This is a genomic window from Klebsiella sp. MBT K-1 (assembly GCF_002556465.1).
Classification (GTDB): Bacteria; Pseudomonadota; Gammaproteobacteria; order Enterobacterales; family Enterobacteriaceae; genus Klebsiella; species Klebsiella grimontii.
Map to the genome: position 1 here is coordinate 1 of NZ_PDEL01000011.1, position 55,054 is coordinate 55,054.

Consider the following 55,054-nt stretch of genomic DNA (forward strand, 5'->3'; position numbering starts at 1 on the left):
ATTGGTGGGTCGTGCAGGATTCGAACCTGCGACCAATTGATTAAAAGTCAACTGCTCTACCAACTGAGCTAACGACCCGAGTGGTGGGTGATGACGGGATCGAACCGCCGACCCCCTCCTTGTAAGGGAGGTGCTCTCCCAGCTGAGCTAATCACCCGATACTGCGCTGGATACATCTTTTAGTGGTGGGTCGTGCAGGATTCGAACCTGCGACCAATTGATTAAAAGTCAACTGCTCTACCAACTGAGCTAACGACCCACTATTTTTGCCGCTTTGGGCTTGTTCGATATCCCTTGGCAACGGCGGCATATATTACTGATTTCAGAATTCAGCGCAACAACAATTTAGATAAAGATCGCTTAACTGCTTAGGATTCATGCGACAAGACCAGAAATGATGCGATTTCTGGTCATGCCATAATCATCCGAGTGCGTTAAGGCGTTTTTGCGCTTGTTTGGCCCCATCGGTGCCAGGAAATTTACTGACCACCTGCTGGTAAACCGCCTTCGCTTTTGCGGTATCGCCTTTGTCCTGCATGATAACGCCGACTTTAAACATCGCATCGGGCGCCTTCGGGGATTTAGGGTAGTTTTTCACCACGGAAGCGAAATAGTACGCCGCATCGTCTTTTTTACCCTTGTTGTAATTCAGCTGACCGAGCCAGTAGTTGGCGTTCGGCTGGTAGGTTGAATCAGGATACTTTTTGACGAAGTTCTGGAAAGCCGCCATGGCGTCGTCCTGGCGGGAAGGATCCTTCACCAGCGCAATAGCCGCGTTGTAATCGGTGTTGGCATCGCCGGTTGACGCCGGAGCGCCTGACGAAGCCGCCGGCGCGCTAGCCGCAGCCCCCTGATCGCCCGCTGAGGTCTGGGTTTGCGCACCCGTTGCGCCGCCGCCGCTGCTCAGACCATCGATCTGCAGCAGGATCTGCTTCTGGCGCTCAACAACCTGATTCAGCTGATACTGGCTTTCCTGGATTTGACCGCGCAGGGAATCAATATCGGACTGATTATCGGAGAGTTGCTGCTGGAGTTGGGTTAAAAGCTGGCTGTGCGCATTGGAAATACGCTCGAGTTGAGTGACGCGGTCTTCGACCGAGCCTGAGCCGACACTACTGATTGGCGCCTGAGCAAAAGCGGCCCAGGGGGCCGCTATGCCAACCAGTAACGACAGACTCAACAGATGATGTCTGAAGTTACTGCTCATGCAATTCTCTTAGTAAACCAGTACGGCGCGACGGTTTTTGGCGTAAGCCGCTTCGTCGTGGCCCAGTACTGCAGGTTTTTCTTTACCGTAAGAAACGATGGAGATCTGGTCAGCAGAAACACCTTTGCCCTGCAGATACATCTTAACGGCGTTAGCACGACGCTCGCCCAGAGCGATGTTGTATTCCGGCGTACCACGCTCATCCGCATGACCTTCTACGGTCACTTTGTAAGACGGGTTGCTACGCAGGAAGTTTGCGTGCGCGTCCAGCATTGCAGCGAAGTCAGAACGGATATCGTATTTGTCCAGATCGAAGTAAACGATATTGTTCTGCTGCAGCTGTTGCATCTGCAGACGAGCCTGCTCTTCGGAAGACATGTTGCCGCCGTTAGCGTTACCGTCCATACCAGTGCCGGCACCCAGCATGCCTTCACCGCTCTGGTCGTTGCTGGCGTTCTTGTTAGAAGAACATGCCGCGATTGCCATAACCGGCAGAGCGATCAACAGCCCTTTCAGCACTTTGTTCAGTTGCATTTCTTTGATTCCTTTAATAATCAATTATTTATTATCACAGATACGGCGACCAGGCAGGTGATTTTACCTGTCCATCAGTTGCCGGAAGACGCGCTTTGAAACGCCCATCTGTAGAAACCAGATTCAGCACGGATCCCATCCCCTGAGAAGAGCTGTAGATTACCATAGTGCCGTTAGGTGCCAGACTTGGCGTTTCATCTAAAAACGTTGATGACAGAACCTGTACACCACCCGCTTCCAGATCTTGTTTGGCAATGTGCTGCTGACCGCCGGCCGAGCTTACCATTACCATAGTTTTACCATCAGCGCTCACGTCAGCGTCCTGGTTTTGTGAACCTTCCCAGGTAATACGCTGCGGCGTACCGCCGTTAATATTGACTTTATACACCTGCGGACGACCCGCCTGGTCGGAGGTAAAGGCCAGGTTCTGGCTATCCGGGAACCAGCTTGGTTCGGTGTTGTTGCTACGACCGTTGGTCACCTGACGAATCTGACCAGAGCCCAGATCCATCACGTACAGGTTCAGGCTACCGGTTTTCGACAGGGCGAAGGCCAGTTTGCTGCCGTCCGGCGAGAATGCCGGCGCGCCGTTGTGCTGCGGGAACGAAGCAATCTGACGAACGGAGCCGTTAGCCAGCGTCTGCACAACCAGCGCAGAACGACCGCTTTCGAAGGTCACATAGGCCAGCTTCGCGCCGTCCGGAGACCAGGCCGGAGACATCAGCGGCTGGGTGGAGCGGTGAACGAGGAACTGGTTGTAGCCATCGTAGTCGGATACGCGCAGTTCGTACGGGAACTGGCCGCCGTTGGTCTGCACCACATAGGCGATACGGGTACGGAAGGCGCCCTTGATGCCGGTCAGCTTCTCAAATACAGCGTCGCTGGCAGCATGCGCGGCATAGCGCAGATACTGTTTTGTGACTTTAAATGAGTTCTGCGCCAGCACGGTACCCGGCGCGCCGCCGGTATCAACCAACTGGTAGGCCACGTTGTAGGAGCCGTCAGGGTTTTGCGTAACCTGACCCACTACGACGGCGTCAACGCCCAGCGCAGACCATGCCGCTGGCTGCACTTCCTGAGCGCTGCCCGGCTGCTGAGGCAGACGCGAGCGATCGAGCGGATTAAACTTGCCGCTGTTGCGCAGGTCAGCCGCCACGATACCGCCCACATCTTCCGGCGCAGCACCCTGCCCCGCCCACTGGAACGGCACAACGCCGATTGGGCGTGCCGAGTCGACCCCTTGGGTAATCTCGATGCGTACTTCTGCGTGCAGCACTGCCGCCCACAGCATTAAAAAACCAAATGCTACTCGTAATGCCTGCTTCATCATATCTCCCTTATCCAGGCGGAAAGCCCACGATAATTTAGCAGAATGTTAACAAACTCAAATACACAAAACTACCAAAACCCTGGGACTACCGAAGTTTGTTTTCCCCGCATAAACGGGGAAAACGATTACTGAGGTTTGAAGTCCAGTGGCGCATTTTTGAATGTTTCATAAACAGCCTGCGACGGCGGTTTAGGGAACTTCGTCATCCGGCTCGTTGCCGCCAGCATTTGCTGACAGAACGCCGGATCGCCGCCTTCCGATTTCACACTTAACAGCGTTCCATCCTGAGCCAGATTCACACGTAAAGTACAGGTTTTACCCTTATAGGTATCCCAGTCATAGAGATGACCTTTAATCGCAGCCTGAACCTGTGAAATATAGCTGTTAATCTCAGCCTGGGATGCCCCACCCTGCCCCTGCTTACTTCCTTTAGCAGGAGATGAGCCCCCAGCGCTACCGCTGGTATTACCTTTCGGCGCATTCTTACCGGAGCTCAGGTCGCCGAGAAGATCGTCAACGCCGTTGGCCTCTTTGGCCGCAGCGGCTTTCTTCGCGGCGGCGGCCTTAGCGGCGGCGGCTTTCGCCGCTTTGTCCGCGGCGGCCTTCTCTGCTGCTGCGGCTTTAGCTGCCGCGGCTTTCTCGGCGGCGGCTTTGTCGGCTGCCGCTTTCTCGGCAGCGGCTTTCTGCGCGGCGGCTTTTTCTGCCGCTTTTTCTGCCGCTTTTTCGGCGGCCGCTTTTTCTGCAGCGGCCTGTTTCGCCGCTTCCTGCTGCGCTTTTTTCTCTGCCTGCTGCTGCGCTTTCTTCTCAGCTTCCTGCTGAGCTTTCTTCGCCGCATCGGCTTCGGCTTTCTTCTGCGCGTCCGCAGCCGCTTTCGCGGCTTCCGCTTTCGCGGCTTCCGCTTCTGCCTGTTTCTTCGCATCCGCCGCCGCTTTCGCCGCGGCCGCTTCGGCGGCTTTCGCCTGAGCATCGGCCTTCGCTTTCGCGTCAGCGGCGGCTTTGGCGGCAGCTTCCTGCGCCTCTTTCGCCTGTGCGTCCGCTTTGGCTTTGGCCGCTGCGGCGGCTTTCGCCGCGGCTTCTTCCGCCTGTTTCTGCTGCTCTTTCGCCTCTTTAGCCGCTTCCTGCGCCTGCAGACGATCCTGTTCCAGCTGTTTCAGCCGTTCCTGCTCGGCGGCCTGTTTTTCACGTAGCTCTTCCGCCTGCTGCTGAGCCTGCTTTTCACGCTGCTCGGCAGCGCGGCGGGCGCTGGCCTGCTGCTGCTGTTGGCGGTCATAATTCTTCACAACCGCCCCCGGATCGACCATTACCGCATCGATAGAGGACCCCCCGCCGCCGCCGGCAGAAGCATCCAGATGCTCGTCAAACGAACTCCAGATCAGCAGCGCTATCAATACGATGTGCAGCGCGACTGATACTATGATCGCTCGTTTAAGCTTGTCGTTTTGTTCGGTTGCCTTTGACACTATCGGTTCCCAAAAACTGTTCGCCTGTTCCCGTTATACGACGTCCGCCGCGGGACGCTGTTGTCCCAAAGCCGACATGCTGACGGGCGTGCATATTGCGAGCGATTAGATCGGCTTGGTCATCAAGCCAACCGATTTAACCCCTGCGCTATGCAACAGGTTAAGCGCTTTAATAATCTCATCGTATGGCACCTCTTTAGCGCCGCCGATCAGGAACACCGTTTTCTCATTCGCCTCAAGTCGACGCCTGGCTTCCGCAATAACCTGTTCCGGCGGCAGCTGCGATAGCGTTTCCGGGCCAACTTTCACGCTGTACTGCCCGACGCCGGAAACTTCAACGATCACCGGCGGCTCATCATTGCTTTTCACCGCCTGCGATTCCGTTGCGTCCGGTAGGTCGACCTCTACGCTCTGCGTAATGATCGGCGCTGTCGCCATAAAGATCAGCAGCAGCACCAACAGGACATCCAGCAGCGGAACGATGTTGATCTCGGACTTCAGTTCGCGACGCCCGCGTCCACGTGCTCTGGCCATGGCTTACCCCTTATTGCTTTCGCTGCTGGTAAACGCCTGACGGTGCAGAATAGCGGTGAACTCTTCCATAAAGTTGTCGTAGTTCAGCTCAAGTTTGTTCACGCGCTGGTTCAGACGGTTATAGGCCATAACCGCTGGGATAGCGGCAAATAGGCCGATAGCCGTCGCGATGAGCGCTTCTGCGATACCCGGCGCCACCATTTGCAGCGTCGCTTGTTTTACCGCGCCCAGCGCGATAAAGGCGTGCATGATCCCCCAAACGGTGCCGAACAGACCGATATACGGACTGATAGAGCCGACCGTACCGAGGAACGGGATGTGGGTCTCCAGGGATTCCAGCTCGCGGTTCATCGAAATACGCATCGCGCGCGATGCCCCTTCGACAATCGCTTCCGGCGCGTGGCTGTTCGCACGATGCAGACGGGCAAACTCTTTGAAACCGCTGTAGAAAATTTGTTCCGAACCGGTCAGATTATCGCGACGGCCCTGGCTTTCCTGATACAGGCGAGAAAGCTCGATACCGGACCAGAATTTATCTTCAAACGCTTCGGCTTCACGTGACGCCGAGTTGAGGATACGCGTTCTCTGAATAATGATGGCCCAGGAGGCGATAGAAAAACAAACTAAAATCAACATGATAAGTTTAACCAGAAGGCTCGCCTTCAGGAACAAATCAAGGATATTCATCTCAGTCACTGCTTAAACTCCGCGACAATAGACTTGGGAAGCGCACGAGGCTTCATTAAGAGTGGATCAACGCACACGATAAGAACCTCAGCTTCATTCAAAACGACGTTCTCGGCGTTGACGATTCGCTGCGTGAAAACCAGAGTAGCACCGCGCATTGCGGTTATCTCCGTCTGGATTTCGAGCATGTCGTCGAGTCTGGCGGGCGCAAAATACTCGAGAGTCATTTTGCGAACCACAAAGGCAACTCGTTCAGCCAGCAAAACCTGTTGGCTGAAGTGATGATGGCGCAGCATCTCTGTGCGTGCTCTTTCATAGAAAGCGACGTAGCTGGCGTGGTAAACCACACCACCGGCGTCGGTGTCTTCGTAATAGACCCGAACCGGCCATCGAAACAGCGTTGTATTCACTTTACATCCCGGTAATGCAACAAAAGGTTAGTGCTTTCAAACTTCGCTACTATACGCGCGGGAATCGTGGTTTGGAATGGGGGAAAGTAAACGAGGAGTAAATTTTTATGGGCTTATGCAAGCCCATATGGTTAACAGAGATTTCTTATTCAAAAGAAGAAAAAGAACAGGCCTAAAACGAGCACAATATCAGCGATAAGCGGACAAAAAATTCCCTGCCAGTGAATGGCGCGCGGACGGAAGCCCACGCCGTGGATAACGCCGGTACAAACCGCCCACATCAGCAGGAAACCGTGCCAGATTTCCAGCTCGCTGGTTTTGGCCGCAAAGCGCGACGGATCCCAGAAGATGCAGCCCGCCAAAGCCAGCGCCATCAATAAGGAAAGCGCCCTTAACGGGCGCTTGTCCATTATCGCATACAGAGTAGCGATAATACTCATCAGTGTTCTTCTTTACCTGCTTTGGTCGCTTCCACGTGCTCGAGCGCCAGCGCGGTAATCACCCCAAAGGCACAAGCAAGAAGCGTTCCCAAAATCCATGCGAAATACCACATATATAGCTCCTTACCTTAGTACAGCGAATGGGTGTTCTTTTCGATGTCTTCGCGCGTAATGCGACCGAACATTTTCCAGTAACACCAGGTGGTGTAGGCCAGAATAATCGGTACGAAGACAATCGCTACGTAAGTCATCACGTTCAGCGTCAGCTGGCTGGAGGTCGCGTCCCACATGGTCAGGCTCGCGTTCATCGCCGTGCTTGACGGCATAATGAATGGGAACATGGCGATACCGGCAGTCAGAATGATGCACGCCAGCGTCAACGAGGAGAACAGAAACGCCCACGCGCCTTTGTCCGCTTTGGTCGAGATGACGGTCAGCAGCGGCAGCGCCACGCCCAGGGCAGGAATCGCCCACAGCGCCGGCATGTTATTAAAGTTCACCATCCACGCACCGGCCTCACGAGCCACTTCTTTGGTCAGCGGGTTAGACGGGCCGGTATGATCCATCACCGATTTCACCACATAACCGTCGATGCCGTAGTAGACCCAAACGCCCGCCAGTGCGAAGCCGATCAGCGTCACCAGCGCCGCCACCGTAGAAACGGAGCGGGTGCGCAGGTGCAGTTCACCCACGGTACGCATCTGCAGGTAGGTCGCGCCCTGCGTCAGGATCATCGCCACGCTGACAATACCGGCCAGCAGGCCAAACGGATTCAGCAGCTGGAAGAAGTTTCCGGTGTAGTACAGGCGCAGATATTCATCAACGTGGAACGGAACGCCCTGCAGCAGGTTACCGAACGCCACGCCAATCACCAGCGGCGGCACGAAGCTGCCGACGAAGATGCCCCAGTCCCACATGTTGCGCCAGCGGTTGTCCTCAATCTTCGAGCGGTAGTCGAAACCTACCGGGCGGAAGAATAACGACGCCAGCACCAGGATCATTGCCACATAGAAGCCGGAAAACGCGGCGGCATAGACCATCGGCCAGGCGGCAAACAGCGCGCCGCCGGCGGTGATCAGCCACACCTGGTTTCCATCCCAGTGCGGGGCGATGGCGTTGATCATAATTCGACGCTCGGTGTCGTTACGACCGAGGAAACGGGTGAGCATCCCCACCCCCATGTCGAAGCCATCGGCGACAGCAAAACCAATGAGCAGAATGCCAATCAGCAGCCACCAGATAAAACGCAATACTTCATAATCGATCATTTGACGACTCCTGTCTTAGCGTGCCGACTGAATAGCCGCAGAGGACTGTTCAAAGTGATAGCGACCGGTTTTCAGGCTGCTTGGTCCTTTACGGGCAAACTTGAACATGAGGAACAGTTCAGCCACCAGGAACAGCGTGTACAGGCCACAGATCAGCACCATTGAGAAGATCAGGTCGCCTGCGGTCAGCGACGAGTTCGCGACAGCCGTTGGCAGCACCTCACCGATAGCCCACGGCTGGCGACCATATTCGGCGACAAACCAGCCGGATTCAACGGCAATCCACGGCAGCGGCAGACCATAAAACGCGGCGCGCAGCAGCCATTTTTTCTCACCAATGCGGTTGCGAATCACGCTCCAGAAGGAAGCGCCGATAATCAACAGCATCAGCACGCCGCACGCCACCATGATACGGAAGGCGAAGTACAGCGGCGCAACGGCAGGAATAGAGTCCTTGGTCGCCAGCGCGATCTGCTCTTCCGTCGCGTCAGAGACGTTGTCGGTATAGCGTTTTAGCAGCAGACCGTAGCCAAGATCCTTCTTCACGTCGTTAAACCGATCGCGAACGGCCTGGTCGGTTGAACCGGCACGCAATTGCTCCAGCAGCGCGTACGCTTTCATCCCGTTACGAATACGCTCTTCGTGCTGAACCATCAGGTCTTTCAGGCCGGTAACCTGTTTATCCACGGAGCGAGTCGCAATAATGCCCAACGCGAAAGGGATTTGAATCGCGAAGCGGTTCTCCTGCGCCTTCTGGTCAGGAATACCAAACAGGGTAAAGGCCGCCGGAGCAGGCTGAGTTTCCCATTCCGCTTCGATAGCCGCCAATTTGGTTTTCTGCACGTCGCCCATTTCGTAGCCGGATTCATCACCGAGAACAATAACGGAGAGAATCGCCGCCATACCGAAGCTGGCTGCCATAGCGAAGGAGCGCTTGGCGAAAGCAAAGTCGCGGCCTTTGAGCATATACCAGGAGCTGATGGCAAGAATGAACATCGCGCCGGTCACGTAGCCTGACGCCACGGTGTGAACGAACTTAACCTGAGCGACCGGGTTCAGAACCAGCTCGGAGAAGCTGACCATCTCCATACGCATGGTTTCAAAGTTGAAGTCCGACGCAATCGGGTTCTGCATCCAGCCGTTAGCGACAAGGATCCATAGAGCCGACAGGTTGGAGCCCAGCGCCACCAGCCAGGTAACGGCCATGTGCTGAACTTTGCCCAGACGATCCCAACCGAAGAAGAACAGACCTACAAAGGTAGATTCGAGGAAGAAGGCCATCAAACCTTCAATGGCCAGCGGCGCACCGAAGATATCGCCCACGTAGTGAGAGTAGTAAGACCAGTTAGTCCCGAACTGGAACTCCATGGTCAGACCGGTTGCCACACCCAGCGCAAAGTTGATACCAAACAACTTGCCCCAGAACTTGGTCATATCTTTATAAATCTGTTTGCCGGAAAGGACGTAGACCGTTTCCATGATGGCCAGCAGGAACGCCATACCTAGCGTCAGTGGCACAAACAGGAAGTGGTACATCGCGGTCAAGGCAAACTGTAAGCGCGACAGTTCGACTATATCTAACATCATGACTCCTTGCTCATCGCATGAAGACTCCGAGAGTGAACCCCGTTAGAAAGGGTCACACGCATGCCCCAATACAAATTTATTTGCTTCTTCTCACTACGCCCGTTTTCTCTTTCAAGAATGCGGAGGCACTGAAAAGTTACAAACATGTTAACAAAACACCCAAATTGATCCCGTGATTATATTACGCTGCAAAACCCTTACAATAAATAGGATTTTATTGTGATAAATTTGCAGTTTTCGACAGCGATCAATTTTTAGCGAAAATACCAGATTTCGGCCAATTTGATCCGCGACAATTTAACTCCATTTCGCGGTCTTTTCCAAGTTTTAAACATTGATTTAAATCAATTTTCATTTTAAATGTTAATTATGTATATCGTGTACCTCACAGGTAAACACCAAGTTAACAATATGTTTTTCAAGAGTATCATCAGTTACTGAAAATGATAGTCCATTTATTTCGTCGCTGAGGGGAATTTAATGAGCTGAACGCTGATCGCGTAAATGTGGTTATCAGTCGATAATGCCGCGTAGCTCACAGATTTTTTTTATCAAGTTAACGCCATAAATTTTTTTCTTATTAGATTTATCATTGCATTTACTTAAAATTAACACAATTGCGTAACTATCTCATTATCAAGTAAACGCAGCGCCTCTTTTTCTTTTGGTGATGTAAAGCGTCCTTCTCTTTCGCGGTATCATCTACATCGCGCTTTTACCCTCGCCACGTGACGCTTGCCGCCCCCCTTTTTTCAACAAAAATGAAATATAAATTGCACAAATCACCATTTTATATCTTTAATCTAACAAATTGCCCGCGCCACATATAAAAATCAGCACATAAATTCCGTTACTACGCTCACAGAAAAATTTAAAGAAGTGTATTCATCGCTTATTAGCGAAGGCAAAATCAAGACGAAATATAAAATAAGACCTTGCTCACAAACATCGCATTATATTTATTACCAGGATTCAAGCAGAAATAAATCCAGACAATGAATAAAAATATAACATCATGATATAAAAGATGTTTTTCACGCAAAATCAAAAACGAGAGTTTTTTGAAAGATATTCTGAAAATAGATCAATTGCTTCCCCTCTGCGAACCACAGACACTCCAGCCCTATTAACAGGCGGCCATCATCATCGCTGCAAATATTAGAAAGTCGTTTTTATTTTTTACCATTAGCCTTACAGAGGATTACCCATGAAGAAATCAACACTTGTTATTGGCGTCATTGGTGCTGACTGCCATGCAGTAGGCAACAAAGTCCTGGACCGCGTTTTTACTGCCCATGATTTTCGCGTAATCAATCTGGGCGTGATGGTCAGTCAGGATGAATATATTGATGCCGCCATCGAAACCGGCGCGGATGCCATCGTCGTGTCGTCTATTTACGGCCACGGCGACATCGACTGCCTGGGGCTGCGCGAACGCTGCATCGAGCGCGGTATTGGCGACATCCTCCTTTACGTTGGCGGCAACCTGGTGGTTGGTAAACATGATTTTGCCGACGTCGAGGCCAAATTCAAAGAGATGGGTTTCAATCGCGTCTTTGCCCCAAGCCACGATCTGGAAGACGTCTGCCAGCTGATGGCGAACGATATCAACCAGCGCCACGGCGTTGAACAGCAGTGTCTGGAAGAGGCTATCTGATGCAAACCGTCTCTGTCGATATCGGCTCGACGTGGACCAAAGCGGCCCTCTTCGCACAGGAGGGGGATGAGCTGACGCTGGTAAACCACGTTCTGACCCCGACCACTACCCATCACCTGGCGGAAGGCTTTTTTGCCAGCCTGAACCAGGTGCTCAACGTTGCCGATGCGCGCCCGCTGCTGAACCGCGGTGACGTGACGCTGAAATACTCTTCATCGGCAAAAGGCGGCCTTGCCGTCGCGGCGATGGGGCTGGTGCCGTCTATTACCCTGGAATCAGCGAAAGTCACTGCCCACTCGGCGGGGGCCAAAATCGCCCAATACTACGCCTACAAGCTCAACCGTCACGATATCCAGGAACTGGAAGCCACGCCGCCGGATATCCTGCTGTTTACCGGCGGCACCGACGGCGGCGAGGAGAGCTACGGCCTGGCCAACGCCCACGCGCTGGCGGAGTCAAAGCTTGACTGCGCCATTATCTATGCCGGAAACCGCGATATTCAGGACGAGGTTCAGGCCATCCTCGGCCACAAAGATTTGACCACGGTAGACAATATTCTGCCCGACCTCGATCACCCGAACCCGTACGCTGCCCGCAAGGCGATTTGCGATGTCTTCTTATCCCGTATCGTCAAAGGCAAAGGGCTGGACGTTATCGTCGCTGAAACCGGCGAAGAACCGATGCCGACGCCGTGGACCGTCTACGAGCTGGTGAAAACCATCAGCCATTACGACAGCGCATGGAAAGAGTTCATGCTGATTGACATGGGCGGGGCCACCACCGACGTCTACTCCGCCTGCGCCAACACGCTCTCCCCGGATACCGTTCTGCACGGGGTGCCGGAACCGTTTGTGAAACGGACGGTGGAAGGCGATCTCGGCATGCGCGTTTCGGCGGTCGTGGTCGGTGAAAGTACCCGGGAGCTAGTGAACGCGGTGTTTGCCCACCAGCCGCAGCGTCAGGAGGCCTTTTACCGCTACCTGCGCCATCTGGTCGCGCAGCCGGATTATCTGCCGGTTAACGAGGAAGAAAAATATTTCGACACCGTGCTGGCCGGGCTGTGCGTTGGCTACGCCAGCGAACGCCACGCGGGCACCAAAAAACAGGTGTGCACCTGCGTGGGCAACGTCGATTTACAGATGGGCCGCGATCTGACCACGGTGAGCAAAGTCGTGGGTTCCGGCGGATGGCTCTCCCGCGCCAGCCGCTTCGACATCCAGAGCTGGCTGAAATATCGCGAACTGGATGACGACGGCCGACGCATTCTCTTACCGACCCGGTTTGACTATTACCGCGATGCAAAAGGCCTGCTTCCGCTGCTGGCAAACGTTGCCAGGCTCTACCCCGAGCTCGCCGCTCGCACCAGCATTCACTGTTTAACCCTATAAATGAAGGCAGCTACGAATGGAACTTCGAAATAAAAAATTAACCCATGACGAATTCATGACCGAGCGGCATCAGGTATTGCAGACCTGGCATACCGGCAAGGACGTTGAGCACTTCGAAGATGGCGTGAAGTACCAGCAAACCATTCCTGAGAAAAAACGCTTTTCTCACGCTCTGCTGAAGGCCGACCAGGAAGGTAAAACCCTGAGCCAGCCGCGCGCGGGCGTGGCGCTGATGGATGAACACATCGCGCTGCTCAAAACCCTGCAGGAAGAGTGCGATCTGCTGCCGAGCACCATCGATGCCTATACCCGCCTCAACCGCTACGAAGAAGCGGCGGTCGGGATCCAGAAATCCATCGAGGCGGGGACCTCCAAACTGAACGGCCTGCCGGTGGTTAACCACGGCGTCGCCGAATGCCGGCGGATGACCGAAGCGCTGGAAAAACCGGTCCAGGTACGCCACGGTACGCCGGACGCGCGCCTGCTGGCGGAAATCTCCATGGCCAGCGGCTTTACCAGCTACGAAGGCGGCGGTATCTCCTACAACATTCCCTACGCCAAGCGCGTCACTCTGGAGAAGTCGATTCGCGACTGGCAGTACTGCGACCGCCTGATGGGCCTGTATGAAGAGCACGGTATCCGTATTAACCGCGAACCGTTCGGCCCGCTGACCGGAACCCTGATCCCGCCGTTTATGTCCCACGCGGTGGCGATTATCGAAGGCCTGCTGGCGCTGGAACAGGGCGTCAAGTCGATCACCGTCGGCTACGGCCAGGTCGGCAGCCTGACCCAGGACATCGCAGCCATTCGATCTCTTCGCGAGCTCTCCCACGAGTACTTCGGCAATTACGGTTTCGACGATTATGAGCTGAGTACCGTCTTCCACCAGTGGATGGGCGGTTTTCCGGAAGATGAATCGAAAGCGTTCGCCATTATCTCCTGGGGCGCGGCGGTAGCCGGGATGTCCGGCGCCACTAAAGTAATCACCAAGAGCCCGCACGAAGCGTTCGGTATTCCCACCGCGGCAGCCAACGCGCAGGGGCTGAAGGCCTCCCGCCAGATGCTCAATATGGTCAGCGATCAGAAGTTCCCGCCGTGCGCCGCCGTTGATCAAGAAGTGGAACTGATTAAAAGCGAAGTCCGCGCAGTACTGAAGAAAGTGTTCGAGCTGGGCAACGGCGATATCGCCCGCGGTACGGTGCTGGCCTTCGAGGCGGGCGTTCTGGACGTGCCTTTCGCTCCGGCTTCCTGCAACGCCGGCAAAATTCTGCCGGTTCGCGACAATTCCGGCGCTATCCGCGTGCTTGAAGCCGGCGCGGTACCGCTGCCGAAAGACATCCTCGCCCTGCACCACGATTACGTCGCCGAACGCGCGCAATTTGAAGGACGCAAACCCTCATTCCAGATGGTTGTTGATGACATTAACGCGGTATCCCACAGTAAATTAATAGGAAGACCATAATGAAAATTAAACAGGCCCTTTTCACCGCTGGCTACTCTTCATTCTATTTTGACGATCAGCAGGCGATTAAAAACGGCGCGGGTCATGATGGATTCATTTATACCGGTGCTCCGGTAACGCCAGGCTTCACCTCGGTACGCCAGGCGGGTGAATGCGTGTCCGTCCAGCTGATTCTGGAAAACGGTGCGGTGGCGGTCGGCGACTGTGCCGCCGTACAGTACTCGGGCGCGGGCGGCCGCGACCCGCTGTTCCTCGCGGAAAATTTTATCCCGTTCCTCAACGATCATATTAAACCGCTGCTGGAAGGCCGCGATGTCGATACCTTCCTGCCGAACGCCCGCTTCTTCGACAAGCTGCGCATCGACGGCCATCTGCTGCATACCGCCGTCCGCTATGGTCTTTCCCAGGCGCTGCTCGATGCGACCGCGCTGGCCAGCGGTCGCCTGAAGGCGGAGGTGGTTTGCGACGAATGGCAGCTGCCCTGCATCCCGGAAGCGATTCCGTTATTTGGTCAGAGCGGCGACGATCGCTACATCGCCGTGGACAAAATGATCCTCAAGGGCGTTGACGTCCTGCCGCATGCGCTGATCAACAACGTCGAAGAGAAGCTGGGCCTGAAAGGCGAAAAGCTGCGTGAGTACGTGCGCTGGCTGTCCGATCGCATCCTGAGCCTGCGCGCCAGCCCCCGCTATCGCCCGACGCTGCATATCGACGTATACGGCACCATCGGCCTGATTTTCGATATGGACCCGGTTCGCTGCGCCGACTATATCGCCAGCCTGGAGAAAGAGGCGCAGGATCTACCGCTGTATATAGAAGGCCCGGTGGATGCGGGTAACAAACCGGACCAGATCCGCATGCTGACCGCCATTACCAAAGAGCTGACCCGCCTCGGTTCCGGCGTAAAAATTGTCGCCGACGAGTGGTGCAACACCTACCAGGACATCGTTGACTTTACCGATGCCGGCAGCTGCCACATGGTGCAGATCAAAACCCCGGATCTCGGCGGCATTCATAACATCGTGGACGCGGTGCTGTACTGCAACAAACACGCGATGGAAGCCTATCAGGGCGGTACCTGTAACGAAACCGAGATCAGCGCCCGCACCTGCGTTCACGTCGCGCTGGCTGCGCGTCCGATGCGCATGCTGATCAAGCCGGGTATGGGCTTCGACGAAGGTCTCAACATCGTGTTTAACGAAATGAACCGCACCATCGCGCTGTTGCAGGCTAAGGATTAAGAGATGGCTCGTACCTTTAAGATCTTATCGCCCACGGCTATCCTCGGCTATGGCTTCCCGGAAGAGAGCTTTCGTAAAGCCATGGAAGAGTCGCCGGATCTGATTGCCGTTGACGCCGGTTCATCCGATCCTGGCCCCCACTACCTGGGGGCGGGCAAACCCTTTACCGACCGGGCCGGGGTGAAACGCGATCTGCGCTATATGATCGTGGCCGGCGTGAAAAACAATATCCCGGTGGTGATCGGCACCGCCGGAGGATCCGGCGCCGCGCCGCATCTGGAGTGGTGTCGGCAGATAATCCATGAGATTGCGCAGGAAGAACATCTGTCATTCTCCCTGGCGTTGATTCCGTCTGATGTCGATAAAGCGATCGTTCATCAGGCGCTGGATAACGGCAAAATCACTGCCCTGGATTTTGTGCCGGAGCTGACTCATGAGGCCATTGAAGAGAGCACCTATATCGTCGCCCAGATGGGGATCGAACCCTTCCAGCGGGCGCTGAAGGCCGGCGCCCAGGTAGTGCTGGGCGGGCGGGCGTACGATCCGGCCTGCTTCGCGGCGCTGCCGATCATGCAGGGCTTTGATGAAGGTCTGGCCCTGCACTGCGGCAAAATTCTCGAGTGCGCGGCCATAGCCGCCACGCCGGGCTCCGGATCCGATTGCGCTATGGGGATTATCGACGACAACGGCTTTACGCTGAAAGCGTTCAATCCAAAGCGTAAGTTTACCGAAACGTCTGCGGCGGCGCATACGCTGTACGAGAAGTCCGATCCGTATTTCCTGCCCGGTCCGGGCGGCGTGCTGAACCTGAAAGGATGCACCTTCACAGCCGTCAACGAGGGCGAAGTGTACGTCAGCGGTTCTCGTCATGAAACGACGCCGTACGCGCTGAAGCTGGAAGGCGCACGCCAGGTCGGCTTCCGCTGCCTGACCATTGCCGGAACGCGCGATCCGATCATGATTGCCGGGATCGACACGATTCTCGAAGAGGTACAGGCCAGCGTTAAGCGCAACCTCTCGCTCGCTGACGACAGCATCCGCATGACCTTCCATCTGTATGGAAAAAACGGCGTGATGGGCAATCACGAGCCGATGAAAACCGCCGGGCATGAACTGGGCATTTTGCTCGATGTCGTTGCGCCGACCCAGGATATCGCCAACAGCGTCTGCTCGCTGGTGCGCTCTACCCTGCTGCACTACGGCTATGAAAACCGCATTGCGACCGCGGGCAACCTCGCCTTCCCGTTCTCGCCTTCCGATATTCAGAGCGGCCCGGTATACGAGTTCTCAATTTATCACCTGATTGAAGCCAGCGACGCGCTGCGCTTTGACTTCCATATCGAACAGGTGACGCCAGAAGGAGTTCAGGCATGAAACAATCCCTATGCTCACTGGCGCAGGTGATCCGTTCCAAAAACGCCGGACCGTACGAACTGGTTTTAGATATTTTATTTAAAACCCGGGAGGATTATCAGCGGGTAAAACGTTCTGAACTATTAACTCCGCAGCTCATTGCCGGTTTATATAACGTGAAGCCTGATTTTATTCATCGTATTGTCTGGTTCGATCCGGCCAACGCGGTAAAAATCGTCATGCCACGGACTATTATTTCCGGCAACGTCGGAGACAATGATGTTTATGGCGCTCAGCAGCATGCGCCGTTATTAAGTATTGAGTTCGACCTGTAATTTCTAAAATACAACAACATCCATTGGGGTACAGGATTTCGCTGTATCACTGTATTCCAGACAATTTATGCGGTTGGTCACCACAGGCGTACGTCTGCGCTGCTACCTGGCGCGGGCGTACGCCGCCCTACACCACTTCACCGACTAACCCTGTTCCGATGGAGTAAATATGAAAAAAATAAGTTTAACCAAAATGATCATATTAGGCCTGATACTCGGCATGATTGCCGGGGTGATCATTAATAATATGGCATCAGCAGATACAGCAAAATCCTATGCGCAGGATATCTCCATCTTTACCACTATATTTTTACGCATGGTAAAAATGATTATCGCCCCGCTGGTAATATCAACGCTGGTGGTCGGTATCGCCAAAATGGGCGATGCGAAAACGCTCGGGCGCATATTCTCTAAAACCTTTTTCCTGTTTATTTGCGCCTCGCTGCTGTCGATTGCGCTGGGTCTGGTGATCGTCAATCTGTTCCAGCCAGGCGCGGGCATCAACTTCGTCCCCCACGATGCCGGAGCCGTGGCCGCCGTTCAGTCCGAACCCTTCACCCTGAAAGTGTTTATCTCGCACGCGGTGCCAACCAGCATCGTTGATGCGATGGCGCGCAACGAAATTCTGCAAATCGTGGTGTTCTCCATTTTCCTCGGCTGCAGCCTGGCGGCGATCGGCGAAAAAGCCGAGCCCATCGTGAAGGTGCTTGATTCACTGGTGCACGTGATGCTGAAGCTAACGGGATACGTCATGCTGTTCGCGCCGTTGACCGTTTTCGCCGCCATCTCCGGGCTGATTGCCGAACGCGGTCTGGGCGTGATGGTCAGCGCCGGGATCTTTATGGGCGAGTTCTACCTGACGCTGGGCATGCTGTGGGCGATCCTGATTGGCCTGTCGACGGTGATTGTCGGCCCGTGCATCAGCCGTCTGACCAAAGCGATCTTCGAGCCCGCGCTGCTGGCTTTCACCACATCCAGCTCAGAAGCCGCCTTCCCAGGCACCCTCGATAAGCTGGAAAAATTTGGCGTCTCTTCCAAAATCGCCAGCTTCGTCCTGCCCATCGGTTACTCCTTTAACCTGGTGGGCTCCATGGCCTACTGCTCGTTCGCCACGGTGTTTATCGCCCAGGCCTGCAACGTCCATCTTAGCATGGGCGAGCAGATCACCATGCTGCTGATCCTGATGCTGACCTCGAAAGGAATGGCGGGCGTGCCGCGCGCGTCAATGGTGGTTATCGCCGCTACGCTGAACCAGTTCAACATTCCGGAAGCGGGCCTGATTTTGCTGATGGGAGTCGATCCGTTCCTCGATATGGGACGCTCCGCCACCAACGTGATGAGTAACGCCATGGGCGCCGCCATCGTTGGCCGCTGGGAAGGCGAGCATTACGGTGAAGGCTGCCGCGGCACCGCCCCGGTCAAAAAACCGGAGCAGGATCGCCCTGCCAGCGAAACGTCCGAAGTGGCGATGTCCTGACAGCAACATGGCTATGAGCCCCAGGCCGGATACGTCCGGCCCGGTTCCCTCCAATCATCCCAACAGGACACACCATGAACGTAAAATTTCTCGGCGCCTGCATCTTAACCGCCAGCTTACTGTTTGGCGCCGCCGCGCAGGCGCAAAGCGAGCCGGACTACGCCAGCATTATCGAGCAGGCGCATCAGAAATATAAGAGCAACCACGATGGTAAAGTCGCCGACTATATCCCTGCTCTGGCGAGCTATAGCCCGAATAATTTCGCCATTACGCTCGCCACGGTCGAAGGCAAAATTTACCAGACCGGCGACGTGAAAAAAGCCTTTCCGATGGAATCCCTGAGCAAAGTCTTCACCCTGGCGCTGGCGATGGAACAGCGCGGGCCGCAGGAGGTGCTGGATAAACTTGGCGCCAATGCCACCGGCCTGCCCTTTAACTCCGGCTTAGCCGTGGAGCTCACGCAAGGCGCGCCGGAGAACCCGTTGGTTAACGCCGGCGCCATGAGTACCGTGAGCCTGATTGCGGCGAAAGACAAAACCGAACGCTGGAACAACATTCTCAACAACCTTAACGCCTGGGCCGATAGCTCGCTGCGCGTTAATGAGCCGGTATTTCAATCCGAAATGGAGACCAACCAGCATAACCAGGCGCTGGCGATGCTGATGAAGTCATACCACAGCTTTTATGGCGACCCTCAGGAAGCCGTCGAAATCTATACCCGCCAGTGTTCGGTGGATGTCACCGTCGAGCAGCTCGCCAAAATGGGGGCCGTACTCGCCAATAAGGGCAAATCGCCGTTCAACGGCAAGCAGTTGCTTAATGAACGCTACGTCCCGCAGGTGCTGGCGGAAATGGCGATTGCCGGACTGTACGACGGCAGCGGCAAATGGCTCTACACCGTCGGTATCCCGGCGAAATCGGGGGTCGCCGGCGGAATGGTCGCCGTCGTTCCCGGGCAATACGCTATCGCCGTCTACTCTCCTCCGCTGGATGCAGCCGGTAACAGCGTCCGCGCCCAGCAGACCATCGAGTATGTCGCGCATGCGACGCAGGCCAATCTCTTTATAGCGAAATAGTGAGAAGTAAAATGTCGAAACCCTTTGTCTGGCAGGAACTTTTTGTTCAGAGTAACGATAATACCGAATATGAATTACTAACAAATCAATATGTTAAAGTGACAGAGTTAGATGGGGAAGAGGTTATCAAGGTTGCGCCGGAAGCGTTAACATTGCTGGCTCAGCAGGCATTTTATGAGGCTTCATTTTTCCTGCGCGCCGGGCATTTAAAGCAGATCGCCAGCATCCTGCACGACCCGCAGGCCAGCAGCAACGATAAATACGTTGCGCTACAGCTGCTGCGCAACGCCGAAGTCTCAGCAAAAGGCGTGCTGCCAAACTGCCAGGATACCGGGACCGCCACCATCGTCGCGAGCAAAGGCCAGAACGTCTGGACCGGCGGCAACGACGCTGAGGCCCTGAGCCAGGGCATCTACACCACCTTTCAGGAAAACAATTTACGCTATTCGCAAAATGCCCCCCTTGATATGTACACTGAGGTCAACACGCAGACTAACCTGCCCGCGCAGATCGACATCAGCGCCGCGCCGGGGAGCGAATACCGCTTCCTTTTCGTCAATAAAGGCGGCGGTTCGGCGAACAAAGCCGCGCTATTTCAGGAAACAAAATCTATCCTGCAGCCGGAAAAACTCACCGCCTTTCTGACTGAAAAGATGAAAGCGCTGGGCACCGCCGCCTGTCCGCCGTACCACATCGCCTTCGTTGTGGGCGGTCTCTCGGCCGATCAGGCGTTGAAGGTTGCCAAACTGGCTTCGACAAAATATTACGACAACCTGCCGACCAGCGGAAACGAACTGGGGCAGGCGTTTCGCGATACGTCGCTGGAAGCGGTGCTGCTCAAAGCCAGCCGCGAGTTCGGCATTGGCGCGCAGTTTGGCGGCAAATACTTCGCCCATGATATTCGCGTGATTCGCCTGCCGCGGCACGGTGGCTCCTGCCCGATCGCAATGGCCCTTTCCTGCTCCGCCGACCGGAACATCAAAGCCAAAATCAACAAACACGGCATCTGGCTGGAGAAGCTGGAGCATAATCCGGGCAAGTTTATCCCTGATTCTCAGCGTATCGAAAACGGGGCTCAAAGCGTTCAGCTCGATCTGAACCGGCCGCTGCGCGAAATTCTCCGCGAGATGTCAACGCTGCCCGTGGGCACCCGACTGTCGCTGAGCGGTCCGATCGTCGTCGCCCGCGACATCGCCCATGCCAAACTCAAAGAGCGCCTCGATAACGGCGAACCGATGCCGGAGTACATGCGCAATCATATCGTTTACTACGCAGGCCCGGCGAAAACGCCGAATAATCTGGCCTGCGGCTCACTCGGCCCTACCACTGGCGGACGCATGGATGGGTACGTCGATGCTTTCCAGGCGGCAGGCGGTAGTCTCATCATGCTTTCCAAAGGCAACCGCAGCCAGCAGGTAACCGACGCCTGCCATAAACACGGCGGCTTTAATCTCGGCAGTATTGGCGGCGCGGCGGCCCTGCTGGCGCAGCAGTATGTGAAAAGTTTACGCTGCCTTGAGTATCCGGAGCTGGGGATGGAAGCGGTGTGGATGATGGAAGTCGATAACCTGCCGGCGTTTGTGCTGGTCGACGATAAAGGCAATAACTTCTTCAGCCAGTTCGAGCATCAGCATCGCTGCGCAACCTGCCCGGCGGGGCATTAAGGAGGGTTTATGCACGCGCGTGGAAATCCCGACCGCCACCGTCAGCGCCAGCAAAAGCTGAAAACGCAGGTTGATACCCGCGTGGCGGCGGCTACAGAGCAAAGAGGTATTCTGATCGTCTTTACCGGCAACGGTAAAGGCAAATCCACTGCCGCCTTTGGCACCGCAACGCGCGCCGTCGGGCATGGTAAAACCGTCGGCGTCGCGCAGTACATCAAAGGCCAGTGGGATAACGGTGAATACAACACTCTGCAACCGCTCGGCGTTGAGTTTCACATCATGGGTACCGGTTTTACCTGGGAAACGCAAAACCGGGAGGCGGATATTGAGGCGGCGTCGGCCGTATGGCATGAGAGCAAGCGGATGCTGGCCGACCCGGGCTACGATCTGGTGGTGCTGGATGAACTCACCTATATGCTGGCGTATCGCTATCTGGATACTCAGGAAGTGATTGCCGCTATTGTCAATCGTCCGCCCGGGCAGAACGTGATTGTCACCGGCCGCGGCTGCCACGCCCGATTGCTTGAGCTTGCCGATACGGTCAGTGAGCTGCGCCCGGTAAAGCATGCCTTTGACAAGGGCATTCAGGCGCAGGTAGGAATTGACTGGTAGTCTTACCCGGCTCGCGCTGCGCTTAGCCGGGCTACGGGTTCACAGCGTTCTGCGGGCCGGTAGCCCGGACAGGTGCGCCAGCGCCGCCTCCGGGGAATGCGCCCGGCCTGGTACCTCGGCGCGGCTTCTTCCCGGCGGCGCTGGGCTGACCGGGCTACGGGTTCACAGCGTTCTGCGGGACGGTAGCCCGGACAGGCGCGCCAGCGCCGCCTCCGGGGAAAGTGCCCGGCCTGATACCTCGGCGCGGTTTCTTCCCGGTGGCGCTGCGCTGACCGGGCTACGGGTTCACAGCGTTCTGCGAAACGCCATCAGGCAGCCGACACCACCGATTTTTGCAGCAGCCACTCGCGGAATACCTGTAGATGCCGGGATTCCGCTTTATCCTCCTGCCACGTCATAATAAAGCGGTTTCCGGTACGAATCGGCACATCGCAGGGGATCACCATCTCGCCGCTATCCAGGTCATGTTGAATAGCAAAACGCGGCAGCAACGCAACGCCCAGGTTCGAACGCACCGCCGCAATCAGCATCGAGAGCAGGTCAAAACGCGGACCAATGTTGATCTGCGGGCTGGTGATATTCGACAGCGCAAACCACTCCTGCCAGCCGTGAATTCGCGTGCTTTGATGCAGCAGCGGAAACTCGCTCAGCAGCTCCTCCACCGCCAGCTTCTGCCCGGGTTCGGGCAGCAGCCCGCAGCCGCACACCGGCAGAATTTCCTCTTCGAACAGATACTCAACCTCCGCCCACGGCGAGCAAAAATCCTCGCGCATAATGGCGGCATCGTACTCGCGGCTAAGAAAATCGCCAATATTCGCCAGCGAATGAATATTGATTAGAAGTGAGATAAATGAACAGGGATAAGCGAGATAATTGTGGGATTCTGTGGCTGTCTCGAGGATTTATTGGGATTGTTACTGTAAAACTATTACATACAGTGAAAAAGAAATCGGGCAGAGAAATTTCTTCATCTGCCCATAATTTTACTCGTTATCACCAAAGGAAAACAACTGTGGTTGGCGGTGAGCCATCACTTGTTTGTGTACTCGGTGAATCAGCTTCCGTAACCCCCGTTCAGTAATGCCATATTTCGTACTTAACTCAGCCCAGTTGTTCCCCCGGAACTTTTCATAAATCTGCATATCACGCAGAGACAGCTTATATGCGTAGTCACGAGGAAAGGTGAAGTTTTGCCCGCCAAAGTGAGATGCCAGAAAATCTGCCACAGCCAGCCCCAATTGTTCAGCCTGTTCGGATGATAAACCGTAATCAACGCCGGTCTCAGTAACATGGTCGGCAACTTCAGACAGCAGTTTATGCCGCTTATGCTCCATTGGTGTTGTCATGGTGACCTCCAGAAATCACTTTGCGCCCTGAAGTTCTTCCAGAGCCTTACGTTCGCGAGTCTGCCACTGCTTCAGTGTCTCAATCACACGGCTTGCTGCCGATGTATTGAGCCAGTCAAGGCGGCTGACGCCCGTAATGCGATGCACGTAGACGTTGATTGCCCGTTCGGTGCGGTCGTGAATAAAACCTTCGTCAGCCATTTCCAGCCACAGCGCCCGAATTTTCTTCGACTGGTCGTCGGTGGCCGTCAGCTTCTCTTTCTTCTGAGTCCGGACCTTAAACCCGATTTTTTTCATCGCATCGAGGATCTGGTTCAGCTGTTTGATATCCATTTCTCGCGTGGATTCAATACCAGCGTAGGTGTTCAGTAACTGGCGATACGTATCTTCATCCATTCGCAGCTCACGCTTTGCTACATGGATGATTTTAATCAGCTGAGTTCTAATCATTTGCCTGCCTCCTGATTAATATGCAAACGCGGTTCACCATCTTTCGGTTCAGGCCACTGCCGCGTTTTATTCACCGCCAGTTTTTCGATCATCGCCTGGGTAATCTGCTCGTCAGTGATGCCAGCACGGCGTTGCGCATCCCACAGCAGGAATTGCATATCAGCCCACTCCGAGAGGTCGCCAGGCTCTGCTGCAGCTTCCAGCGCTTCTTTGCTGAGATGTTTTAGTGGGCCAACGGGGCCGACGTTGCCGAACGTATCCTGTGACCATTCGGCGTGCTCGTGGCGTACCTGGTCGCGTTCCGGCGTTGGCTGCGCGTGACGATAGAGCGGGATACGCCTGTGGGATGGAACTCGGTCGCCATCGGAAATTTGATACCAGTTTAGCGGTCCATCCTCGTAGAATTCACCAACCGGCTCGCTGCCCATTGCGGCCAATGCTATTTCAAACGCTTGCAGTATATTTTCACGTTCGTCATCCCAACTTACTGAACCGTTATCGCGTCTGGTTTGGATGTCAGAAATTGTTTGCTGTAGCCACACTATGGTTAATTTTTTGGTGTTCATAGATTAGACCTCATATTTCCAGGAGTGACGGAATAATTCTGTCGCATCACCGCAATTAGCCATGCATGGATTATCCAGTTTTCGACTTCCGCACTGGCCATATTCAACATCAACCCAGTCTGAAATGTCCTTGTCAGTGGCATTATCAGGAACATCGATCTCCAGTGTTACGATGATAGTTTTCACGATTTAACCTCTTCAGACTAAGTTAAAAATAAAGAAAAGCATTAAAGTTCCTGTTACTGTGCCAATAATTAACCACCAGAATTCTTTACGCTCCCGCGACGACTGAAACCGGGAGGCATCAGCTATGAGTTTTTTATTCATATATGAAAACCTCTTACGGTTTATTAAAATAATCCAGAGCAGCGATAACGGTGTAATAACCGATAAACCCGACTGCAACCCAGATGACGATGCAGCCCAGCACGCACAATAAAAGGATATTACCGACAGTCAGCTTCATGACTTGTACTCCAGAGAAAGGGCAGAATCTTTACCGGATACGCCGTGATTTAAACGCGCTTTTAATCCCTCGTTAAATCCCGCTTCCGCTGCATCCTGATCACCCCGGCATTTTTTAGCTTCACGGGGTTTCAGATCGGATAACTCCTGCTCTTTCTTCATCTTTGCCAGAAAGTTCGCCATCAATGTTTCTTCGGTTTCAGTCACTATAAATGGCTCTATAGCCTGATACGCACCTTCAGCCCACCCTTCGCAGAACTGGTCTGCGCGGGCTGTTTTAGTGGAAGGCTTTATATTCTTACGCAGAGAGCTAATAAAGGTACGGCGGGCTTTGACCATCTGGCGGGAAAGCACATCAAAGGCATAAGCGGCAATTTCCGGGCGCTCATCCGGACCATAAAAAATGACGGTATTTTGGTTCTGGCTGTTCATATAGTTGCGGCGGAAAGAGTAATAGCAGTTAACACCCATAGCACGGCAAATTAACTGGCCCAGAAACGTCATATAACGGGGGATGCTTTGTGCATGGGATGGCGCACCTTTACTGGCCTTGCTGGTGATATCTATCAGATCGATATCATTCTGGCTCAGCTTGTGTTTACGCATCAATGCCTGCGCCTGATTGAGCGCAGTGGCCGCTTCATGAGAATTCGAGCTGCGACGGGCCAGATTCAGGAGCTTTTTGATTTTAGCCAGGTACTTTTCAGTTTCATTTGTCATTTTCATCACCTGTCAGAGGTTGTAATTCAGCGGTGGGAATAATGGCTTTATAAGAAAGCACGCAGTAAGGGCATTTCAGCGTCAGATCGACACACCACGTACCATCCGAGTTTTTCATAATGGTCGCTTTTTCAAAATCCAGATCATCGACCGGATTGTCACAACGTTTGCATAACAGAGACATTTATTCTTCCTCCCGCCAGACTTCCCCACAAATCAATAAAGCGCCCGGTGAGCGCTCATGAATGACGTCTGCGACCAGCTCGCAGGACTGCTTATTCAGATAGATATCTTCAGTAACAGGCAGTGCGTCACAGGCATCTGTTCCGCAGGCTGATACCAGTAAAATAAAACCGGCTAATGTCAGCATAAATAGTCCTATTGCTAAATCCGGCGTGCAGAATCCCACGGCACTGACGCCGGATTAAAAATAAACGGAGAAATAAATTAAATGGCAGCGATATCTAACGGTATATTAACCAGCTTCCCGGACTTATCTTTCTCCCGGAAATTAATATAGGTTTTGGACATGGCCACCTGCAGCGATTCCGATATCGCATCCATTGCCTTAATCCAGCGCTCATCCTGAATTTTTACCCTTCGCAGGGAGAGAATACGCCCGGTATTAAGCTGCCCCTCTTTATCAACCTGGAAGGCATCGGTGACAATCGCCTGCAGATTGGCATTAGCACCTTTCGACCAGTCGGTAACACATTCATCAAACAGTTCCTTGGCTATCTGCAGCTCCGGCCCGAACGTCAGTGTTTCCTGTACACGGATGGTAATTTGCTGGCTACCGTCAAAAGTGGGGAATGTCACATTGCCCTTGGCACCGCCTCGCGTTCTGCCGAATTTTTCTGCCACAAGGTCAAGCCAGGCATAGCATTCGTTAAATGCACGGTCTTTAAATTCACTCAGCTCAGCACTCTTGGTCTTCGCCGCAGCAACCTGCTCCCGGACAAAACTGTCCATTGCCAGATCGTAATCAGAAATCTGGCTTATCGGAACCAGCCGACCTTTACGGTCTTTCATATATTCATCTTGATTAATCGTCGTCATAATATGGCCTCGATATTTAATGTGATTTTCCGCCGGGCATTAAAATATCCTCTTCTACCCGATAACCGCTATTTTTAAGCTCGCTGAGAACAGACTCCTCAACGCAAGGTTTCAATGATTCCAGTATGGATAATTCACGTTCGCATGCATCATTAGTGTTTGCGCCCTGCATTTTGCAATAAATACCCCCTCTGGGAGTAAGCGCGATATAAATCTCAAATTTTATTGCCATATTGATTTTCCTTTAGTGAAGTAATGATTCTGACCAGATAACCCTGCAACCATAAATCTCAACTTCCCCCTGGCGATAACGTCCCTGATGGTCAATACCGGTCATGGTATAGCCCGACTTTTTCCCCCTGAAATGACTGACGCACGGACTGTCGCGAGAAACACGAATAACCGGCTTTCCTGAATAAATCATGATGCTGGTGACAGGCGTATTCATTGCATTGAGTGCCGCAATGGCATTCATCAAATCAGCCAGCTGTTTATTAACGTTCGGTATTGTTTTCATTTAAACCGCCTTAATAACGTCGGCATTAACAACCGGAACACCGAGCTGTGCCGCCATATTCATGGCTGCAATCACAAGATTGCTGACCGCCAGAGGATATAACAGGCTGACAACCCCTCTGCGACCGCCGATATTGTTACTGAGGCGGGCACGGATGGCGTCGACAGCGGTGTTATCCAGCACATCAGTTATTGGTTTTCCGGCACGTTCGAATTTGAACTTCAGAAAGTGTTCCAGCTCAGTGTCCAGTGGCAGCAATTCAACCACTTCGCAGCGCTGAACCACCTCACGGACTTCCTGGTTACGTTCGGACAGCTTCATCGCCAGTTCCGGCTGGCCAATCAGCACGATGGACAGCAGCTTTTTAAAGCCATGCTCCAGCTCAAAGAAGCGCTTCAGGTGCTTCAGTGTGGGCAGCGGCAGTGAATGTGCCTCCTCAATCACCAGAACGTGGCTGTAACCGGCGTTGCTGGAGTCCTTCAGTACGCGGTGTAACTGGCGAAAACGGGCCTCCTGACTGCGTTTGACGTTCTCCAGAGGCGCAATGGTGTTAATGATGGCTTCGGCGATGCTGGCCGCTTTCAGGGTCTTCCCTTTGTTGTCGTTGTCTTCCATCGCGATAATATAGGGCTCAATGATGATGACCGGCGCATTTTCGCGGTGAATACGCTCAATCAGGTCGCGGCGCAGCGTGCTTTTCCCCGCGCCAGATTCCCCGATAACCGCCATAAATCCGCCAAAACGGGCCGTCTGATACAGTGCCTCGCGGACATAGCGAATATCAGGCGTGGTGAACACGTCCTCTGAACTCTGCATGGCGTCATCCGCGAACGGGTCACGGAAAATGCCGAATTGCTTTTTGGTGACTGGATTTAATACCTGTTTTGCCAGTAACATATTTTCGTCCTCTTCGTTATTTGCCTGTTGCGGGACGGAGGTACTGGCGGGTTCCGCCGTCAGTACCTCATCAAACGCCCGGGATAATTCCTCCCCGAGCCCGCGTGATGCCAGGAATGTCATAATCTTCTGCCGCACTTCTTCAGGGCGACGCTTCGGCCAGATGCCGTGGTTAATCAGCTGTGAAACGGCGGGCTGCGAAACCGCTGCTGCTGCAGCGACTTCCGTCTGTTCAATACCGTGCTGTTTCATCAGGTCTTTCAGTACCAGCATGGGTGCCTCCCGTTAATGGCCGTTAACGATGCTGAGTCGTGGCGCTTTGTTCCCGGCCAGCTCCTGCGCGATGGCATCAATATCTTCTGCCGGAACGCCTTGCGGAAAGCGGCTGACCAGCTGCGCGTAGTGTTCCGGGAACCAGTTATGGCCAGTTGCCGTCAGACGCTCACGCAGTAATTTTGCCGCCTCAACATGGGATAACGGACGCTGCTCGATGCGCGGGCCTCGAACCAGACTTTCCTGGCCGCGTTTTGGCAGGTAGGTCGGGTGATCGTCGCGTTCAATATCAAGATAAGGGTTGAAACGGCCCCCGAACGGCAGGGCTTTGCCTTTTCTCGCGGCCTCGGTTTCTTCCTTACTGGTCGTGCCGAAGACGTGCTGCTCAACTTCATCAAGATGCTGCTGGGCAACGGTCTGGGGCAGCGGTTTAAAGCTCTCACCGATAACCGGGGCATCAACAGCAAAGCCGTGTTCGTCTTTCTGCACCTCGTCAACCAGGAAGAACGATTTCAGTCCATCCTCACCGGTCATCACCACCTGAGCCTGATCGTCCCGGTAGAGGTTGCGGGCAACCATCACCCGGTCATTCACACAGACACCCGGCACAGAGGAAACGTCGTACTGCCGCCCCCGGAAACGTACCCGGATAAAGCTGTCCACCTTACAGCTGACCGGCGCTGACACCGCTGCTTCACGGCAGACCTCAACAGAGGGGGCCTTGACCAGCTGCTCTTCGGTGATCTGCAACCATTTATCCGTGCGGGCCATGCCGTAACGGCTGTGAATGGCCGTGCGGTTGAACTTCATCCGCCACAGACGCGCCAGGCGGTTCAGTTCGTCGATGCTCTCCACCCGGCAGAAGCGCAGGCCATGTTCGAAATCCCGTTCCAGAATGTCACGGGCTTTTTCCACCGAGCCGGTGGCCCGGGCGTTGCGGGCTTTGTGCGCAATCAGCCTGATACCCAGCGCCTGGCACAGGTTGCCCATCGTGGGGGACTTCAGGGCTGCGCCGGGGTCTGTGAACAGTACCTTCGGCACCCCGTGCAGCACGTCAGCGCCGCCGCGCTCCTGCATCATATTGATGAGCACCGAGGTGAAGTTCTCGGTGGTTTCGCCGCCGAAGCGGTACTCCAGGTAGATCCACCCGGTGGTGTGGTCGGTTCCTTCAAAAGACCAGACGCGGTCATTGACGACTTTGGCCACGTTGGAGGGTTTATTCTTGTTGAACTCTTTCTCATCCATGATGCGCAGTCCGGTATCACCTTTAACCCCTTTGGCCGGGTTCTTGAGGTAATAAAGAACGCAGATAGACGCATCCAGCTGCCAGACGTGGTTCGGGTGGCGGCTGGCCAGCTGCACTGCCGGAGCCGGTGCCCGCAGCTGGTCAGGGTGCAGGCGGTACTGTCGCAGGGCGCGGATAATGGCGCTGGCCGACAGCGGCACAATCTCACCGGTGGTCTCATCAAGCCTGCCGCTGACGATCAGACCGTTGTCACGCAGGCTGTTGATGGCTTTTTCCACGCTGAGGGTACGTTTACCCGTCCCACGGATGGTTTCCATCAGAGTGCCGGAAATGGTCATCGCCTCCTCGCGGGTCAGCGCGGAATCACCGGCGTCAGAGCGCTGTTTTCTCGGCTTCTGCAGGCGGACGGCATTCAGTTTTTTGAGCAATGTGGCACGTGACATACACAATTCCTCGCAGGCTGCCTGATACACTGCTTCTTTTTTGCCATGCCCGGCAGCGCTGGCCGCTTCGGCGATGGCAACAAGACGTTGAGTCAGTACTGGATTCATTGCATCCCCCTTAGCGGCGCAGCAAAGTGCCCTGCGCCTCTGGTGAGGCAATAACAGCGGTGGTTTTATCCATTATTTTCATCCTCTTGCTGTGCTTCTTTTACCCAGTCCGGTATCACGCTGGTTTCGCGGGCTTCCGGCAGGCTGAATTCCTGACGCAGCTCTTCAAACTGCGCCTGAAGGTCATCAAGTAGGCCCGCCATCATGCCGGTATGGTTGATGCCGGTGCGTTCGGTGTGCTCGGTCAGGGCGTTGAAACCGCTTTTAAGGTCAAAGAACGCGCTGAGAACTCCGCTTTTAAAGCCGGTGACTTCCGTTTCAAGCGCCACGCCTTCTTCGTCCGGTGTTTCAGTGGTGGTGCGGCGAACCAGGCGGGATTTAAGTTCCTCTTTTTCATTGCGCATCGTGCCGAGTTCTTCTTTTTTCTCGGCCAGCATCTGGCGACTGATTTCAAGGTCGGTCTTCAGCTCTTCCTTCTCGCGGGCATGTTTGGCGATCATCTCTTCGGCCAGCTCAAGCAGCGCGGTTTTGTCACCTTCTTTAGCCACCTCAATCAGGGCGCTTTTCTGGTCTTCCGGCAGGCGGCGGAACTGGCGCAGTTCGCGGTAGCCGATGCCCATGCGGGACATGGATTCCAGGGCTTCTTCGCCGAAGGCGGTAAGATTGGCAATATCCAAATCGGCTTTATCCGCAGATATTCCGAGCACACTGCAGAACTCATCCCATGTGCCCGAAAACTCCGAACCGTTCGGTGTCTTCTTGCCTTTGAGGTTGCGGTATAGCTTGTTTTCCTTAACAAAAGCCAGTTTAGAAGTCCGAACCGTTCGGGAAAATTGCTCAAACGCATCAGCCATCTGAGCCTGACCCAGTAGCTGGTTTAGCAGGTCTCGTTCGTCATTCATCTGGCTGCTAACAGTGGCCATCAGATTCTGGGTGGCTTCCAGTTCAGGGCTGAGGGTTGCATCAGGTGCCAGTTCAGTGGTTTGTTGCTTAGTTCGGGCCATTCTTGCTTATCCTTAATTAGCGACTGCCAGCGATAATGCGCTGATTCAGTTCATCAATACGCCCCTGAGCGCGGGCAATTTCATTACTATGGGCAACAGCGATCTGCAGAACCTGCACACTAAGTGCAAACCTGCCGTTATCGAGCTTCTGGGCAAGCCCTTCGTCTATCAGGGTATTGAGGGCGCGGTTGATATTGGCCGGAGACTCATCCAGTGCTTTCGCCAGTTCGCTGTTGGAACGGCCACTGAGTGAAGAGCCTTTGAGCGCTTTGAGAACCCGCAGGATACGGCCACCGGATGTGGATGTGATTACCTTGCTCATGTCACATACCTCTTTTCTATATATGAAACACTGTTACACTTATTGCAGGTTCTTCAGGCTGCAACGTTGCCGGGTTTGAGCCCCAGCTTGACGGCGATCTCGTGCGATTTACCGTAATTGGCTTTGGTCTGGCCATTAAGTACCCGGTAGACCTCATTCCGGGAGTAGCCATGCTCTTCAGCCCACTGGGTGAAAGTGATCCCCCGCTGGCGAAAGAGTGATTTGACTTGTTCTGCAGTCATCGTTGTCCCCTTTATTGATGCAATGATGTTTGCCTTATGTGTGTTAGATTATGGTGCAGAAAACCTCACCAGTCAATTTTAAAGTGCAGAAAAACTCACATGATCGGTTTGCGTATTAAAGAAGAAAGAGAGCGGTTAGCCCTTACACAGCAAGGGTTGGCGGATGCTATTGAAATAGCAAAGAGAACGTTGATTGATTGGGAAAAGGGAAGGACATCACCAAATGCAGTGCAGTTATCTGCACTGTCTGCTATGGGGATAGATGTTTTGTACATAGTTACAGGTATGAGGAATGCGTCGCTACCAACAGTTACGACAGAATCTTCACTAACTAAACGTCAGTCGGCTTTGCTTGATAATTACGAGAATACAGATGAAGCTGGCAAAAAAATCATTGAGGCTACTGCCGCTGAAGTTGCGCAACAGATCGGTCTCATGAAAAAGTCAGGCTAATCTTTGAGTTAAGGGCATGGAACATGGATACCGTTCGAATTCAATATGGTTTTTTTATGGGAAATAGATTTTTTCTCCTTCTTTTAATTATTGTTTCGACCTTGATTCTCTCCGGTTGTGACAATGCTCAAAAAGCCGGAACTAATTACTTGGCGCAACAAATGCGTGACCCAGACTCTGCAAAGTTTCGTGACGTACAGACAGTTACTGATTCTGCTGATCCTTATGTTCAAAATATCTGTGGTTTCGTGAATGGCAAGAACCTCTTCGGCGCTTACAGCGGTGAACAACGTTTTGTCGTCAAGGTGTTCACTGGCCCCCAAAAATCAACTTTTACCCCCTTGAGTTTCGTTGTTGAAGGTGACGACAACCAGTCTCGTCGGGCTACAAAGGATTCGAACAAAACAACCCACCCGCAAACGCTTTTTGAAGAACGATACTGGAACAAACTTTGTATCACCAATGAGCGTAAACCTACATATTCTGGTGTTAGCTGGAAGACGCCCTTCGAGCTTTGCAGAGATAAGATACTTTCCTCAATAGAAATTAAAGGAGATGTGCCAGTGGTTGAAGCCCAATCCGTTGGTGGTGATACAATTCTTGAGTGGTATGGCGATAATGAATTCTTTGTACCGACATCAACACCACATGAGATGGATTTGCATAGTGTTCGTTGTGTTGTGAACAATGATTCTGGGGAGATAAGTGAGTTTCATATATTTTAATCTGTTTCAGGTTGTCAATAGTGCAACTGTTCCGATAACGAGATCGCCTTCAATTTATAGGCCACCACTTATATATGGTGGCCTTTTAGTCAAACTAATCAGAAATTGCAGATAATTAGCTCTCGCTTCAGTTCAGCTTTACCCGTTGTCTGGAGGTTGTAGCGGATATCGACTGTCTGAATCCGCAGCCCGGCAAAGGTTTCCCTCATTTCCTCAATATCGTTCACCGATATAACCATTTTCCCGCTGATGGTTCGTGCCAGTTCCGCCATGCGCTCGTATTCCTCCAGCCTGAATTCGACGCCATATCCCTCCGTTTTCAGGTACGGCGGATCACAGTAAAAAAGCGTATGTGGCCTGTCGTACCGCTTAATGCAGGTAGCCCAGTCAAGGTGCTCAATGGTGGTTCTGGAAAGTCGCAGGTGAGCCAGCGACAGTTCTTCTTCGATGCGCAGCAGGTTAAGGCGTGGTGCACTGGTAGTTGTGGTGCCAAAGGTGTGATCGGCCACTTTGCCGCCAAAAGCCTGTTTCTGCAGGTAGAAGAAGCGGGCCGCCCGTTGAATGTCGGTCAGTGTTTCTTCCGGGGTATCCTTCATCCAGCGGTATATCTGGCGACTGACCAGCGCCCATCTGAACTGCCGGACAAACTCATCAAGGTGATGCTTGATCACCCGGTACAGGTTAATCAGCTCGCCGTGAATATCATTGATGACCTCAACCTTGCTGGGCTCTTTCATGAAGTACAGAGCCGCCGCGCCGCAGAACGGCTCCACGTAGCAGGTGTGTGACGGAAATAACGGAAGAATATGTCTGGCCAGGCGGCGTTTGCCCCCCATCCACGGTAATACCGGCAAAAACTGAGATTTCATATTCTGTAAGCCTTTTTCATTGAATGAAAATGCAGTAGGCTTAATCTGTCTCGCGAGACGGACTGAGCCATGATGTGACTCACAGGAATGCGCTGTGCGTTACTGGCCTGCGGGATGTTCGCGCATCCTGCAGGCCGCTCTTTCTTTGCCTTATCATCCTGACCTTTGTACCTCTGCAAATATTCTGCCCGGGGGCAAATTACTCCTTACCCCGACATACCGCACACTGACTCCTGATTTATTCAGCCTTTTGGCCTTCTTCAGGAGAACCATATGTCACTACTTCACAAGGTCCGCCATCAGCGGCTGCGCAACTGGATCGTCCTTGCCGTTGCGCTGCTGGCAGCTATCGCCATCATTTCCCCGGAACAGCTCGGTGTCACACTGTATAAGCTGTCGCTGGTTTCCATTGCTGCCATTCTCGGCTACCACCTTGATCGGGCACTGTTTCCCTATGCCAGTCCGGGTAGCTATCTGATAGATGACTGGAAAGAGAATCTCGGCAAGCCGGTACCGGTGAACCGCAATGAGCCTGAGTTCCCCGTGGCAACGGGTTACGAGCTGATTTTTGCCGCTGTTCTGCTGCGACGGGCACTGATTGTCGCGGCGATCTGTATCGGCGTGACGATGGGGCTCTGACAATGATCCGACTCGCGCTGTCCCTCATCCTGCTTTGCCTGCTGAGTGGTTGTCACCCGGTCTTTGCGGCCAGCATTCCGGTTGAGGCCCGACAATACCAGCGCGAGCTGACCCGCAATGCCCGTGCTGTCTGGGGGCTCAACGCCCCAGTGTCCACCTTCGCCGCCCAAATTCATCAGGAATCACAGTGGAATGCCCGCGCCCGTTCTCCGGTCGGGGCACAGGGGCTGGCGCAGTTTATGCCCGCCACTGCCAGCTGGATTGCCGGTATTTACCCTGAGCAGTTGAAAGACCATCAGCCGTACAACCCGTCATGGTCCATGCGGGCGCTGGTGCAGTACAACCACTGGCACTGGCAGCGTATCACCGGCACCGCCAGCGACTGTGACCGCATGGCTTTTGCGCTGTCGGCCTATAACGGCGGTCTGGGCTGGGTCCAGAAAGACCGGAAGCTGGCCACCAGTCGCGGGCTGGATGCCAGTCGTTACTGGAACCAGGTCGAAAAGGTGAATGCGGGCCGCAGCGCTGCCAACTTTCGCGAGAACCGGGGTTACCCCCTGAAAATAATCTACACCTGGCAACCGCGCTATCTTACGGCGGGCTGGGGACCGGGAGAATGTCATGACTTCGACTGAATGGGTGAAAGTGATCGCCCGTTATCTGTTGTGGGGAGCGCTGATACTGGGGTCGGTCTGGTTTATCTGGCGTCAGGGATACGAACGCGGGGAAGCGGATGTGCGCATTGAGGTCGCGAATCAGAAGACTCAACAGGCCGCCGATTCCCTGAATCAGTTTATCGACGGGGCCAGGCAACTGACTGCGCAGGCGAATCAGGCCAGCACCTTACTGGCACAACAAATCAACGCCCGCCAGCAGGCGGATGAAAAATCTACGGAGGCCATTCGTGAGGCTCTCAAAAAGAACGCTGCCAGTCGTGCTGGTTGCAGGTTTGATGCTGACGTCATGCAGGAACTCGCCGGAGCCCGGGAGAGAGCAGCAACAGCCGCTTCCTCGGGTCTTGCCAGCGAGGATGACCGTACCATGTCCCCGTCCGGTGTTTCCGGCAAGTAGCGGCATGGACGATCTCGCGGTGGCTCAGAAGCAGTTATATGACCAGTATGGCCTGTGCGCCGGTCAGCTGGTTGAAGTCATCAAGTGTGCCCAGGAGGGTAACTGTGGGAATAAATGAACTGAGATTCGACTGGGCATTTTTGCAATGGGCAGTGATGGCGGTGGTCGGTGTCTATACCTGGCTGATTGGTCGCCAGTCCGCCAGTCAGAAGGAATTGCTGGAGCTGCGCACCCGCATCACCACCGTTGAGGCGCAAATTAAATCGGTGCCAACGCAGTCGCAAATCACCGAGCTCATCGCAAAACTGAGCCGTACTGAAGCCCAGATGCACGGGATGCAGGAGCAGATAGCGGCCACCTATCGTCGTACTGAGAATATTGAAGCCTATCTGCTGCAGAAGAAATAACGGAGGACCCATGAACTTTGCCAGTTTTTTGCGTGAGGACCAGCGCCTCGTCATGCTGCGTTTTTTATCCGAAATGCCGAGCTACAGCTCCAACAGTTCCGTCATTTACCAGGCACTGACCCGCTATGGCCATGCGCCCAGCCGCGACCAGATTAAATCAGAGCTGCGCTGGCTTGAAGAGCAGGGTCTGGTGACGGTTGAAGATATCGGAACGGTGCTGGTTGCCCGCCTGACCGAACGCGGCGCTGATGTGGCTGCGGGTCGGGCGATTGTGCCTGGCGTGAAGCGTCCCGGCGCGGGGGGCTGATATGGGAAGAAAGTCCACGATTCACCGTCTGGAGCCTGACGTCCGCGCCCATATCGAGCGCCGCCTGCGGGAAGACCGTATGACGCTGGATGAGCTGCTGGCTGACATTCACGAACACTTCCCGGGCGAGGACGCACCCAGCCGCAGTGCGCTGGGTCGTTATAAGCAGACGTTTGGCGAAATGGTCAGTCGCATGCGCGAGCAGGACCAGATGGCCCGCCTGCTGGTGAGTGAGCTGGGAGAGAATCCCGACGAACGCGCCGGAGCCCTGATGGTTCAGGCCGTCACCACACTCACCACCCATGCCGCCTTTACCGCTCAGCAGGCCGAAGACCCGGACATCGACACGGTGCGCCATCTTGCCCGTGCCGCCAAAGACGTCCTGCAGTCGCGCAAGGCCAGTCTCGATGAGCGCCGCGAGATTGAACGTGCCGCCCGCGAGCGTCTGTTGCGCGAGCAGGAAGAGAATCTGAAAGAGACCGCCAGAGCGCAGGGGTTAAGCGAAGACCAGGTACAGTTCTGGCGCGAGCGTGTCCTGGGGATCAAGTGATGAAACCATTAGCGTCCACCATCCGTACCGTTGAATGGGACGAGCTTCCGGCGCGGGCCCGGGAAATCCCGTTCGGCTTCAACCCGTTTGCTGACGGTGTGCTGATGGCCCACCAGGTCGAATGCCTCAAATTTGATGTGTCCATTCTGGCTATCCCGAAGGGGCGACGTACCGGTATCACCTTCGCATGGGGGCTGAATTCCACTCTGATAGCCGGTGCCCAGAAAGTGGCTGGCGGTGATAACGTCTATTACATCGGCGATACCAAAGAGAAAGGGCTGGAGTTCATTGGCTACGTGGCCAAGTTCGCCCGCGTCATCGCAGCCCAGCAGGCGCAGGACGTCTCAGCGATTGAAGAGTTCCTTTTCGAAGACCAGGACGAACAGGGTAATACCCGGATGATTGCTGCCTATCGCGTCCGCTTCGCCAGCGGGTTCCAGGTGGCTGCGCTCTCTTCCCGTCCGGCCAACATCCGAGGTCTGCAGGGCGTGGTGGTTATCGACGAAGCGGCATTCCACCAGGATGTGCAGGGCGTACTGGATGCAGCGACCGCACTGCTTATCTGGGGGGGGCGTATCGTTATCATCAGTTCCCATAACGGTAAGAACAACCCGTTTTGTCAGTTCTGTAATGATATTGAGGCGGGCCGCTATGGCGATGATGCCGCCGTATTTACCGTGACCTTTGATGATGCTGTCGCCAATGGCCTGTTTGAGCGGGTCTGCGCCATGAAAGGCGAAGCGGCAACCGTCGAGGGGAAAAAGACCTGGTATAACCGTATCCGTAACGCCTATGGCCCGCGTAAAGCGGCGATGCGCGAGGAGCTGGACGCCATCCCGCGTGACGGTAACGGTATCTGTATTCCCGGTGTCTGGATCGAACGGGCCATGCCGGAGGAACGGCCCGTCATCCGTCTCGCGCTGGATGATGACTTTATCCATATGACCGAGGCAGAGCGAGCGGCATGGGGTAATGACTGGATTGACAGGGAGCTGCGCCCGGTGATGGCAGAAACCCTGAACCCGGAGCTGCGCCACGTGTTTGGTATGGACTTCGCCCGCCACCGTCACTTCTCCTCCATCGTACCGATGGCCATCATGCAGAACCTGTGCCGCGATGTCCCGTTCCTGCTGGAGCTGAACAACGTGCCTTCAGCGCTGCAGCAGCAGATCCTGTTCTGGCTTATCGAGCATCTTCCCCGCCAGTCAGGCGGTGCGATGGATGCCACCGGGCCGGGGATGGTGCTGGCCGAGTACACCGCTGACCGCTATGGTCGCCCGCGTATCGCGGAGATTAGCCTGAACCGCAAGTGGTATGGCTTCTGGATGCCGAAATTCACCGGACTGTTTGAGGACAGCATGATCATCCTGCCGCGCGATGAGAACACCGCACAGGACCTGCGGGCAGTGGAAAACATCGATGGCGTGCCGATGGTGGCCAGCCTGGAGAAAAAAGACCTCAAAGACCCCGAGCTGGTGCGTCACGGCGATACGGCCATTGCCGGTTGCCTGGCGAACTATGCTGCCCTGAATCTGGCCACTGAGATAGCGTTTGAGTCCACCGGTGAGCGCGATATTTTCCGCGTGCTGTCAGGCTTCGGCGACAGCAGCAGCGCCGGGGAATTCACTGACACCGGATTCGGTACCGTACGTGGCATTAATGACTTTGGAGGATTCCTGTGAGTCGCAAAAAACAAAAAAGACAAATGCCATCAAAACCCTCATCCACATCACGTCCTGAACTGGGGCGCGAGTTTGCCTCGACCGGTGACGGGCGCGATATCACCCGCCCGTGGATTGGTGCGCTGGCATTATCCGATGACAGCGTTCTGCAGCATCGCGGCGCACCTGACCTGAAGATATACCGCGAGGTACTTAGCGACGATGAGGTCAAGTCGGCCTTCAGCCAGCGTCAGGATGCACTGATATCCCGTGAGATTAAGGTTGAGGCCGGTGGCGAGCGCCCGGTGGATATTGAGGCGGCAGACGCCATGCGCCAGCAGATAGACGCGCTGGGCTTCGACCGCATCACCCGTCTGATGCACTATGGCGTGTTCTATGGCTATGCGGTGTCAGAGCTGATTTATGGTGTCCGGGATAATTTATTGTGGATTGACGACATTAAGGTCCGCGACCGTCGCCGCTTCCGTTTCAGCCCGAAAGGCGAACTGCGCCTGCTGACCCCACAGAATATGATGGCCGGTGAGCCCTGCGAAGGGCCATATTTCTGGTCATTTTCCACCGGAGCAGACCACGATGATGAACCCTACGGTCTGGGACTGGCACACTGGCTGTACTGGCCGACATTCTTCAAACGCAACGATATCAAGTTCTGGCTGATTTTCCTGGACAAGTTCGGGATGCCGACCGTTGCGGGGAAACATCCCGAAGGGGCCACGCCGGAGCAGAAACGTAACCTGCTGGCGCTGACCCGGGCCATTTCGACCGACAGCGGCGTCATTATGCCCGAGGGGATGAGCGTCGAACTGATGTCAGCGGCCCGTTCCGGTGCCGCTGACTACCAGGCAATGTACAGCGCGATGAACGAGGCCATCCGCCGCGTGACGGTGGGCCAGATATCCAGCTCAGGTGGCGCGGCAAAGGGTATCGGTGGAAACGAGTCTCTGCAGGACAAAGTACTGGACTCCATCGTCAAGGCCGATGCGGATGTTATCTGCGAGTCCTGGAACCGTGGCCCGGGGAAATGGTTTACCGAGTTTAACTTCCCTGATGCCGCAGTGCCGGTGGTGTCCCGCGTCTTCGAAGAGGCGGAAGACCTGAAAGACCGGGCTGAGCGCGACAAAACCATCAGCGAGACCACCGGCTATCGTCCGACGCTGGCCACCATTAAAGAGACCTATGGCGGTGAGTGGGAGCAGAAGCCTGAGCCGGTATCATCTGCCCCCCGCGCCGCTGCGCCGTCGTCATTTGCGGAGCATGACCCGGACCATAACGAGATCGCCTCGCTGATGGCCGGTCGCCTCAATACCGAACTGCGCCCGGTCATGGACGGCTGGATCAATCAGATAAAAGCGCTGGTTGACTCTGCTGAGACCGCCGACGAGCTGCGCGACGGTCTGACGGCACTGATACCCGATATGTCGCTTGATGACTATGCCCGCATTCTGGGTGAAGCCATGTCCGCTGCCGCCCTGGCAGGACGCAACGATCTGCTGGAGGAAATGAATGGCCGGTAACGTCAGCTATGGCTCGCTGCCGTTCAGCGAGCAGATCGAATTCTTCCGTCGCAAGTTCAACACGAAGACCGATGCCTGGACAGACGTCTACGGCTCCGCGCATGACAGTGAGTTTATGGTTGCCGGAGCCAACCGCGATGCCCTGCTGGCAGACCTGCGTACCGCAGTCGAGAAAAGTCTTGACGGTGGTACGCTGGAAACCTTCCGCAAGGATTTTGCGGCCATCGTTGCGCGGTATGGCTGGAGTTATAACGGCGGCTTTGAGTGGCGCTCCCGCACTATTTACGAAACGAACCTGCGCAGCGCTTACATGGCCGGGCGCTACCAGCAGCTGATGGACATGCGCGACACCCATCCCTACTGGGAGTATGTCCACAGCGATGTGGTTGAGCATCCCCGCCAGGAGCATCTGGGCTGGAACGGCATGGTGCTGCGGGCAGATGACCCGTGGTGGATTTACCATTTCCCGATCAATGCCTGGGGTTGCCAGTGCAGCGTGATTGCCCGCACCGAAGACGACCTGCGGCGCATGGGCAAAGACGGTCCGGATACTGCGCCACCGGTTAAATTCATTGCCCGCGTGATTGGCCAGCGCAGCCCGGGTGGCCCGAGGACCGTTATTGTGCCGGAAGGGATTGACCCGGGGTTTGAGCATACCCCGGGCCGCAGCAGGTATTTCAGCGAGGTGCCACCGCCCCGTGGCGGCAGTCCGGTCGGCGACGGACCGTTCACGCCGGTGGCGGAAGCGCCAGCCACAGCGGCACCGTTGCCAGCGCCCCGTCCGGCTCCGGTGCCTGACGATGATACTGACGCGGTAGACGCCTTCCTGCAGCTGTTCGGCGCGACCGGCGATCAGGACGCGGCGTTCCGCGACCCGACAGGCCAGCGCATCGCCATTGGCAGCGATATGTTCGCATCGCCGGAGGGTCAGGGTCAGATACCGCTGACACTGGCGCAGGCACTGAAACTGGCAGAGACCATTCAACACCCCGATGAAATCTGGGCGCAGATTGTCTGGTTGCCGGAAGAGCAGCAGTCGCTGGTGAGGCGTTATTACCTGGCCCGCCTGCAGCAGGAAGGTGAGGCGAACCCACTGTCCGTAGTGTTCGCCACCGGGCGCGATGGCTGGGCCGGTAATATTTCAACTGACGATACGCTGCTGCAGTCGCTGCGACAGGGTATCCGCCTGTGGTCGCGGGAGGACTGACGATGTCGGGTGTGACGCTGACGTTTGATGCTCAGGATGCGCTGAGCCGACTGTGGGATGCCCGGACCGAAATGATGCGCCCGGCACCGCTGTTGCGTTCAATGGGAGAGCGCCTTCTGGAGTTTCACCAGCAGCGTTTCACGGAGCAGATATCGCCGGAGGGCGTACCGTGGCAGGAACTGTCGGCCCGGTACCAGAAGCGTAAGCGGAAAAACGCGGACAAGGTTCTCACCCGCGACGGCTATCTCCGAAATACCCTGCGCTGGCAGGTGAATGCCGATGAGCTGCTGTTCGGTACGAACCGGGTCTATGGTGCCATTCACCAGTTCGGCGGTACCATCGAAATCGCCGCCCGCAGTCAGCAGGCGTATTACCGGCAGAAGAAAAACGGCAAGGTTGGCAGTCAGTTCGTCCGAAAGTCGAAATCAAACTACTCACAGTGGCACACCATTCCGGCCTACAAAATCACGATCCCCGCCAGAAAGTGGCTGGGTGTGTCAAAAACGGAAGGGGAAACGCTTATCGATATGGCGAAAAACTACCTGCAGGGGGCGTTTAACTGATGTCGCCGTCAGACGCCCTGTAACGCGTTCTGGTGGTCGCCTGGCTACGATGACGCAATCTGTGCTGGCGACCCGTATTATAATACGTTTTAATACGGTTCCCGGCCCTTTTCCTCCCCAGCGCAGGCCCTCAGATTTACCTTCCACCTCATTTTTATCTGCCCGTGGGCAGATTACCCCCTGAACACGTTTCGTCATGATGTCGCCATAACCCCTGACAACCAGAATGACGACAGCCATGACGACGAGCACAGCTAAAGCGACACTTGCGGTTTTTGCCCCCGGCACCCACACCGCGATGGATGGCCGGACCATCACGTTCACCCCTGAAGACTGTATTGATCTGGCCAACAGCTACGACCCTTCAGTATCGGAAGCCCCGTTTGTCATCGGGCACCCGAGCCTGACCGCTCCGGCGTATGGCTGGGCGGAACGCCTTGAGTATCGTGATGGCATCGTCTATGCCGCACCGCGCCAGGTGAATCCGGCCTTTGCGGAAGCCTTCAACGCGGGCAGCTACAAAAAACGCTCCCTCTCTATTTATCAGCCTGACAGCCCCGGCAACCCGAAACCCGGTCATTTCTATGCCCGCCACGTGGGTTTTCTGGGGGCTGTCCCTCCTGGCGTCAAAGGGCTCCCTGATGCGCAGTTCGCAGAGGCCAGCGGCGATAACGGCCCGCTGGAGTTTGCCCTGCCGTGGGAGGCCGACAATCTGGCCAGCCTGTTTCAGTCGATTCGCGACTGGGTGATTCAGGAGACAACCATCGAGCAGGCCGATTCCATCATTCCTCAGTGGCGTATCCAGTCGATTCTGGACTCGGCAACTGATGAACGTAAGTCAATCTCACCACTGGCATATGCCGAGGAGACCAATGTGGACCCGAACAAAAAGACCCCCAGTACGGCGACGGACTTCGCCGAGCGTGAAGCCGCGCTGGCAGCACGTGAAGCCAAACTGGCTGCAGACGAGGAAGTTGCCCGTACCCGACAACTGGAGGAAAAACGCACTGCCACCGTGGCGTTTGCCGATGGTCTGGTTAAGGGCGGTAGCATTCTTCCGCGCCAGAAAACAGCCATTGTCGAAGTGCTGATGAACCTGTCCCAGGAGCCGCTCTCTTTCTCTGAAGGGGAGACGACTATCAGTCAGTCGCCGGAGGCACTGCTACGCGAGATCCTCAGCACTAAACCTGCCGTCGTGAATTTCAGCGAAAAAACCGGCACGGCTGATGATCCTGTCGATTTCGCCGATGCTTCCGCTCTGGCCACTGCCGCACAGAACTATCAGGCAGAGCAGGCTAAACAGGGTCGCACCATCTCCATGACGGACGCCGTTAACCACGTGAAGAAAGGAGCCCAGCAATGAATATTCCGGGTCTGATCACCTGCCATAAGGCAGAAGTGGCACTGGCTGCGCGTCGTATGGTCACGCATGGCACCGTGCCGGACGAAATCACTCTGGCCGTCGATGGCAGCAAACTGATTATCGGTGTCACCACCCTCGTTGCTGCCAGCGTCGGGGAACCCGCTGATGTGGTCCGCAGCCAGCTGACCCCGGTTATCTATGGCGGTGATGTTGTCGCTGGTGACCCGCTGACGGCTGATGCTGATGGTCGTGCCGTTCCGGCCACTGCGGGTCAGTTCTATCTCGGCTTTGCGGAGTATGACGGTGCCGAAGACGATCTCGGCTCTGTCTGGATTGCACCGGGTCAACTGGCCGCTGCTGCAGCCGGTGGCGGTTGACAGCAGCGCCCTGGGTAACAACAGAATTTTTCATCTTATTTTTCCGGAGTAATTCAGAATGGCCAAAGCACCGTTTCCGATTGACCCCCACCTGACGGCGATTGCCATCGGGTACCGTAACCTCTCCCTGATTGCCGACAGCGTATTACCGCGCGTGCCGGTGGGGAAAGCCGAATTTAAATGGTGGAAGTTCGATCTCGGTCAGGGCTTCACCGTACCGACCACCACCGTCGGACGGACGTCACAACCCAATCAGATTGAGTTTGATGCAGAGGATGAGACCTCCTCGACCAACGACTACGCCCTTGATGCACCGGTTCCGCAATCCGATATCGATAACGCTCCAGCCAATTACGATCCGCTGGGCCGTGCGACCGAGCGCGTGTCCGATATCATCATGCTCGACCGCGAAGTCCGCACCAGCAAAGCGGTGTTTAACGCAGCCAATTATCCCGTGGGTAATAAAGAAAACCTGGCTGCTGCTGACCAGTGGGACAACGACGCCAGCAAGCCAATCAGGAAGATTGTCACTGCGCTCGACAAGATGATCATGCGTCCGAACGTGGCAGTACTGGGACGCTCTACGGCAACAGCCCTGCGTCAGAACCCGTCAGTCGTGAAAGCCTATAACGGCACGCTGGGTGAAGATGGCCTGGTACCGCTGGACTTCCTTCGCGGCCTGCTGGAACTCGACGAAATCGTCGTGGGTTCGGCGTTCGTCAATATCGCCCGACCGGGCCAGAAGCCGGTGCTGGTACGTGCCTGGGCCAACCATGCCGCCTTTATCTACCGTAATCTGCTGGCCGATACCCAGGGTGGCGTGACCTTCGGCTTTACCGCGCAGTTTGGCTCCCGTGTCTCCGGTTCCATTCCTGATCCGGACATGGGGATGCGCGGTGGCCAGCGCGTCCGTGTCGGTGAGTCCGTGCGTGAGCTGATTGTGGCTCAGGACTGTGGCTACTTCTTCCAGAATGCCGTATCGGCATAAGCGGAGGCGAGTGATGGCCGTGACCTGGTATATCTCCCTTGCTGAACTGGCTGACCGCCCGGGTGCGGTCGAACTGTCTCAGGTGACTCAGCTTCCGGGCAAGCCTCCGGCCCGACCGGAGCTGCTGGATGCGGTGTTGCGTGGGGAAGAGACCACGTCATGGCCTCCTGCTGAAGTGGCGGTGGCCCTTGAGGTGGTGGAACGCATTGGCGGTGCGGTGGAAGAAGCCCAGAACCTGATTGACGGCTATCTGCGCCAGCGTGGTTACACCCTGCCGCTGGTGAAGGTCCACCCGATCCTGAGTAGCTGGGGCCGCTCCGTCGTGCGCTACAAGCTGCATCAGCATCGTATTTCTGATGAACGGACAGACCCGATTGTCCGTGATTACCGCGATGCGATGAAGCTGATGGAGCAGCTGGCCAACGGCAAATTCAGCCTCGGCGCAACCGATACGCAGAAACCCGCTGGCGGTCCGCCGATGGTGGATGGCCCCGGTCGCACGTTCAGCATGGACTCACTGAGGGATTTCGGAAAATGAGCAGCGAACCGTTTTCCATCAGCCTGATCGTCGAGCGGCTCCAGCCATTGACGCCGGAGCCGCTGAGCTTTCTCGGCACCATCGTCGAATACAGCCAGGTGACGGAACTGTCAGGATTTGCGGTCCCCGGCGCGTATGTCCTGATGGGGCCTGAGCGCGGTGTCCCGGGGAACGGAAGCCGGGCACAGGTTGCCGAGGCGGTCTTCGGTGTGGCCGTTGCCGTGCGCAACTATGGGCAGGGGGCCGACGGTCTGACCCATGAAATCAGCCCGCTGATTGGCCAGATTCGTGAGCAACTGATTGGCTGGGTGCCCGGCAAGCTTGCAACCACCGGTATCCAGTGGCTCAAGGGCGACATTCTGGACTATGACGGCGGCACCCTGCTCTGGATGGATACCTTCCAGGTCAATCATGTTATCGGAGGCAGACGATGCCCGACGTAAAACTCCTGCAGCCGCATACCCATCAGGGTAAGCGCTTTGCAGCCGGTGAAACCATCACCGTGACCGAAGCCGAAGAAGTCTGGCTCCGGGACCATCAACTTATCGGGGTTGCCACTCCGGTCGTAAGCGACACTCAGGGCAACCGTGGCAAAAGTAAACAACAGGAGCCGGAAGACAATGGCACAGCTTGAAACCTACTACTACGGCCAGGGGAAAGTGTTTCTGGCCCGTCGTCTGGCTAACGGGAAGCCCGGTGCATTCCGCTGGGTTGGCGATGTGTCGGCCTTATCGCTGGCGCTGACTGTCGAGCGTCTTAACCACAAAGAGAGTTATTCCGGACGCCGGGGCACGGTACGCAGCTTTGTCACCAACCAGGACGGCACGCTGACGTCAACCTGGCACGATCTGGCCCCGGAGAATCTGGCCGTGGTGCTTTACGGTGAGCAGGTTGTGATCCCCGCAGGCACCATCACCGGCGAACTTCTACCGGCAGGTATTACGGCGGGTGAACGCTACATTCTGGACCATCAGCGCGTCAGTGACGTGGTTATTGGTACCCTGGTGGAAGGGACCGACTACGAAGTGGATTACACCTACGGGGCGATCACCTTCCTGACCGCTCAGGCAACGGCACCGTCCGTGAATTATGAGTATGCAGGTTCGGTCAACACCACGCTGTTCACGCAGCAGCCGGAAGATTTCTACCTGCGTTTTGAGGGGATCAACCTTGCCGAAGGCGGTGCGGCGAAGATTCTGGAGCTTTACAAAATCTCCTTCTCCCCGGCCTCTGCGCTGGCGCTGATTCAGGGTGACACCTCGCTGGCCGGGCTGGAGACCACCTCCACCGTGCTGTACGACAATGCCCGCCCGGACGACCCGACCATCGGTCGCTTTGGACGCGTCATTGATGTTGCGGAGCCTGTCGCATGAGCAAGCAGAAACCCGCCGATACCGAAGACGAGCTGAGCGTGCTGCTCTCGACCCGCAATATCACCATTGCGGGCCGGGGGCTGGTTATCCGCGAATACACCCTGGTGGATATGCTGCAGTTGGGCGACAAACTGGATGCGCTCACCCACAGTCTGGCGGAGGTAATGCAGACACCGTGGCCCCTGATTGAAGAGATTGAAGCCGTGCTGCGAAAGCACGCCGGTGATATCCCTGAACTCATCGCCTGTTCTGTGGACCAGCCCGTTCAGTGGGTGGCGCTGCTGCCCGCCGGTGAGGGCCAGAGCCTGATTGACTGGTGGTGGACCCAGAACCGCCGTTTTTTTATGAACGCTGTCGTCCGGCTGGAAACCATCAGGGCAACACGGGCGAAATTGTCGGCTTCGGCAGCATCTTCGCAACCCTCATCCGGGCCGGACACGACCCGGGCAGGCTCGGAACCTACACCCTCCGCCAGCTGACGCTGTATTACAGCGAAGCGCTACGGCAACACCGGCAGGCGTGCATTGACCGCGTATTTGATGTCAATGCCGCATTTGCCGGTGGCAATACCGCCACTCAGCGGGTGAATGCCCTGAAATCCTGATCGGGGCTTTTTCTTCCTTTATATACAGGTGCGTCATGGCCGATAACTCCACCCTCAATTTAATGCTGAAAATCCGCGCCGACCTCGCGGATGCCAGCCGTGCCCTGCAGGGGCTGGCCGGAGATGTGGAAGACGTTGGCTCTGCAGCAACAACCAGCTCACAGAAACTCAGTACCACCGCCCGGGCGCAGGATAGCGTCGCCGAATCAGCCCGTAGCCACGCTCAGGAAGAGCAGCGTGCCGCCGCCGCTGCGTCACAGACAGGTGATGCCGTCCAGCAGGCGGCGACTGATTATGCCGGTTATCAGGCAGCTATTGCCCGCACCCGGGCCGAGATGGGCTCGCTCCAGAATGGTATGGACGGCACCACGGCAGATATTGATGCCCAGCGGGCTGCGCTGACCGCCCTGGTCAACCGTATCGACCCGGTGGTCGCTGCCTATGGCCGACTGGATGATATGCAGGAGCAGCTGAGTACATTCCGTGGCGCGGGTCTTGTCGGCGATGATGATTTCGAACAGTACTCCTCACGCCTGAACGAACTGCGCCTGCAGGTGGAAAAATCCGCTCATGCCGCGACCGATGCCGGGCGCAAGGAAGCGGCTGCAGCCCGGGAAGCCGCACAGGCAGAAGCCCAGGCTGCGGCCACCAAAGAACAGTTCATCAACCGGCTGCGCGAGCAGGCCGAGACAATGAACCTGACCACTGCCGAGCTGCTGCAGTACAAAGCGGCACAACTGGGTATTTCGGCGGAAGCTGCACCGTTTATTCAGAAGATTACCGACCAGAACGCCGCCATGAGTAAAGGCGGTATCAGCGCCGGTCAGTATGCGCAGGCCATGCGATACCTGCCGATGCAGATAACCGATGTTGTCACTTCGCTGGCCAGCGGAATGCCGGTCTGGCTCGTGGCCATTCAGCAAGGCGGGCAAATCAAGGACTCGTTTGGCGGCGTGGGCAACACCTTTAAAGCACTTCTGAGTATCATCACCCCCGCCCGTTTAGCGATGGGAGGGCTGGCTGGTATTGTTGCGGCGGCAGGGATTGCTGCAGTTTCGGCGATGAATGACCAGGATGCCTTTAACAGCTCGATCCAGAAAACCGGCAACTATGCCGGTGTGACCTCCGGCGAACTGGAGCAGATGGCCCAGCAGGGTGGCCAGTTACGCGGCAATTACAGTCAGGTGCGCGATATCCTGAATGGACTGGTCAGCAGTGGTCGGTTTACTGGCGAAACGCTGAACTCTGTCGCGCAAGCTGCCTCTCTGATGGCCGAGCTGTCCGGAGACTCGGCGGATCAGGTCGTGTCGAACTTCCTCAAGATGAGTGACAGTGCAACCACGTGGGCCGCCAACACCAACCAGCAGTATCACTTTCTGGATCTGGAGACCTATCAGCGAATCCAGAGCCTGGAAGATCAGGGGCGAAAAGAAGAAGCGATTGAGCTGGCCTCTCAGGCATTTAAGAAGGCGAGCGAAGAACGCCTTCGCACAATGGAGCAACAGCTCAACCGGGCGGCGAGAGCATGGAATAATGTAAAAATTGCGGCCACTGGTGCATGGGAATCGTTTAAAGATAAAGCCGGTGGTGCACTTGGGCTGGATACTCCGGCTGACGAGCTGACAGTTAAAATTAAGGAATTAGAAGCCAAAATTGCAGCTGCGGGTAGTGATACAGAGGTTGCTATGCAGCCTCGTGAATACCAGGAGTCAGTGAAGCGATACAAAGAGGATCTGGCTGCACTTAAGGAAAAACAACAGGCTGAAGAAAAAGCCATAGCCGCCGAAGCAAAGCGCAAACAAACCGATGTCGAGAGCATTGCTGCTGCCGAGAAACTCCAGAAACTCTGGAAAGGCAACCGCTCCGAGCTTGAAAAAGAAGCCGACGCGGTAGAAGAAACCCGTAAGAACTATGAAACGTTATGGAAGAGTGCCAGCGGTCGGGACATGCTTCAGTCCCGTGGCGTCACCTCCACCGACGGTAAAAACTTTTCCGGTGGCCAGTGGGATACCGACACGAAAGCGCTGGATAAATCTGGCCAGAAAGCAGAACAGTACAACAAACAGCTGCAGCAGACGCTGAACCAGAAAAAAGCCATCACCGAGCTGGACCGCGTCGAGGCTGAAATCCGCAACGGCACACTATCCAGTGCGACTAAAGCCCAGCAGGATGAAGCCCGGGCGCTGGCCAAAAAGATTGATGCGGCCAACGCGGCCAATAAGGCGACAAAGGAAGGTCAGTCGCTGGCCAAACAGCAGGAAACCTCCAATAAAAACTTCGTCAAACAGCTTGAGGATCAGGCAGCAAAACGCACTCAGGGTGCTGCCGCTACCCGCGCCCAGGAGATTGCGACCCGCAACCTGACCGCCGAGCAGCGCCGTCAGGCTGAAGCGGCGAACGCGGCCATCACTGCCCAGGAGTTTAAGGGCCAGAACCTCCAGCTGCAGCTGGAATACATGCGCGATACCGGCAACACCGCTGGCGCATCGATGCTCGAGCTGCAGAACCGTGTATCTGACCTGCGCCGCGAGTTTGAAGCCAGTGGAAACACCGAAGGACTGAACTGGCTCGACAAGCTGCTGCCGGTCGCGGAAACCAAAATCCGCGTCGATGACCTTAAAAAGTCGCTCGACGACCTGTTCACATACCAGTCCCAGCAAGAAACCAGCATTCAGGCGCAGGTTCAGGGTGGCCTGCTTAATGAGATTCAGGGGCGGCAGCGCCTCGTCCAGCTTCACCAGGAAGTTGGCGACAAAATCAAAGGCTACCTCCCGCAGCTGAAAGAGATGGCCACCGCCCCCGGTGAAGCCGGTGACAAAATCCGGGAGATGATCCGCCAGCTCGAGGAAGAACTCGGCAAGCTGAATCAGGCGGGGAATGAGCTGACTCAGGCATTCCGCGACGGTCTGCAGAGCGGTATCGAAAGTTCTCTGATGGGGCTGGCCAAAGGCACGATGAACCTGCGTGATGCGGTGAAAAACCTTGCCCTCACCATCATTAACAGCATGGCGCAGCTGGCGGCACAGCAGCTGGCGCAAATGGCCACTTCCAGCCTTATCGGGAGCAGCGGCGGCATTGGCGGTCTTCTTGGCAGTGTGTTTGCGGCTGATGGCGGTCAGGTTCGCGGTCCGGGCAGCACCACCTCGGATTCCATCCCGGCGATGCTCTCCGACCAGGAGTTTGTGACCCGGGCCGCTGTGGTTCAGCAGCCCGGTGCGCTGGACTTCCTGCACGCGTTCAACCGCCACGGTATGGCGGCGGTCGAGGGCTGGTTGCCCCGCGTTCGTCATGCCACCGGAGGACTGGCGGGCATCCCCGCACAGAATATGCCGGTCCCGGCCTCAGTGCCTGAAACCGCGATGGCCACACCCGCCGCTGCGTCGCAGCAGCCCATCAGCCTGCAGCAGCAACTGGTGCTGGATCCGTCCGAGGTTTATACCGCCGGAGCGCAGACGCTGGCTGGCCAGCGCCAGTTCACCACGTCGCTCAAAGCGCAGGTGCCGACCCTGAAACAATGGCTGGGGCTGAATAAATGACGACGTTATTCCCCTGGCTGGCAGACCCCGACTGGTCCCGTGGCGTGACTGAGACGCTGGAGTGGAAGACCGATGTGCTGCAGTCGCCCACCGGCGCAGAGCAGCGGATTTCCCGTCGACTTTCACCGCGCCGGACGTTCGAGTTCACGGCAATGCTGTATGACACCGCCCGCCAGCGCTTCGAACATATGCTCTGGCAGGGCTGCGCGGGTACCTGGGCTATGCCGGTGTATCCGGATGTTTTTGCGCTACCAGCAGGGGTATCCAGTGGCGCAACCGCGCTCTCCATTCCGACCGCCGGGCGTGACTTTTCTGTTGGCGGAACAGTGTTGCTGAAAACCGATGAGTCTCCTGATGCAACCAGCCGGATGGCGACCGTTGCCGCGATCACCGGTGATGTCCTGCAACTGGTCTCCCCGCTGACCGACAGCTGGCCTGCAGGCTCGCTGGTGTATCCGGTACGTCCGGCGGTGCTGACAGAGCCGCCGTCGCTGTCCCGTCTCACTGATACGGCGACGTCTGCGCAGGTGCGCTTCCGTATTGCTGAACACAATACCTTCAGTGATGCGCCGGTGCTTACACAGTACCGTGGTCACCCGGTACTCGAAACCGAAACCGACTGGTCAGAATCGGTCAGCGGCAGCTATCAGCCCCTGATTCGTGAGCTGGACAACAGCAGCGGCATTCCGTACCGACTGGATACTGCCGGTCGACCGTTCTGGCGGCAGACACACAGCTGGTTCACCGTCAACCGTCTGGCACAGACTTCCCTGCGCCAGCTTCTGTGGTACCTGCGGGGGCGTCAGCGCCCGATATGGGTGCCCTCGCAGATGCTGGACTTTTCCCCGACATCTGCCATCAGCGGCCATTCCGTTGATGTGATCGAGGCAGGTTTTACTGAGCTGGGTATTCGCCCGGGTCGCCGCGATATCTGCATTCTGCTGGCTGATGGCACCCGCTATTACCGCCGCATCATCGCTGTAAGTCTGGTCAGCGGTGTGGAGCGTCTTGTGCTCGATGGCGATGCCATTTCTGCAGAACAGCACCAGATCGTGTCCATTTCCCTGATGACCCTTGCTCGCCAGGATGCCGACAGCGTGTCCTGGGAGCATGTGACCGACGCCGACGGCGTGGCCCGGGTTGCCACCACTTTTACCGGAGTACGTGATGAGCTGGAGTGAGTTTGAATATTCCGTGGCCGATGGCCAGCCGCTGACGCTGTATGAGTTCCGGCTCGGAGACAGCCTGTTCTGGCGTTACAGCAACGCCGACAAAGATATCGATTTTGCCGGTCAGGTCTGGGAAGCACAGGCCATCAGCAACAGCGGTCTCAGTTCCGGCAGCGGTGACGGGATGGATATCACCGTTCCCGCCAGTAATGCGGTGGCGCTGCTGTTTCGTGCGACACCACCCTCGCGCACCGTCAGGGTGCGGGTCATGCGCTGGCACGCGACGGATACCTCCGGCGAGTTTCGCGTCGTCTGGATCGGGGAGATCAGCAGCGTCAAACGCGAACAGATTGAATCCTGCAAGCTGATCACCATCAGCCTGGCCAGCACGTTTACACGGGTCGGGCTCCGGCTCACCTGGGGACGTCAGTGCCCCTATGCGCTGTACGATCATAACTGCCGTGTTGACCCGCTCCGGTTCGCGGTCAGCGGCGTGGTGGTCACCGCCCTCGATGGTTCCTCCATTACCGCGAACCTGCCTGCTGGTCTTGCCAGCGACTGGTTCTCCGGTGGTTACATTGAGTTCGACCGCAACGGCTACACCGAGCGACGCGGCCTGCGTGCACAGGACGGTAACACGCTGCATCTGTTTGGCGGTACAACCGGCCTGGAGGTCGGTCAGTCCGTCACGCTGTATCCGGGCTGCGACCGCACGATTGCCACCTGCGACAGCAAATTCTCCAACCATCTGAACTACGGTGGTCAGCCGCATATGCCCGGAAAATCGCCGTACACCATTATCAAACTGTTTTAAGAGGGATACGCCATGTGGTGGGCTGTAGCTAAATTCGTGGCGGTTCTGATTGCATCATATGTGATCAATACCGCATTAGCGCCAAAGCAAAAAAACTCCACGCCGGAAGCGGCTACTGAAGACGACTGGAACATGCCCATGCCCGATGAGGGCACACCGCAGTGCGTCTTCTTTGGTGACTGCTGGACGGCTGACTGGTTCGTTCTGGGCTACGGCAATTACCGCTATGACGCCATCAAAAAATAAGGGGGCACCATGCTGATCACAATGGAACATATTCGCGCCGGTGGCGGCTGTGCATGGGGGTTACGGACCTTTTTTGCCCGCCACCATCTTGACCTGCAGGCATTTCTGCGTGATGGCGGCATTGATTCGCAGACACTGCTGGCGACCGGCGATGCACTGGCCATCCGGGTTGTCGAACTCGCGCAGCTGCAGGCCCAAAAGGAGGAAAAATAGATGGGCGGTGGTGGCAAGGGTTCAAAAAAAGTCACGGTCGGCTACCGGTACTCCTGGGATGTGCAGGCGGGACTGGGGCGCGGTCCGGTCAATGAGATTGTGTCGATTATGGCCGATAAAAAGACGGCCTTTGCCGGTACTCCGGGGCAGATATCATCCAGCACCTCGGTGTACATCGACAAACCCGGCCTGTTCGGCGGTGATGATACAGGCGGTGAAGGCGGCATACAGGGTCAGCTCGATATCATGATGGGCGAACCGGATCAGGTGCCACCGGCATCCCTCCTGAAGTTACTGACGGGACTGGTGCCGGGGTTTCGTGGCGTGGTGACCACTTTCTTCAGCGGTCTGGTCAGCTGTTACAGCGCCAGCCCCAAACCGTGGTTATACCGCGTTCGCCGAACGACTAAAGGCTGGGACGGCGATGTCTGGTACCCGGAGAAGGCCACTATCCTGCTGGAGAATACTGAAGGCCAGCTTGATGATGAAGCTGATCTTCTTCCTGAACAACTCGCCAACCTGCGGGCCATTCATGCCATGAACCCGGCTCACATTCTGGTGGAATGTGCCACCAATCGCGACTGGGGGCGTCAGCTGACGCTCGCCGATGACCTGAACCTCGACAGCTACCGTGTCGCCGCCGACACGCTGTTTGCGGAAGGTTTTGGCCTGTGCTTTCGCTACAACCGCCAGGATGGCCTCGACACGTTTGTGCAGCAGATCCTCGACCACGTGGGCGCGGTGCAGTATGCCGACCTCGAAACCGGCAAACTGACCCTGAAACTGCTGCGTGGGGATTATAATGTCGATGACCTGCCGGTTTTCACCTACGACAACGGCATTATCGCCGTTCAGGATGACGACAGCGCCAGTACCACATCGAATCCAAATGAGGTTGTCGTGACCTGGAATGACCCCGTCACGAATTCCGATGGTGAGGTCCGGGCGCAGAACCTCGGCGCGATACAGAATACCGGACTCAACAGCAGCTCCGTCGAGTACAAAGCGATCCCCACGCACTCCCTCGCCGAACGCGTTGCCCAGCGCGATCTCGAAACCGCCCAGTCTGAACTGACCCGTCTGGTCATCCAGTTCGACCGGCGTGGCGGCATTCTGCGCCCGGGGGATGTTTTCCGCATTCAGCTCCCCGACCGCAATATCGACAATATGGTGCTTCGGGTGGGCAAAATTGAGGAAAGTGATACCGGCGTCCTGACGCTGACCGTCGTCCAGGACGTTTTCGGTCTGCCGTCCACCTCGTACAGCTCTGGCCAGCAGGGCAGCAGCTGGACTCCCCCGGATAAAACCGCCAGACCTGTCAGCGTTCAGCGCCTCATCGAGCTGCCCTACGCCGTGCTGGCCGCGACGCTCAGCGAGGCGGAGCTGAGCTACCTTAATCCTGAATCCGGTTATCCGGGCATCATGGCCGTGGCCCCGACGACACTCAGCATCAACTATCAGATCCAGACCCGCGCTGCAGGCGGAGATTTTGCTGATCGGGGAACGGGGGACTGGACGCCATCAGGGCTGCTGGTAGCGGTGGTCGGCCCGCTTGATACGGTTCTCCATGTGAATATGACCCGCTTCCCGTCTGTCGGCGACGGGCTGCTACTCAATGATGAAGTCATCCGGGTCGATGCCGTTGACGAGTCTGCCGGGACACTGAATGTCGGCAGGGGCTGCTTCGATACACTGCCTGCGGGGCATGATGAATCGGACGTAATCTGGTTGTGGCGTGATGCGCTGGAGTCTGACGGTATTGAATATCTGGCAGGGGAAACCGTGGAAGCGCGTCTGCTGACCCGAACCAGCACAGAGACGCTGGCGGCGTCTGCTGCGCCGGTGAGTTCGCTGGTGATAGCCCAGCGGCAGAGCCGCCCCTATCTGCCGGGGAATATCCGCGTCAATGATTCGCCATACCCGTCACAGGTCATTGCTGCCACCGACTACACCCTGACATTTGCTCACCGGGACCGCCTGTTGCAGGCCGACCGCCTGATTGACTGCACGGAAGGCAGCATCGGGCCAGAGCCCGGCGTGGAATATGTGGCGACGCTGATTAACCAGGATACCGCTGAAGAGGTCTGGTCGAGCACCTCCGGTGATGCCAGCATTCCGCTCCCATACGTCACCGGAGGAAGTGACGCGGCAGAACATGCCCTGACACTGCAGAGCATCCGCGACGGGATCACCTCGTTGTACACCTTCCGGACCCTGTTGCCTGCGGGCCACTACAAAGCCTTCCCGCTCACCGTCACGCTGTCGCTGACCATTCTTGATGGCGGCGACTGGGCCGGGACCACGCCTGAAGATACGGATACCGGTGCAGTCCCCGAGCTGTACGCCATTTCTGATGCAGCCGGAATGACCAACTGGTATCCGCCTGACCTGCTGGCCAGCGGGCTTTCCATCCCTGCGGACGATATCGACTATCCCGCCGGGACATGGCCAGCGTCGCTGTGGTCG

General features: G+C 56.0%; 63 protein-coding genes, 3 tRNA genes and 2 pseudogenes (1 of these 68 cut by a window edge). 36 read left to right on the plus strand and 32 right to left on the minus strand.

The genetic code is table 11. The annotated features are described in order from the left end of the window. Positions 1 to 2: 2 nt before the first annotated feature. The 14 genes from CMQ96_RS17120 to cydA all read right to left on the minus strand — a co-directional run bounded on the left by CMQ96_RS17120 (position 3) and on the right by cydA (position 9,454). A tRNA-Lys gene (locus CMQ96_RS17120) sits at positions 3 to 78 on the minus strand. Between the two features lie 3 nt (positions 79 to 81). Continuing rightward, positions 82 to 157 (minus strand) — tRNA-Val (locus CMQ96_RS17125). A 26-nt stretch (positions 158 to 183) separates the two neighbouring features. Then, positions 184 to 259: transfer RNA gene (locus CMQ96_RS17130), tRNA-Lys, on the minus strand. Between the two features lie 162 nt (positions 260 to 421). Then, the gene (gene cpoB / locus CMQ96_RS17135; protein WP_004133399.1) at positions 422 to 1,207 is read right to left on the minus strand and encodes a cell division protein CpoB; all 786 of its coding nucleotides are present in this window, start codon (positions 1,205 to 1,207) and stop codon (positions 422 to 424) included. A 9-nt stretch (positions 1,208 to 1,216) separates the two neighbouring features. Beyond that, positions 1,217 to 1,741: a peptidoglycan-associated lipoprotein Pal gene (pal, locus tag CMQ96_RS17140; protein ID WP_004100337.1), complete on the minus strand. Its 525-nt coding sequence runs from the start codon at positions 1,739 to 1,741 to the stop codon at positions 1,217 to 1,219. 34 nt (positions 1,742 to 1,775) lie between these two features. Then, entirely contained in the window at positions 1,776 to 3,068 is a 1,293-nt protein-coding gene (gene tolB, locus CMQ96_RS17145; RefSeq protein ID WP_004133400.1) for a Tol-Pal system beta propeller repeat protein TolB, read from the minus strand. 128 nt (positions 3,069 to 3,196) lie between these two features. Continuing rightward, positions 3,197 to 4,531: a cell envelope integrity protein TolA gene (tolA, locus tag CMQ96_RS17150; RefSeq protein WP_098067050.1), complete on the minus strand. Its 1,335-nt coding sequence runs from the start codon at positions 4,529 to 4,531 to the stop codon at positions 3,197 to 3,199. Between the two features lie 105 nt (positions 4,532 to 4,636). Next, entirely contained in the window at positions 4,637 to 5,065 is a 429-nt protein-coding gene (gene tolR / locus CMQ96_RS17155; RefSeq protein ID WP_004130580.1) for a colicin uptake protein TolR, read from the minus strand. Positions 5,066 to 5,068: 3 nt separating this feature from the next. Next, complete coding sequence (gene tolQ, locus CMQ96_RS17160) at positions 5,069 to 5,761, minus strand: Tol-Pal system protein TolQ (protein ID WP_004100332.1); 693 nt, start codon at positions 5,759 to 5,761, stop codon at positions 5,069 to 5,071. After that, positions 5,758 to 6,162 (minus strand): tol-pal system-associated acyl-CoA thioesterase, encoded by a 405-nt coding sequence (gene ybgC / locus CMQ96_RS17165; RefSeq protein ID WP_004130578.1) that lies wholly within the window; start codon positions 6,160 to 6,162, stop codon positions 5,758 to 5,760. Before ybgC ends, tolQ begins: the two co-directional genes overlap by 4 nt. 149 nt (positions 6,163 to 6,311) lie before the next feature. Then, entirely contained in the window at positions 6,312 to 6,602 is a 291-nt protein-coding gene (gene ybgE, locus CMQ96_RS17170; RefSeq protein ID WP_004100327.1) for a cyd operon protein YbgE, read from the minus strand. Then, positions 6,602 to 6,715 (minus strand): cytochrome bd-I oxidase subunit CydX, encoded by a 114-nt coding sequence (cydX, locus tag CMQ96_RS17175; protein ID WP_004100325.1) that lies wholly within the window; start codon positions 6,713 to 6,715, stop codon positions 6,602 to 6,604. Before cydX ends, ybgE begins: the two co-directional genes overlap by 1 nt. A 15-nt stretch (positions 6,716 to 6,730) precedes the next feature. Beyond that, a complete protein-coding gene (cydB, locus tag CMQ96_RS17180) occupies positions 6,731 to 7,870 on the minus strand; it encodes a cytochrome d ubiquinol oxidase subunit II (RefSeq protein ID WP_004133408.1) in 1,140 nt (379 codons plus the stop codon). 15 nt (positions 7,871 to 7,885) lie between these two features. After that, positions 7,886 to 9,454, minus strand: a complete 1,569-nt coding sequence (gene cydA / locus CMQ96_RS17185) for a cytochrome ubiquinol oxidase subunit I (protein WP_098067051.1) — start codon at positions 9,452 to 9,454, stop codon at positions 7,886 to 7,888. 1,210 nt (positions 9,455 to 10,664) lie between these two features. On the opposite strand from cydA, the gene glmS reads away from it, so the two are divergent. The 10 genes from glmS to cobO all read left to right on the plus strand — a co-directional run bounded on the left by glmS (position 10,665) and on the right by cobO (position 21,722). Next, the gene (glmS, locus tag CMQ96_RS17190; RefSeq protein ID WP_049087170.1) at positions 10,665 to 11,114 is read left to right on the plus strand and encodes a methylaspartate mutase subunit S; all 450 of its coding nucleotides are present in this window, start codon (positions 10,665 to 10,667) and stop codon (positions 11,112 to 11,114) included. Further along, positions 11,114 to 12,502, plus strand: coding sequence for a methylaspartate mutase accessory protein GlmL (gene glmL / locus CMQ96_RS17195; protein ID WP_049087169.1), 1,389 nt, complete (start codon positions 11,114 to 11,116; stop codon positions 12,500 to 12,502). The genes glmS and glmL overlap by 1 nt, the downstream gene beginning before the upstream one ends. A 16-nt stretch (positions 12,503 to 12,518) precedes the next feature. Then, positions 12,519 to 13,964 carry a methylaspartate mutase subunit E gene (locus CMQ96_RS17200; RefSeq protein ID WP_024358777.1) on the plus strand — a complete coding sequence of 482 codons (1,446 nt, stop codon included), beginning with the start codon at positions 12,519 to 12,521 and terminating at the stop codon, positions 13,962 to 13,964. Beyond that, positions 13,964 to 15,205, plus strand: a complete 1,242-nt coding sequence (locus CMQ96_RS17205) for a methylaspartate ammonia-lyase (protein WP_098067052.1) — start codon at positions 13,964 to 13,966, stop codon at positions 15,203 to 15,205. Before CMQ96_RS17200 ends, CMQ96_RS17205 begins: the two co-directional genes overlap by 1 nt. A gap of 3 nt (positions 15,206 to 15,208) precedes the next feature. Next, positions 15,209 to 16,579 (plus strand): acyclic terpene utilization AtuA family protein, encoded by a 1,371-nt coding sequence (locus CMQ96_RS17210; protein WP_024358779.1) that lies wholly within the window; start codon positions 15,209 to 15,211, stop codon positions 16,577 to 16,579. After that, the gene (locus CMQ96_RS17215) at positions 16,576 to 16,893 is read left to right on the plus strand and encodes a DUF4387 domain-containing protein (RefSeq protein ID WP_004133422.1); all 318 of its coding nucleotides are present in this window, start codon (positions 16,576 to 16,578) and stop codon (positions 16,891 to 16,893) included. The genes CMQ96_RS17210 and CMQ96_RS17215 overlap by 4 nt, the downstream gene beginning before the upstream one ends. A 169-nt stretch (positions 16,894 to 17,062) precedes the next feature. Continuing rightward, a complete protein-coding gene (locus CMQ96_RS17220; RefSeq protein ID WP_004133424.1) occupies positions 17,063 to 18,370 on the plus strand; it encodes a dicarboxylate/amino acid:cation symporter in 1,308 nt (435 codons plus the stop codon). Positions 18,371 to 18,444: 74 nt separating this feature from the next. Then, positions 18,445 to 19,446, plus strand: a complete 1,002-nt coding sequence (gene glsA / locus CMQ96_RS17225) for a glutaminase A (protein ID WP_004133425.1) — start codon at positions 18,445 to 18,447, stop codon at positions 19,444 to 19,446. Between the two features lie 11 nt (positions 19,447 to 19,457). Continuing rightward, on the plus strand, positions 19,458 to 21,110 hold the full coding sequence (locus tag CMQ96_RS17230; protein WP_098067053.1) for a class I fumarate hydratase: 1,653 nt from the start codon (positions 19,458 to 19,460) through the stop codon (positions 21,108 to 21,110). Between the two features lie 9 nt (positions 21,111 to 21,119). Continuing rightward, positions 21,120 to 21,722, plus strand: coding sequence for a cob(I)yrinic acid a,c-diamide adenosyltransferase (gene cobO, locus CMQ96_RS17235; RefSeq protein ID WP_004133429.1), 603 nt, complete (start codon positions 21,120 to 21,122; stop codon positions 21,720 to 21,722). Positions 21,723 to 22,030: 308 nt separating this feature from the next. Here cobO and CMQ96_RS17240 read toward each other — a convergent pair. From CMQ96_RS17240 to CMQ96_RS17315, 17 genes and pseudogenes are all read right to left on the minus strand, one after another. Further along, positions 22,031 to 22,561: pseudogene (locus CMQ96_RS17240) on the minus strand (LysR substrate-binding domain-containing protein); the annotation flags it as partial. Positions 22,562 to 22,705: 144 nt separating this feature from the next. Then, positions 22,706 to 23,068, minus strand: coding sequence for a Mor transcription activator family protein (locus tag CMQ96_RS17245; RefSeq protein WP_255256989.1), 363 nt, complete (start codon positions 23,066 to 23,068; stop codon positions 22,706 to 22,708). Between the two features lie 15 nt (positions 23,069 to 23,083). Continuing rightward, positions 23,084 to 23,518, minus strand: coding sequence for a gp16 family protein (locus tag CMQ96_RS17250; protein WP_098067054.1), 435 nt, complete (start codon positions 23,516 to 23,518; stop codon positions 23,084 to 23,086). An 8-nt stretch (positions 23,519 to 23,526) separates the two neighbouring features. After that, positions 23,527 to 23,850 (minus strand): annotated as a pseudogene (locus CMQ96_RS17255) (DUF550 domain-containing protein); the annotation flags it as partial. 237 nt (positions 23,851 to 24,087) lie between these two features. Further along, the gene (locus CMQ96_RS17260; RefSeq protein WP_098067055.1) at positions 24,088 to 24,270 is read right to left on the minus strand and encodes a hypothetical protein; all 183 of its coding nucleotides are present in this window, start codon (positions 24,268 to 24,270) and stop codon (positions 24,088 to 24,090) included. A gap of 154 nt (positions 24,271 to 24,424) precedes the next feature. Further along, on the minus strand, positions 24,425 to 24,550 hold the full coding sequence (locus CMQ96_RS28905) for a hypothetical protein (RefSeq protein WP_255256990.1): 126 nt from the start codon (positions 24,548 to 24,550) through the stop codon (positions 24,425 to 24,427). Next, a complete protein-coding gene (locus tag CMQ96_RS17265) occupies positions 24,547 to 25,269 on the minus strand; it encodes a DUF2786 domain-containing protein (protein WP_098067056.1) in 723 nt (240 codons plus the stop codon). The genes CMQ96_RS28905 and CMQ96_RS17265 overlap by 4 nt, the downstream gene beginning before the upstream one ends. Beyond that, positions 25,259 to 25,453, minus strand: a complete 195-nt coding sequence (locus tag CMQ96_RS17270; protein ID WP_040223796.1) for a hypothetical protein — start codon at positions 25,451 to 25,453, stop codon at positions 25,259 to 25,261. Before CMQ96_RS17270 ends, CMQ96_RS17265 begins: the two co-directional genes overlap by 11 nt. Continuing rightward, a complete protein-coding gene (locus tag CMQ96_RS17275) occupies positions 25,454 to 25,639 on the minus strand; it encodes a hypothetical protein (protein ID WP_025712886.1) in 186 nt (61 codons plus the stop codon). It abuts the gene before it with no gap. 77 nt (positions 25,640 to 25,716) lie between these two features. Beyond that, the gene (locus CMQ96_RS17280) at positions 25,717 to 26,328 is read right to left on the minus strand and encodes a DUF3164 family protein (protein ID WP_098067057.1); all 612 of its coding nucleotides are present in this window, start codon (positions 26,326 to 26,328) and stop codon (positions 25,717 to 25,719) included. 16 nt (positions 26,329 to 26,344) lie between these two features. Further along, positions 26,345 to 26,560 (minus strand): hypothetical protein, encoded by a 216-nt coding sequence (locus tag CMQ96_RS17285; protein ID WP_098067058.1) that lies wholly within the window; start codon positions 26,558 to 26,560, stop codon positions 26,345 to 26,347. 12 nt (positions 26,561 to 26,572) lie between these two features. Next, positions 26,573 to 26,845 carry a hypothetical protein gene (locus CMQ96_RS17290; RefSeq protein WP_016808601.1) on the minus strand — a complete coding sequence of 91 codons (273 nt, stop codon included), beginning with the start codon at positions 26,843 to 26,845 and terminating at the stop codon, positions 26,573 to 26,575. Beyond that, positions 26,846 to 28,015, minus strand: a complete 1,170-nt coding sequence (locus CMQ96_RS17295) for an ExeA family protein (protein ID WP_098067059.1) — start codon at positions 28,013 to 28,015, stop codon at positions 26,846 to 26,848. A gap of 12 nt (positions 28,016 to 28,027) precedes the next feature. Further along, a complete protein-coding gene (locus tag CMQ96_RS17300) occupies positions 28,028 to 29,812 on the minus strand; it encodes a DDE-type integrase/transposase/recombinase (protein ID WP_098067060.1) in 1,785 nt (594 codons plus the stop codon). Between the two features lie 65 nt (positions 29,813 to 29,877). After that, complete coding sequence (locus CMQ96_RS17305; RefSeq protein ID WP_064392212.1) at positions 29,878 to 30,816, minus strand: hypothetical protein; 939 nt, start codon at positions 30,814 to 30,816, stop codon at positions 29,878 to 29,880. A 16-nt stretch (positions 30,817 to 30,832) separates the two neighbouring features. Then, positions 30,833 to 31,138: a helix-turn-helix domain-containing protein gene (locus CMQ96_RS17310; RefSeq protein ID WP_040223801.1), complete on the minus strand. Its 306-nt coding sequence runs from the start codon at positions 31,136 to 31,138 to the stop codon at positions 30,833 to 30,835. Positions 31,139 to 31,191: 53 nt separating this feature from the next. Then, positions 31,192 to 31,380, minus strand: coding sequence for a DNA-binding protein (locus CMQ96_RS17315; protein ID WP_016808596.1), 189 nt, complete (start codon positions 31,378 to 31,380; stop codon positions 31,192 to 31,194). 99 nt (positions 31,381 to 31,479) lie between these two features. Here CMQ96_RS17315 and CMQ96_RS17320 point away from each other — a divergent pair, with 99 nt between their 5' ends. Both CMQ96_RS17320 and CMQ96_RS17325 read left to right on the plus strand, forming a co-directional pair. Beyond that, positions 31,480 to 31,833: a helix-turn-helix domain-containing protein gene (locus tag CMQ96_RS17320; RefSeq protein ID WP_098067061.1), complete on the plus strand. Its 354-nt coding sequence runs from the start codon at positions 31,480 to 31,482 to the stop codon at positions 31,831 to 31,833. A gap of 23 nt (positions 31,834 to 31,856) precedes the next feature. Then, a complete protein-coding gene (locus CMQ96_RS17325; RefSeq protein ID WP_098067062.1) occupies positions 31,857 to 32,558 on the plus strand; it encodes a hypothetical protein in 702 nt (233 codons plus the stop codon). A gap of 98 nt (positions 32,559 to 32,656) precedes the next feature. Here CMQ96_RS17325 and CMQ96_RS17330 read toward each other — a convergent pair whose 3' ends face one another. Further along, positions 32,657 to 33,427: a DNA adenine methylase gene (locus CMQ96_RS17330; RefSeq protein WP_040223804.1), complete on the minus strand. Its 771-nt coding sequence runs from the start codon at positions 33,425 to 33,427 to the stop codon at positions 32,657 to 32,659. Between the two features lie 273 nt (positions 33,428 to 33,700). Here CMQ96_RS17330 and CMQ96_RS17335 point away from each other — a divergent pair, with 273 nt between their 5' ends. The 24 genes from CMQ96_RS17335 to CMQ96_RS17450 form a co-directional block, all read left to right on the plus strand. Beyond that, positions 33,701 to 34,066: a putative holin gene (locus CMQ96_RS17335; protein ID WP_098067063.1), complete on the plus strand. Its 366-nt coding sequence runs from the start codon at positions 33,701 to 33,703 to the stop codon at positions 34,064 to 34,066. 2 nt (positions 34,067 to 34,068) lie between these two features. Continuing rightward, on the plus strand, positions 34,069 to 34,701 hold the full coding sequence (locus CMQ96_RS17340) for a transglycosylase SLT domain-containing protein (protein WP_176518990.1): 633 nt from the start codon (positions 34,069 to 34,071) through the stop codon (positions 34,699 to 34,701). Then, on the plus strand, positions 34,688 to 35,137 hold the full coding sequence (locus CMQ96_RS17345) for a hypothetical protein (RefSeq protein WP_098067065.1): 450 nt from the start codon (positions 34,688 to 34,690) through the stop codon (positions 35,135 to 35,137). The genes CMQ96_RS17340 and CMQ96_RS17345 overlap by 14 nt, the downstream gene beginning before the upstream one ends. A 104-nt stretch (positions 35,138 to 35,241) precedes the next feature. Next, a complete protein-coding gene (locus CMQ96_RS17350; protein ID WP_032742847.1) occupies positions 35,242 to 35,544 on the plus strand; it encodes a DUF2730 family protein in 303 nt (100 codons plus the stop codon). Positions 35,545 to 35,554: 10 nt separating this feature from the next. After that, on the plus strand, positions 35,555 to 35,851 hold the full coding sequence (locus CMQ96_RS17355) for a hypothetical protein (RefSeq protein WP_016808585.1): 297 nt from the start codon (positions 35,555 to 35,557) through the stop codon (positions 35,849 to 35,851). 1 nt (position 35,852) lies between these two features. After that, complete coding sequence (locus CMQ96_RS17360) at positions 35,853 to 36,401, plus strand: phage protein Gp27 family protein (RefSeq protein WP_065810886.1); 549 nt, start codon at positions 35,853 to 35,855, stop codon at positions 36,399 to 36,401. Beyond that, positions 36,401 to 38,083, plus strand: a complete 1,683-nt coding sequence (locus CMQ96_RS17365) for a hypothetical protein (protein WP_064392229.1) — start codon at positions 36,401 to 36,403, stop codon at positions 38,081 to 38,083. Before CMQ96_RS17360 ends, CMQ96_RS17365 begins: the two co-directional genes overlap by 1 nt. Before the next feature lie 23 nt (positions 38,084 to 38,106). Next, positions 38,107 to 39,597 (plus strand): DUF935 domain-containing protein, encoded by a 1,491-nt coding sequence (locus CMQ96_RS17370; RefSeq protein ID WP_098067066.1) that lies wholly within the window; start codon positions 38,107 to 38,109, stop codon positions 39,595 to 39,597. Further along, the gene (locus CMQ96_RS17375; protein WP_049084419.1) at positions 39,587 to 40,804 is read left to right on the plus strand and encodes a PBECR2 nuclease fold domain-containing protein; all 1,218 of its coding nucleotides are present in this window, start codon (positions 39,587 to 39,589) and stop codon (positions 40,802 to 40,804) included. Before CMQ96_RS17370 ends, CMQ96_RS17375 begins: the two co-directional genes overlap by 11 nt. 2 nt (positions 40,805 to 40,806) lie before the next feature. Beyond that, positions 40,807 to 41,367, plus strand: coding sequence for a phage virion morphogenesis protein (locus CMQ96_RS17380; RefSeq protein WP_065366227.1), 561 nt, complete (start codon positions 40,807 to 40,809; stop codon positions 41,365 to 41,367). Between the two features lie 238 nt (positions 41,368 to 41,605). Beyond that, positions 41,606 to 42,730, plus strand: coding sequence for a hypothetical protein (locus CMQ96_RS17385; protein ID WP_047684717.1), 1,125 nt, complete (start codon positions 41,606 to 41,608; stop codon positions 42,728 to 42,730). Further along, positions 42,727 to 43,107: a hypothetical protein gene (locus CMQ96_RS17390; RefSeq protein ID WP_064392238.1), complete on the plus strand. Its 381-nt coding sequence runs from the start codon at positions 42,727 to 42,729 to the stop codon at positions 43,105 to 43,107. The genes CMQ96_RS17385 and CMQ96_RS17390 overlap by 4 nt, the downstream gene beginning before the upstream one ends. A gap of 58 nt (positions 43,108 to 43,165) precedes the next feature. After that, entirely contained in the window at positions 43,166 to 44,095 is a 930-nt protein-coding gene (locus tag CMQ96_RS17395) for a hypothetical protein (RefSeq protein WP_064392240.1), read from the plus strand. Between the two features lie 13 nt (positions 44,096 to 44,108). After that, positions 44,109 to 44,633 carry a gp436 family protein gene (locus CMQ96_RS17400; protein WP_016808576.1) on the plus strand — a complete coding sequence of 175 codons (525 nt, stop codon included), beginning with the start codon at positions 44,109 to 44,111 and terminating at the stop codon, positions 44,631 to 44,633. Beyond that, a complete protein-coding gene (locus CMQ96_RS17405; RefSeq protein WP_049084415.1) occupies positions 44,630 to 45,076 on the plus strand; it encodes a hypothetical protein in 447 nt (148 codons plus the stop codon). Before CMQ96_RS17400 ends, CMQ96_RS17405 begins: the two co-directional genes overlap by 4 nt. Beyond that, positions 45,064 to 45,267, plus strand: a complete 204-nt coding sequence (locus tag CMQ96_RS17410) for a hypothetical protein (protein WP_025712861.1) — start codon at positions 45,064 to 45,066, stop codon at positions 45,265 to 45,267. Before CMQ96_RS17405 ends, CMQ96_RS17410 begins: the two co-directional genes overlap by 13 nt. After that, positions 45,254 to 46,006 (plus strand): hypothetical protein, encoded by a 753-nt coding sequence (locus CMQ96_RS17415; RefSeq protein ID WP_049084414.1) that lies wholly within the window; start codon positions 45,254 to 45,256, stop codon positions 46,004 to 46,006. The genes CMQ96_RS17410 and CMQ96_RS17415 overlap by 14 nt, the downstream gene beginning before the upstream one ends. Continuing rightward, a complete protein-coding gene (locus CMQ96_RS17420; protein WP_016808572.1) occupies positions 46,003 to 46,485 on the plus strand; it encodes a DUF6631 family protein in 483 nt (160 codons plus the stop codon). Before CMQ96_RS17415 ends, CMQ96_RS17420 begins: the two co-directional genes overlap by 4 nt. Positions 46,486 to 46,645: 160 nt before the next feature. Continuing rightward, positions 46,646 to 50,146 carry a phage tail length tape measure family protein gene (locus tag CMQ96_RS17425; protein WP_098067067.1) on the plus strand — a complete coding sequence of 1,167 codons (3,501 nt, stop codon included), beginning with the start codon at positions 46,646 to 46,648 and terminating at the stop codon, positions 50,144 to 50,146. Next, positions 50,143 to 51,327: a phage tail protein gene (locus CMQ96_RS17430; protein ID WP_098067068.1), complete on the plus strand. Its 1,185-nt coding sequence runs from the start codon at positions 50,143 to 50,145 to the stop codon at positions 51,325 to 51,327. Before CMQ96_RS17425 ends, CMQ96_RS17430 begins: the two co-directional genes overlap by 4 nt. Beyond that, the gene (locus tag CMQ96_RS17435; protein WP_098067069.1) at positions 51,314 to 52,129 is read left to right on the plus strand and encodes a phage BR0599 family protein; all 816 of its coding nucleotides are present in this window, start codon (positions 51,314 to 51,316) and stop codon (positions 52,127 to 52,129) included. Before CMQ96_RS17430 ends, CMQ96_RS17435 begins: the two co-directional genes overlap by 14 nt. Positions 52,130 to 52,141: 12 nt before the next feature. Continuing rightward, complete coding sequence (locus CMQ96_RS17440; RefSeq protein ID WP_049084410.1) at positions 52,142 to 52,375, plus strand: hypothetical protein; 234 nt, start codon at positions 52,142 to 52,144, stop codon at positions 52,373 to 52,375. A gap of 9 nt (positions 52,376 to 52,384) precedes the next feature. Then, a complete protein-coding gene (locus tag CMQ96_RS17445; protein ID WP_049084409.1) occupies positions 52,385 to 52,588 on the plus strand; it encodes a hypothetical protein in 204 nt (67 codons plus the stop codon). Continuing rightward, positions 52,589 to 55,054, plus strand: partial view of a phage tail protein gene (locus CMQ96_RS17450; protein ID WP_098067070.1) — the 5' portion only. Its footprint extends 240 nt past the window's final position; the window shows 2,466 of its 2,706 coding nt (coding positions 1-2,466); the start codon lies at positions 52,589 to 52,591; its stop codon lies off the right edge, out of view.

Excerpts from the sequence above, each read along its gene's own strand:
- cydB (WP_004133408.1), bottom strand. The coding sequence starts at position 7,870 with ATGATCGATTATGAAGTATTGCGTTTTATCTGGTGGCTGCTGATTGGC.
- CMQ96_RS17220 (WP_004133424.1), top strand. The coding sequence starts at position 17,063 with ATGAAAAAAATAAGTTTAACCAAAATGATCATATTAGGCCTGATACTC.
- CMQ96_RS17385 (WP_047684717.1), top strand. The coding sequence starts at position 41,606 with ATGACGACGAGCACAGCTAAAGCGACACTTGCGGTTTTTGCCCCCGGC.
- CMQ96_RS17320 (WP_098067061.1), top strand. The coding sequence starts at position 31,480 with ATGATCGGTTTGCGTATTAAAGAAGAAAGAGAGCGGTTAGCCCTTACA.
- CMQ96_RS17295 (WP_098067059.1), bottom strand. The coding sequence starts at position 28,015 with ATGCTGGTACTGAAAGACCTGATGAAACAGCACGGTATTGAACAGACG.
- CMQ96_RS17405 (WP_049084415.1), top strand. The coding sequence starts at position 44,630 with ATGAGCAGCGAACCGTTTTCCATCAGCCTGATCGTCGAGCGGCTCCAG.
- CMQ96_RS17445 (WP_049084409.1), top strand. The coding sequence starts at position 52,385 with ATGCTGATCACAATGGAACATATTCGCGCCGGTGGCGGCTGTGCATGG.
- CMQ96_RS17375 (WP_049084419.1), top strand. The coding sequence starts at position 39,587 with ATGGCCGGTAACGTCAGCTATGGCTCGCTGCCGTTCAGCGAGCAGATC.
- CMQ96_RS17205 (WP_098067052.1), top strand. The coding sequence starts at position 13,964 with ATGAAAATTAAACAGGCCCTTTTCACCGCTGGCTACTCTTCATTCTAT.
- CMQ96_RS17215 (WP_004133422.1), top strand. The coding sequence starts at position 16,576 with ATGAAACAATCCCTATGCTCACTGGCGCAGGTGATCCGTTCCAAAAAC.
- CMQ96_RS28905 (WP_255256990.1), bottom strand. The coding sequence starts at position 24,550 with ATGAAGCTGACTGTCGGTAATATCCTTTTATTGTGCGTGCTGGGCTGC.
- CMQ96_RS17420 (WP_016808572.1), top strand. The coding sequence starts at position 46,003 with ATGAGCAAGCAGAAACCCGCCGATACCGAAGACGAGCTGAGCGTGCTG.
- CMQ96_RS17335 (WP_098067063.1), top strand. The coding sequence starts at position 33,701 with ATGTCACTACTTCACAAGGTCCGCCATCAGCGGCTGCGCAACTGGATC.
- CMQ96_RS17325 (WP_098067062.1), top strand. The coding sequence starts at position 31,857 with ATGGATACCGTTCGAATTCAATATGGTTTTTTTATGGGAAATAGATTT.
- CMQ96_RS17400 (WP_016808576.1), top strand. The coding sequence starts at position 44,109 with ATGGCCGTGACCTGGTATATCTCCCTTGCTGAACTGGCTGACCGCCCG.
- CMQ96_RS17280 (WP_098067057.1), bottom strand. The coding sequence starts at position 26,328 with ATGACGACGATTAATCAAGATGAATATATGAAAGACCGTAAAGGTCGG.
- CMQ96_RS17210 (WP_024358779.1), top strand. The coding sequence starts at position 15,209 with ATGGCTCGTACCTTTAAGATCTTATCGCCCACGGCTATCCTCGGCTAT.
- pal (WP_004100337.1), bottom strand. The coding sequence starts at position 1,741 with ATGCAACTGAACAAAGTGCTGAAAGGGCTGTTGATCGCTCTGCCGGTT.
- CMQ96_RS17425 (WP_098067067.1), top strand. The coding sequence starts at position 46,646 with ATGGCCGATAACTCCACCCTCAATTTAATGCTGAAAATCCGCGCCGAC.
- CMQ96_RS17410 (WP_025712861.1), top strand. The coding sequence starts at position 45,064 with ATGCCCGACGTAAAACTCCTGCAGCCGCATACCCATCAGGGTAAGCGC.
- glmS (WP_049087170.1), top strand. The coding sequence starts at position 10,665 with ATGAAGAAATCAACACTTGTTATTGGCGTCATTGGTGCTGACTGCCAT.
- CMQ96_RS17305 (WP_064392212.1), bottom strand. The coding sequence starts at position 30,816 with ATGGCCCGAACTAAGCAACAAACCACTGAACTGGCACCTGATGCAACC.
- tolR (WP_004130580.1), bottom strand. The coding sequence starts at position 5,065 with ATGGCCAGAGCACGTGGACGCGGGCGTCGCGAACTGAAGTCCGAGATC.
- CMQ96_RS17265 (WP_098067056.1), bottom strand. The coding sequence starts at position 25,269 with ATGACAAATGAAACTGAAAAGTACCTGGCTAAAATCAAAAAGCTCCTG.
- CMQ96_RS17330 (WP_040223804.1), bottom strand. The coding sequence starts at position 33,427 with ATGAAATCTCAGTTTTTGCCGGTATTACCGTGGATGGGGGGCAAACGC.
- CMQ96_RS17360 (WP_065810886.1), top strand. The coding sequence starts at position 35,853 with ATGGGAAGAAAGTCCACGATTCACCGTCTGGAGCCTGACGTCCGCGCC.
- CMQ96_RS17270 (WP_040223796.1), bottom strand. The coding sequence starts at position 25,453 with ATGTCTCTGTTATGCAAACGTTGTGACAATCCGGTCGATGATCTGGAT.
- CMQ96_RS17370 (WP_098067066.1), top strand. The coding sequence starts at position 38,107 with ATGCCATCAAAACCCTCATCCACATCACGTCCTGAACTGGGGCGCGAG.
- glmL (WP_049087169.1), top strand. The coding sequence starts at position 11,114 with ATGCAAACCGTCTCTGTCGATATCGGCTCGACGTGGACCAAAGCGGCC.
- CMQ96_RS17300 (WP_098067060.1), bottom strand. The coding sequence starts at position 29,812 with ATGAATCCAGTACTGACTCAACGTCTTGTTGCCATCGCCGAAGCGGCC.
- CMQ96_RS17440 (WP_049084410.1), top strand. The coding sequence starts at position 52,142 with ATGTGGTGGGCTGTAGCTAAATTCGTGGCGGTTCTGATTGCATCATAT.
- cydA (WP_098067051.1), bottom strand. The coding sequence starts at position 9,454 with ATGTTAGATATAGTCGAACTGTCGCGCTTACAGTTTGCCTTGACCGCG.
- CMQ96_RS17310 (WP_040223801.1), bottom strand. The coding sequence starts at position 31,138 with ATGAGCAAGGTAATCACATCCACATCCGGTGGCCGTATCCTGCGGGTT.
- CMQ96_RS17285 (WP_098067058.1), bottom strand. The coding sequence starts at position 26,560 with ATGGCAATAAAATTTGAGATTTATATCGCGCTTACTCCCAGAGGGGGT.
- CMQ96_RS17315 (WP_016808596.1), bottom strand. The coding sequence starts at position 31,380 with ATGACTGCAGAACAAGTCAAATCACTCTTTCGCCAGCGGGGGATCACT.
- CMQ96_RS17435 (WP_098067069.1), top strand. The coding sequence starts at position 51,314 with ATGAGCTGGAGTGAGTTTGAATATTCCGTGGCCGATGGCCAGCCGCTG.
- CMQ96_RS17230 (WP_098067053.1), top strand. The coding sequence starts at position 19,458 with ATGTCGAAACCCTTTGTCTGGCAGGAACTTTTTGTTCAGAGTAACGAT.
- CMQ96_RS17430 (WP_098067068.1), top strand. The coding sequence starts at position 50,143 with ATGACGACGTTATTCCCCTGGCTGGCAGACCCCGACTGGTCCCGTGGC.
- CMQ96_RS17200 (WP_024358777.1), top strand. The coding sequence starts at position 12,519 with ATGGAACTTCGAAATAAAAAATTAACCCATGACGAATTCATGACCGAG.
- CMQ96_RS17290 (WP_016808601.1), bottom strand. The coding sequence starts at position 26,845 with ATGAAAACAATACCGAACGTTAATAAACAGCTGGCTGATTTGATGAAT.
- ybgE (WP_004100327.1), bottom strand. The coding sequence starts at position 6,602 with ATGAGTATTATCGCTACTCTGTATGCGATAATGGACAAGCGCCCGTTA.
- cpoB (WP_004133399.1), bottom strand. The coding sequence starts at position 1,207 with ATGAGCAGTAACTTCAGACATCATCTGTTGAGTCTGTCGTTACTGGTT.
- cydX (WP_004100325.1), bottom strand. The coding sequence starts at position 6,715 with ATGTGGTATTTCGCATGGATTTTGGGAACGCTTCTTGCTTGTGCCTTT.
- CMQ96_RS17380 (WP_065366227.1), top strand. The coding sequence starts at position 40,807 with ATGTCGGGTGTGACGCTGACGTTTGATGCTCAGGATGCGCTGAGCCGA.
- CMQ96_RS17395 (WP_064392240.1), top strand. The coding sequence starts at position 43,166 with ATGGCCAAAGCACCGTTTCCGATTGACCCCCACCTGACGGCGATTGCC.
- CMQ96_RS17245 (WP_255256989.1), bottom strand. The coding sequence starts at position 23,068 with ATGACAACACCAATGGAGCATAAGCGGCATAAACTGCTGTCTGAAGTT.
- glsA (WP_004133425.1), top strand. The coding sequence starts at position 18,445 with ATGAACGTAAAATTTCTCGGCGCCTGCATCTTAACCGCCAGCTTACTG.
- CMQ96_RS17390 (WP_064392238.1), top strand. The coding sequence starts at position 42,727 with ATGAATATTCCGGGTCTGATCACCTGCCATAAGGCAGAAGTGGCACTG.
- CMQ96_RS17340 (WP_176518990.1), top strand. The coding sequence starts at position 34,069 with ATGATCCGACTCGCGCTGTCCCTCATCCTGCTTTGCCTGCTGAGTGGT.
- CMQ96_RS17250 (WP_098067054.1), bottom strand. The coding sequence starts at position 23,518 with ATGATTAGAACTCAGCTGATTAAAATCATCCATGTAGCAAAGCGTGAG.
- CMQ96_RS17415 (WP_049084414.1), top strand. The coding sequence starts at position 45,254 with ATGGCACAGCTTGAAACCTACTACTACGGCCAGGGGAAAGTGTTTCTG.
- tolB (WP_004133400.1), bottom strand. The coding sequence starts at position 3,068 with ATGAAGCAGGCATTACGAGTAGCATTTGGTTTTTTAATGCTGTGGGCG.
- CMQ96_RS17275 (WP_025712886.1), bottom strand. The coding sequence starts at position 25,639 with ATGCTGACATTAGCCGGTTTTATTTTACTGGTATCAGCCTGCGGAACA.
- CMQ96_RS17355 (WP_016808585.1), top strand. The coding sequence starts at position 35,555 with ATGAACTTTGCCAGTTTTTTGCGTGAGGACCAGCGCCTCGTCATGCTG.
- CMQ96_RS17365 (WP_064392229.1), top strand. The coding sequence starts at position 36,401 with ATGAAACCATTAGCGTCCACCATCCGTACCGTTGAATGGGACGAGCTT.
- CMQ96_RS17345 (WP_098067065.1), top strand. The coding sequence starts at position 34,688 with ATGACTTCGACTGAATGGGTGAAAGTGATCGCCCGTTATCTGTTGTGG.
- cobO (WP_004133429.1), top strand. The coding sequence starts at position 21,120 with ATGCACGCGCGTGGAAATCCCGACCGCCACCGTCAGCGCCAGCAAAAG.